The following is a 55,152-nucleotide window of genomic DNA, read 5'->3' as shown; positions in this document are numbered from 1 at the left end:
AGGACCGGCCTGCGACGGGCCGCGCGGGGCCGCTAGCCGTTGAAGACGGCCTTCTGCACCTCGTTCGGACCGTCGAAGCTGTTCTCCTCCAGTCCGTCGAGACGGCTCACGACCTTGTCGTCGGCCTTGTTCCTGCGGGCGCGGTCGACGAGCGCCTTCCTGTCGGCCGGGTAGTCCATGCCGCTGAGGGCCTTCTGCAGGTCGATGGGGCTGAGGTCAGCCATGACGGGCTCCTTGTCGCGGGGGTGGCGTGCGAAATGTCCGTTGTGTCGCGGTACCCCGCCCCGTCCTGGGCATGCACGCGTGACCGTCAGCTCCCGGTCCCCTCCAGCACCGCCATCGCCGCGTTGTGCCCCGGCACCCCACTCACCCCTCCCCCGCGCACGGCGCCCGCGCCGCACAGCAGGACGTTGGCCCGGTCGGTCTCCACGCCCCAGTGGCCGGTGCCCTCCTGGGCGTGGGGCCAGGACAGTTCGCGGTGGAAGATGTTCCCGCCGGGCAGGCGCAGGTCGCGGTCGAGGTCGAGCGGCGACCTGGCCTCGATGCAGGCCCGCCCGTCGGCGTCGGTCGCCAGGCACTGCGCGAGGGGCTCGGCGAGGTGGGCGTCGAGCTGGGCGAGGGTCGACTTCAGCAGTTCGTCGCGTACGGCGTCGTTGTCCCGGGCGAAGAGGCGGGCGGGCGTGTGCAGGCCGAACAGGGTGAGGGTGTGCATGCCCTGCGCGGCCAGGTCGGGACCGAGGATGGTCGGGTCGGTCAACGAGTGGCAGTAGATCTCGGAAGGCGGCGCGCCGGGCAGTTCACCGGCGGCCGCCCGGGCGTGCGCGGCGGCCAGTTGCCCGTAGCCCTCGGCGATGTGGAAGGTCCCGGCGAAGGCCTCGCGCGGGTCGGCCTCGGGGTCGCGCAGCCGCGGGAGCCGGGTCAGCAGCATGTTCACCTTGAGCTGGGCGCCCTCGGCGGGCGGGGGCGGCGGCTGGCCGGTGAGCGCGGCCAGCTCCCGCGGGGAGGCGTTGACCAGGACGTGGCGGGCCGCGCTCACGTGCTCGCCGTCGGCGGAGCGGTGGCTGACCTCGGCCGTCCGCCCGTCGGCCTCGATCCGTACCGCCTCGTGTCCGGTGGCGAGCACGGCACCGGCGGCCCTCGCCGCGTCGGCCAGCGCGTCGGTGAGGGCGCCCATGCCGCCGACCGGCACGTCCCAGGTGCCGGTGCCGCCGCCGATGACGTGGTAGAGGAAGCAGCGGTTCTGGACCAGGGAGGGGTCGTGCGCGTCGGCGAAGGTGCCGATCAGTGCGTCGGTGAGGGCGACGCCCCGGACCAGGTCGTCGGCGAAGTGCTCCTCGATCGCGACGCCGACCGGTTCCTCGAACAGGGCCCGCCAGGCCGCGTCGTCGTCGACCCTGCGGCGCAGTTCGTCCCGGGTGGGCAGCGGTTCGGTGAGGGTCGGGAAGACCCGCTGGGCCACGTGGCCGGTCATGGCGTAGAACCGCTGCCAGGCCGCGTACTCCCGGTCGGAGCCGGTGAGCCGGGCGAAGGACTCGCGCGTGCGCCGCTCGCCCCCGCCGACGAGGAGCCCGGTGGGCCGCCCGCCTCGCTCGACGGGCGTGTACGAGGAGACGGTACGGGTGCGCACCCGGAAGTCCAGGCCGAGGTCCCGCACGATCTTCCGGGGCAGCAGGCTGACCAGGTAGGAGTAGCGCGACAGCCGGGCGTCGATCCCGGCGAACGGACGGGTGGACACGGCCGCTCCGCCGGTGTGGTCCAGCCGTTCGAGCACCAGCACCGACCGGCCGGCCCGGGCCAGGTAGGCGGCGGCTACCAGACCGTTGTGGCCGCCGCCGACGATGACGGCGTCGTAGCTGCGGGAGGTGCGCGCGGTGCTGGGCGGGGTCGTCATGGCTCTTGGTAACACGGGCCCGTCGGGGGCGGCCAGCCCGCCGCCGGTCACCGTCCGGAGCCTGGGCCGGCGTCCTGGGCCGGCGTTCCGCCTCAGTGCGCCGCCGCGCCGCGCAGTCCCGCGACCCTGCGGTACAGCTCCGTGGCCTCGGCGCCGCGGCCGAGCTGTTCCAGGCAGTGGGCCTCGTCGTCGCGGGCGACGAGGGTGTCGGGGTGGTCGGGGCCGAGGGCGCGTTCGCGGGCCGCAGCGACCAGGCGGTACTCGGTGAGGGCGGCGGACCAGCGGCCCAGCCAGCCCAGGGCGACGGCGACCTCGCGGCGGCTGACCAGGGTGTCCGGGTGGTCGGGGCCGAGGACCCGGTCACGGATCGCGCGGACCTCGCGGGCCTCGGCGAGGGCCTCCCCCCAGCGGCCCAGCCTGCCGAGGTTGACGCCCAGGCCGTGCCGGGCGCGCAGGGTCTCGGGGTGCTCGCCGCCCTGGGCGCGCGTCCGGTCGTCGATCAGCCCCGCGTACACGGTCAGCGCTTCGGCGCAGCGGCCGAGGCGGCCCAGGGCGATGCCGGTCTCGTAGCGGGCGGCGAGGGTGTCGGGATGGTCCGGGCCGAGCGCTCTCGCGCGGGCGGCGGCGACCTCGCGGTAGGTCGCCAGGGCGTCCTGCCAGCGGCCCAGCCGCCCGAGTTCGTAGGCGACCTCGTAGCGGGTGACGAGGGTGTCGGGATGCTCGGGGCCGAGCACGCGGGCCCGGGCCGCGGCCACCTCGCGGGCCGTCCGGTGGGCTTCCTCGGTACGGCCGAGCCGCCCGAGGTTGAAGGCCAGGTTGTGCCGGCAGCGCAGGGTGTCGGGATGGTCGGGGCCCATCGTCCGTTCACGGGCGGTCAGGACCGACGCGTACACCTGGTGGGCGTCGGCGTACCGGCCCAGCCGGCCCAGGGTGTAGGCCATCTCCTGGCGGACGGCGAGGGTGTCGGCGTGGTCGGCTCCCAGCATCCGGATCCGCGCCTCGGCGACGCCCTTGTACGCGCGCAGCGCGTCGGCGGCGCGACCGGTGCGGCCGAGGACGAAGGCGGCCTCGTAACGGCTGGCGAGCGTGTCGGGGTGGTCGGGGCCGAGCAGGCGCTCGCGTTCGGCGGCGACCGCGCGGTGCACCTCGCCCGCCTCCGCCCAGCGGCCGAGCCGGCCCAGGCTCAGCCCCGCCCTGTGCCGTCCCGCCAGCCTGACGACGGCCTCGGGCGCCGGGGTCGGCCGTCCGGCCGGGACGGGTCCGGCGGGCCGGTCCCCGGCGGTCCGCCCTCCGGCGCCACGGTTCACGGAGGCCGAGGTCTCGGCGGTCCGGTCATCGGCCGCCGGGCCGAGGGCGGGACGCGGGATCCACGCGCCGGACAGGCCCGCCGCGGGGTCCGGGGGCGTGGCGCGCGGGCCGGTGCCGGTCGCCTTGGGGCCGGTGGTCATGGAGCGGGTCCAGGACGGCAGTGCGGCGCGGCGGCCCCCGGCCGGCTCACGCGCCGGCGTCCGGGACGTCGGCAAAGCGACGGGCGCAGGTCCCGCCCGGCCCGTACCGATCCGGCGGGCCAGTTCACGGGCGTCGTCCGGACGCTGCTCGGGCCGTTTGGCCAGCAGGTCCAGGATGATCCGGTCCAGGTAGGCGGGTAGTTCGGCACGGCGGGTGCGGGGTGGTGCGGGCTCGGTGTCGCGGTGGCCGACGAGGATCGCCCAGGCGTCGTCGAGGTCGAAGGGCGGGGCGCCGGTGGCGATCTCGTAGAGCACGCAGCCCAGGGAGTACAGGTCGCTGCGCCGGTCGACCTCCTCGCCGCCGATCTGTTCGGGCGACATGTAGTGCGGGGTGCCCATGGCGATGCCGGTGCCGGTGAGCCGGGCGGTGAACCCGGCGTCGTGACCGAGCCGGGCGATGCCGAAGTCGCAGATCTTCACGGTGCCGTCGGCGGTCCGCACGATGTTCGCGGGTTTGAGGTCGCGGTGGACGATGCCCTGATCGTGGGTGTAGGCGAGCGCGGCGGCGACCTGTTCGGCGATGTCGACGACGTCGGGGACCGGCAGTGGGTGGCCCTTGTTGTCCTCCAGGAGCCGGCTCAGGTCGTGCCCCTCCAGCAGCTCCATGACCAGGAAGAGCACGCCGTCCCACTCGCCGAAGTCGTGGACGACGGTCACCCCCCGGTGCTGGAGCGCGGCGGCCACCCGCGCCTCGCGCCGGAACCGCTCCCGCAGGACGCGGGTGAAGGAGTGGTCGTGCTGCGTGCCGAGTGGTTTGAGGCACTTGACGGCTATGCGACGGCCCAGTGACTCGTCCCGTGCCCGCCACACCTCGCCCATGCCGCCGCGCCCGATCCTCTCGAACAGCCGGTACCGGCCCTGGATCAGCGTGCTGTCCCCCATGACTTCGCCGCCCCCGTGGTTCAGTCCGCCGCGCCCTCCCCTGGCGGGTCCAGTATGGCCGCTTGTCGTCCGATTTTGTATGGCGCCGGGCGGGCGGCCGGGCCGAGCCGGTCCATGGCCCGCAGGATGTGCTTGGGCGGCAGTTGCCAGCGCAGCCGGGCGGGGATCGCGCGCAGCACGGTGCCGGTGGCGCGGAGCCGGCGGGTGACGGTGGCGGGCGCGGGCGCCGGCCGGCCGTAGAGCTCGTGCGCGTACGGCGGCAGGGAGTCGTACGCGAGACGGGCGAGGCGCCGCCACAGCAGTTCGCGGGCCGGGAACAGGAGGGGGTGCGTGGGCGGGCGGCGCAGGAAGTCGTCGACCTCGTGTGCCTCGGGCCCGGCGGCCAGCTCGGGCCGGACGCGCGCGAAGTAGGCGGCCAGCTCGGCGCGGTTCGCGGGTACGGAACCGGGGTCCAGGCCGACGAGGCGGGCGCTGTGCCGGTGTTCGGCGAGGTAGCGGTCGGCGTGGGCGGCGGTGAGCGGGAAGCCGGAGCGGCCGAGGACGTGCAGGTAGGAGCCGATCTCGGCGCAGTGCACCCACAGCAGCAGGGCGGGTTCGTCGACGCCGTAGCGCTCGCCCGTGCCGGGGTCGGTGGCACCGAGCATGCGGTGGATCTTCCGTACCCGGGCGCCGGCCCGCTCGGCGGCCTCGGTGGTGCCGTACGTGGTGGTGCCGACGAAGCCCGCGGTGCGCATGAGGCGGCCCCAGGCGTCGCGCCGGAAGTCGCTGTTCTGCATCACGCCGCGCACGGCGCGCGGGTGCAGCGCCTGGAGGTAGAGGGCGCGGACGCCGGCCACCCACATCATCGGATCGCCGTGCGCCTGCCAGGTCACGGAGTCCGGGCCGAAGAGCCCCGGATCGCCGCCGGTCCGCGTCGCCGCCATACGGGCAGGCTAACGCGGCGCGGGTGCCGCTCCCAGGCCTCAGCGCAGGGTGGCCAGGAACTCTCCGCAGGCGCGGGCGCAGTCGCGGCAGGCCTTCGCGCTCTCCTCGGCGCCCGGATGGCCGTCGAAGACGTGGGCGCTCTCCAGGCACACCTGGCGGCACCACTCCAGCTGGTCGCGGATGGCGGCCTCGTCCACCTGGTTCTGTTCGGACAGCACCCGGCAGGTCGCGTCGCAGACCTCCGCGCACATGATGCCCTTGCGCCGCACGAGCTCCTGGTTCTCGGTCCCGTCCGGATCCACGAGGCTCGCCCGCAGGGCGCAGGCCCGGGCGCACTCGGTGCACGCCTGCGCACACGCGAAGCGGTCCTCGAGGAAGCGGAACAGTTCCTGCTGGGAAGTCGTCGTCGATGTCACACCGGGCGGGTTGCCGCAGGCGGCGGTGCCAAACCGCCGGACCCGTCGGCACCGGGGGCTCCGGGCCGTTTTCCGGGCGGGTCGCAGGGGACCCGTGGACCGCCCCCGCGACCGGTGGGGGCGACGCGACCGAAGACGCACGGAGGTGCACGGACATGCCGGGACGACAGGAACTGCCGTCGACCCTGGAGCGCTCCCCGCAGGAGGCCCGGCGCACCTGGATCAAGGCCCACGACTCCGCCGTCGAGGAGTACGGCGAGGGCGAGCGGGCCCACCGGGTGGCGTACGGGGCGCTCAAGCACAAGTTCGAGAAGGTGGGCGACCACTGGGAGCGCAAGGAGGGCGGCCGCAAGGGCCCCTCCGACCCCCAGTCGGATCGGCCCCGCGGACGGGGCGGGCGCAGCGGCGAGGGCGTCGACGAGAAGGCCTCGAAGGAGCACCTGTACGGCGTCGCCCGGCGCCTGGGTGTCGAGGGCCGGTCGAGGATGTCGAAGGCGGACCTGCTCGAGGCGATCAGGAAGGCCAACCGTTCGCGGACGCGGGCGTCGCGGTCGGGGTGAGCGGGTTGCTGCCGGGGGCCGGGGGTACCCGCGCTCCATGACCAACGCATGGATGGACCTGGCCGCGGGCTCCGGCGGTTTCCCCGTCTGGCTGATCGTCGCGGCCGTCGTGGTGGTGGGTGTGCTGATCGGCGCGTTCGCGTTCGGCAGCCGCCAAAAGCGCCGCGAGCCTGCGCCGCCGACGGCCGAGGAGCAGCCCCGCCTGCCCGACGAGGGACCGGTCCACGAGACGCGGGAGCGTCGGGAACCGAACGAGATGCCGCGCAGTGACGCACGCACGCTGCCGCACGAACTCGGGCACCAGGGCAGCCGTACCGCATCCGATCAGCAACGGCCCCGCTGGGACGAGGGCAGCAGCGGTTCCTTCGGCAGCGGCGGCCCGGGCGCACGCTGACCCGCGCAAGATGTCGTACAGAGGAAAGTGAGAACCATGGCGGACCCCGCTCGCAACGACCTGCCGTTGCCCGACTACGACCATCTGCCGATCGGCGGGCTGGAGAGCCGGATCCGGACACTGGGCGCCGACGAGGTGGAGGACCTGCTGGCCTACGAGCGGTCGCACGCCGACCGGGTGCCGGCCACGGAGGTGCTGTCGACCCGTCTGGAGCAGTTGCGCTCCGGTGCCGAGCCCTCCTCCGGCGACCCGGGCGCCGTACGGCCCGAGCAGGGCGAAGGCCGTACGGGCTCCCCGGTGTCGCCCGCGACCTCTCCGCAGCCGTCCTCCCCGCCCCCGCACGGCACCCCGGACCAGCGGGGCAAGCCGAAGGGTGACCGAACCTAGCCGGGGCGTAGTTTCCGGCACGGGGCTCGGGGAACCCATGCGCCGTGCTGTTGTTGCAGAGGAGAAGGGCCCGCGCCGGTGCGCGGGCCCGTCACGCGGCCGAACACACCGTCAACTGGGCCGACCGGCGGCTCCCCGTCTCCGAGGGCGGGGGGCTGCTGCGCAAGGCCTTCCCCGAGCACTGGTCGTTCCTGCTGGGCGAGATCGCCCTGTACAGCTTCGTCGTGCTGCTGCTGACCGGGGTCTGGCTGACGCTCTTCTTCAAGCCCTCGATGACGGAGGTCGTCTACGACGGCTCGTACGAGCCCCTGCTGGGGGTGAGCATGTCGGAGGCCTACCGCTCGACGGTGGACATCAGTTTCGACGTGCGCGGCGGGCTGTTGATCCGGCAGGTGCACCACTGGGCGGCGCTGGTGTTCCTGTCCGCCATCGGGGTGCATCTGCTGCGTATTTTCTTCACCGGGGCGTTCCGCCGGCCGCGTGAGGTCAACTGGCTGATCGGTGTCACGCTGTTCATGCTGGCCCTCGTCGAGGGCTTCGCGGGCTACTCCCTGCCCGACGATCTGCTGTCCGGGACGGGGCTGCGCATCGCGCAGGGCGTCATGCTGTCCATCCCTGTCGTGGGGACGTACATCAGCATGTTCGTGTTCGGCGGCCAGTACCCCGGCGAGGACATCGTGCCGCGGCTGTACTCGTTGCACATCCTGCTGCTGCCCGGGCTGCTGCTGGCGCTGGTCACGCTCCATCTGATCCTGGTGTTCTACCTCAAGCACACCCAGTGGGCGGGCCGCGGGCGCACCAACCGCAACGCGGTGGGCAAGCCCTTGTTCCCGCAGTTCATGACGAACTCCTCCGGCCTGTTCTTCATGGTCTTCGGCGTTCTGACGGTGCTGGCGGCGGTGGCGCAGATCAATCCGATCTGGACGTACGGCCCCTACCGCCCCGACCTCGTCTCCACGGGCTCGCAGCCGGACTGGTACGTCGGGTTCCTGGAGGGTTCGCTGCGGATGATGCCGCCGTTCGAGACGGTGGTGGCGGGACACACCGTCATGTGGAACGTCCTGGTGCCCGCGGTGCTGCTGCCGGGCGCCCTGTTCGTGGTGCTGTACGCCTACCCGTTCTTCGAGCGCTGGGTGACCGGCGACCACGAGGAGCACCATCTGTGCGACCGGCCCCGGGACAAGCCCGTGCGGACCGGGCTGGGCGTCGCCGCGATCGTCTTCTACGCGGTGCTGCTGCTGGCAGGCGGCAACGACATCCTCGCCCGCACGTTCGACATCTCGCTGAACCTGCTGACCTGGATCTTCCGGGTCTCCCTCGTGGTGGCGCCGGTGCTTGCGTTCGTCGCGACCAAGCGGATCTGCCTGGCGCTGCAGGAGCACGACCGCGAGCGTCTGACCGAGGGCGAGGAGACGGGCGAGGTGCATCAGACCCTCGCCGGCGGCTACGCCGAGCGTCACGGCCCCCTCAATCCCGAGGAGCGCCACGTGCTGCGGTCCCGTCGGGAGCCCGAGCCGCTCGCGCCGTCGCCGAAGGAGGGCGACGCACCGCACGTGGGACGGCTGCGGGCGACGCTCAGCGGGTGGTACTACGACGACCGGGTCGACGTCGAGGAGGAGCCCGAGCCGGGTCGGGAGCGCGGGCGGGAGTCGGCGCTCGAAGCCGGGCGCGGGGCGGCGGCCTCCGAACCCGAGACCTACTCGGGCGAGTCGGAGCGCTGAACGCCCCGACCGGCGTACTGGAAGAGCATGCCGCAGACCCCCATGGCGAGCAGGCCGAAGCCGATCAGCGCCAGCCACAGGCCGAAGACGATGCCGGAGGCGAGCACCACGGCGGCCAGCGCGATCGTGATCGGCCAGGGGCTGTGCGGCGGGAAGAAGTCGAGCGGGCCCGCGGTGTCGACGACCTCGCCCTCACCGCGGTCCTGCGCCCGCAGGCCCCGCTTGCGGTACTGCGCGCGCAGGAAGAACGCGATGAGCGAGGCCATCAGGAAGGCGATGACGAGCGCGGCCGTGCCGGCGAGCTCGCGCGACCACCAGCCGTAGAGGGCTGCTTCGCCGCCGAAGAAGACCGCCACACCGGCGAAGAGACGGAATTCGGTCCTCACTGCACATGCCTCTGGTCGTGTCGGGTGATGTCGGGGTGGTGGAGGTCGAACGCCGGGGACTCGGAGCGGATCCGGGGCAGCGACGTGAAGTTGTGGCGCGGCGGCGGGCTGCTGGTGGCCCATTCGAGGGAACGGCCGTAGCCCCACGGGTCGTCCTGCTCGACCCTTTTCCCGTACTGGTGGGTGCGCCACACGTTGTACAGGAACGGCAGCGTGGACAGGCCGAGGAGGAAGGCGCCGATGGAGCTGATGGTGTTGAGCGTGGTGAAGCCGTCCGCGGCCAGGTAGTCGGCGTAGCGGCGCGGCATGCCCTGCTCGCCGAGCCAGTGCTGGACGAGGAACGTGGTCTGGAAACCGACGAAGAGCGTCCAGAAGTGGATCTTCCCGATGCGTTCGTCGAGCATTTTTCCGGTCAGCTTGGGCCACCAGAAGTAGAAGCCGGCGAACATCGCGAAGACGACGGTTCCGAACAGCACGTAGTGCAGGTGCGCGACGATGAAGTACGAGTCCGTCAGGTGGAAGTCCAGTGGCGGCGAGGCGATGAGGACGCCGCTCATGCCGCCGAGCAGGAAGGTCACCAGGAAGCCGCAGGCCCACAGCATGGGTGTCTCGAAGGACAGTGAGCCGTGCGTCATCGTGCCGATCCAGTTGAAGAACTTCACCCCGGTCGGCACGGCGATGAGGAACGACATGAGGGAGAAGAAGGGGAGCAGCACGGCGCCCGTGGCGAACATGTGGTGGGCCCACACCACCGCCGAGAGGAAGGTGATGGCGATGGTGGCGCCGACCAGGCTGACGTAGCCGAAGACGGGCTTGCGGCTGAAGACCGGGATGATCTCGGTGACGATGCCGAAGAACGGCAGCGCGACGATGTACACCTCGGGATGGCCGAAGAACCAGAACAGGTGCTGCCACAGCAGCGCCCCGCCGTTGGCCGCGTCGAAGACGTGCGCGCCGAACTTCCGGTCGGCCTCGAGCATCAGCAGCGCGGCGGTGAGCACGGGAAAGGCGATCAGCACCAGGATCGACGTGAACAGGATGTTCCAGGTGAAGATCGGCATCCGGAACATGGTCATGCCCGGGGCGCGCAGGCAGATGATGGTGGTGATGAAGTTGACGGCGCTGAGCGTGGTCGACACACCGCTCACCACCAGGCCCATGGTCCACAGGTCGCCGCCCGGGCCCGGGCTGAAGGTCGCGCCGTTCAGCGGCGCGTAGGCGAACCAGCCGAACGAGGCCGCGCCCCCGGGCGTCAGGAAGCCCGCCACCACCATCAGGCCGCCGAACAGGTACATCCAGTACGACAGCGCGTTCAGCCGGGGCAGAGCCAGGTCGGGAGCGCCGATCTGCAGGGGCATGATGGCGTTGGTGAAGCCGGCGAACAGCGGGGTCGCGAACAGCAGCATCATGATGGTGCCGTGCACGGTGAACAGCTGGTTGTACTGCTGAGTGCTGAACAACTGCAGGCCCGGGCGGGCGAGTTCACTGCGCATCAGCATGGCCAGGACGCCGGCGAAGACGAAGAAGCCGAACGACGTCGCCAAGTAGAGATGGCCGATCACCTTGTGATCGGTCGTGGTCGCCCACCGCGCCAGTGCCCGCCCGAGCGTGCGGTTCGTCCGCTGCCGAGCCGGTGTCCGGCGCGGCGGCCCGGTCCTTCTGTCCACCGCCATGCCGCGGAGAGTACCCAGGGGTCCTGGGCTCAGACGTACGACCACGCCGTGGTCCACGCCGGGCGTCCGGCGGATGGGCCACCCGGCGCCCGCGGAGGCTGCTCCGCGGGTCGTCAGCCGCCGGTTCCGCCGACGCCTTTGCCGGTCCCGGGGGGTACGGCGGCTTCCGGGGCGGCGGCGGTCCCGGCCGAACCGGCGGGCTCGCGGGGCGCGCCGGACGGGCAGTCGTCGCTGGAGCGGCCGGCGAGTCGGCCGCCGGGCTGCTCGACGGTCACCTGTGCGCTTCCCAGCGCCGGGTCCTGCCGCAGCCGGGCGACGGCGACCGTGCAGGCCAGTTGGTCGACGGCCGTGTCGCTGAGGCTCGCGGCGGTCCGCGGCAGCTGGACGTTGACCACCGTGCCGTCGGTGCGGATGGTGGGGGCCACGGCCGCGGGCGGCAGCTCCGTCGTCAGCCCCCTGCGCCGCTCCCGGGCGTCCGGTCCCTTGAACAGCATGAGAACGGTGCTGCCGAGGTCGGTCGTGCCCGCCACGGTGCGGGAGACCGCCGTCAGGGCGCCGTCCTCGACGAAGTAGAGCGGGACCTTGACGAGGGGCACCGCTTCGGGCGCGCTCTTCGACGGCGCGGCCGTGACGCCCGGCTGCAGGACTCCGGTCGCGGGTTCGCCCGCCTCGACCACTCCGGTCTCCGGGATGCCGCAGGCGGAGAGCGGGAGCAGCGCGGCGAGCAGGACGGGGAGCGCGCGCCGGGCGCTTCGGCCGGCCCCGCCGCCGGGCGGCTGCGGGGCCGGGGCGGTGACGACCGCACCTGACCGAGCCGACGCCTTCATGTCCGTACCTCCGTCACCGAGTCCACCTGCACGCCGGGGTCCGACGCCTTCTTCGACTTCGGCTTCCCGTGCGAGCCCGGGCCCAGGACGGGGTGCGTGGCGGGGGTGTCCGTGTTGTCCGGGTGCAGGGGAAGGACGACCGTGAAGACGGCGCCGCCGTCCGGGTGGTTGGCGGCGTGGACGGTGCCGTCGTGCAGGCATACGTTCTCCGCGGCGATGGCCAGCCCGAGGCCGCTGCCCTCGCTCCGGGCGCGGGCGTCGGCCGACTTGTAGAAGCGGTCGAAGACATGGGGCAGGACGCTCTCGGGGATGCCGTCCCCGCCGTCGCGAACCGTGACGACCGCCTGCCGCCCGGCGCCCGGGTCGTCCTGGACACGGAGGCCCAGGCGGACCGGGGGCGCGCCATGTCTCAGGGCGTTGGCGACGAGGTTCGCCACGATCACGTCGAGGCGACGCGGGTCGACCCGGCCGCGCAGCTCCCCCGGTCCCGGCAGACCGGTCTCCACGGTGTCCTGCCAGCCGCGGGAGGCGAGCGTGCGTCGCAGCGACTCGGCGAGGTCGATCTCGTCCAGGTGCAGTGCGGCCGCCCCCGCGTCGAACCGGGAGATCTCCATCAGGTCGTCCACCAGGGCAGCCAGCTTCGTGGTCTCGGTGCTGATCAGGCGCACGGCCGTCGCGGTGTCGTCGTCCAGGCCCGCCGCGTCCTCGTCGAGCACGTCCGTGACCGCCGACATCGCCGCCAGCGGGGTGCGCAGTTCGTGGGAGACGTCCGCGGCGAAGCGCCGGGCGCCGGCCTCCATGCGCCGCAGTTCCGCCACCGAGCCCTCCAGCGCCGCGGCGGTTTCGTTGAAGGTGCGGGAAAGATCCGCGAGTTCGTCGGAGCCCTGCACGGCGAGCCGGGTGTCCAGGCGGCCCTCGGCGATGCTGCGGGTCGCCCGGCGCAGCGCCCGCACCGGCCGCAGGACGCCGCGAGCGGCGAGGAGCGCGATCAGGACGGCCAGGATCAGGGCCGGCACGGTGGCGCGTTCGATGGCGGCGACCAACGCGTCGACGTAGCCCTGCTCTTCCTGCTGCGGCACCGTGAGGTAGACCTCCAGCCCGGAGGCCGGCCGCTCGGTGGTGTACTCGCCGGCGAAGGTGACGGGCATGCCGACCACCAGTGAGGAGTCGCCGTCATGGGACACGCGCTGGAACACGGTGGCCCGGCGGGAGCTCACGGACTCGCGCATCGCCGGGGACAGCTCGCCGAACGAGTCCCCGGGGACGGAGGTCGCGCGCGTGTCCCGGTAGGCGACCAGCACCCGCCACGGCTGGGACCGCCCGCCCCTGGAGACGTCGTCGGCGAACGCCTGCAGGTCGGCCGGTTCGGGCGGGAACCGGTAGTTGGGGACGAGGGTGTTGACACGGTGCCGGAAGTCCTCGATCACCGTGTCCTGGCTCTGCTGCAGCACCCCGGTCCGCGCCTCGCGGAAGGTCAGCGCGCCGGTGGTCACCGTGGCCACGACGGCGACGAGGGTGAAGGCCACCACCAGCCGCAGGCGCAGCCCCACCAGTGCCCGCAACACCCGCGGAACCCTCACCGGGGGCCGAACCGGTAGCCGAAGCCGCGCACGGTGTGGACGTAGCGCGGACTGCCCGGGGGTTCGCCGATCTTGGACCGCAGCCGCTTGACGCAGGCGTCCACCAGTCGCGCGTCCCCGTGGTAGTTGTGCTCCCACACGGCCTCCAGGAGCTGCTGGCGGCTGAACACCTGACCGGCGGAGGCGGACAGGGTGAGCAGCAGCCGCAGTTCGGAGGGGCCGAGGGCGACCGGCCGTCCCTGGTGGGTGACGGTCAGTCCGGCGCGGTCGATGACCAGGTCGCCGTGGTGCTCGGTGCGCGGGGTGCCCTGGTCGTCCGAGGCGCTGCCCACCCGACGGAGCACGGCGCGTATGCGTGCGTCCAGTACGCGGCCGCGGACCGGTTTGACCACGTAGTCGTCGGCTCCGGACTCCAGCCCGACCACGATGTCGGTGTCGTCGCCGCGGGCGGTGGCCATGATGATCGGCAGCTGGTCGTGGGCGCGGATGCGACGGCACACCTCCAGGCCGGACATGCCCGGCAGCATCAGATCGAGGACCACGGCCTCGGGCCGGAACGTCCGGAGCTGTTCCAGACCGTCCTCGCCCGTCGCGGCGGCGGCGACCTCGTGCCCCTGCCGGCGCAGGGCCAGGAGCAGGCCGTCCCGGACCGCGCGGTCGTCTTCGATGATCAGGACCCGTGGCATGGACCTCAGTATGCGCGTGCGCGGGCGCGAGTCCGCGTGCGGGTGACGGCTGTTACACAGCGGTCCAAAAGGCGTCCCCGCACGATCACACGCCCGCGGCACGCTTTGTGATCATGAACGAGCGCCGTCGACCGACTCCCCCACCGTCCTCCGCCGCGGGCCGCCGACGCCGCGGCGGCCGTGCCCGTCGCCGAGGGGGCGGCCGGCCCCGCCTGCTGTGGCCGGGACTCGCGGCCGGGGCCGTCCTGGTGCTCGCCGGTGGTCTGGCGCTCAAGGGGGGCACGGAATCCACCGGCCACTCCACCGGCTCGGCCGGTGCGTCCTCGGTAACGGAGACCGGTGGGACGGAAACGGCGCGGAAGGACGCCCCCACGCCCGAGCCGGAGAAGCCGGAGAAGGGGGACGCAGGGAAGAAGGACGCCGACGCGGGTGGCGAGGAGGGGTCGGGCGAGAAGCCGGACCCCGACTCGATACCGTCGTCCGGACCCGGTACCTTCGCCACCGCCGACGGCGGCGGCGACCGGGTCGGCGGCAGCGCGCGGACGCTGACCTATGTGGTGCAGGTCGAGGACGGCATCGGCATCCCGGCGCGGGAGGTCGCCTCCGAGGTCGAGCGTGTCCTCGCCGACGAACGGGGCTGGACGGCCGACGGGAAGGTGGGCTTCCGGCGGGTGGCGGACGGCTCGTCCGACTTCCGGGTGCGGCTCGCCACGGCGGGCACGGTGGACGACGTATGCGGCCGGTACGGCCTGGACACCGGCGGCGAGGTCAACTGCAACGTGGGCCAGGACGTCATGGTCAATCTCAAGCGGTGGCTGCTGGCGACGCAGTACTACGCGGACGACGTGACGTCGTACCGGGCGCTGATCATCAACCACGAGGTCGGGCACTTCCTCGGCCACGGCCACGAGGGCTGCCCCGGCGCGGGGCGCCCGGCGCCGGTGATGATGCAGCAGATCAAGGGCCTGCACGGCTGCCGGACCAATGTCTGGCCCTACGACGCCGACGGCCGGCCGATCACGGGGCCGGCCGTCGGCTGAGTGCTCACGCGGCGTGGCCCTCGGGGGGCACGCCGTTGGCCCTGGCCGCGTCGGCGAGCGCCTGGGCAGCGGCCTCCGCGGCCTGTGCCGTGTCGCTGGCCGCCTGGGCGGCCCCGTCGTCCGACGGGTGCTCCCGGGTGGCCGGCGACTGCGGCAGCGCCTCGGTGAAGGCCCGGGACACTCCCTGGAGCGCGGAGGTGACCTCGCTGGGGATGACCCAGAAGGTACTGCCCGAGCCCTGCGCCAGCTGGGGCAGCACCTGGAGGTACTGGTAGGCCAGCAGTTTGGGGTCCGGGTCGTTGCGGTGAACGGCCTGGAAGACCTCGTCGATGGCCCGGGACTGGCCCTCGGCCTTGAGGATCTCGGCGGTGCGGTTGCCCTCGGCGCGCAGGACGGCGGCCTGCTTGTCGCCCTCGGCGGTGAGGATCTGCGACTGGCGCTGCCCTTCGGCGCCCAGGATCGCGGCCCGCTTGTCCCGCTCGGCCCGCATCTGCTTCTGCATGGCGTCCTTGATGGTCTGCGGCGGGTCGATCGCCTTGATCTCCACCCGGTTCACCCGCAGTCCCCACTTGCCGGTGGCCTCGTCGAGCACACCGCGCAACTGGCTGTTGATGGTGTCGCGCGAGGTGAGGGTCTTCTCCAGGTCCATGGATCCCACGACGTTGCGCAGGGTGGTGACGGTGAGCTGCTCGACGGCCTGGAGGAAGTTCGCGATCTCGTAGAAGGCCGCGCGCGGGTCCGTGACCTGGAAGTACAGCACGGTGTCGATCTCGACGACGAGGTTGTCCTCGGTGATGACCGGCTGCGGTTTGAAGGAGACGACCTGTTCGCGCAGGTCGATCACCGGATAGACGCGGTCGATGTACGGGATGACCACGTTGAGTCCGGGTTTCAGGGTGCGGTGGTAGCGGCCGAGCCGTTCGACGTTGCGGGCCCGGGCCTGTGGCACGATGCGCACCGCCCGCACCACGGTGAAAACGGCGAGAAGCGCGACGATCACACCGGCGATGAGGAACGCCGAGGCTTCCATGGTCACTCCCGGGGATAGACGAATGCGGTGGTGCCGCTGATCTCCAGAACGTCGACGGTCGCGCCCCGGGGAATCACCAGCGTCTCGTCGTAGGAACGGGCCGTCCATTCCTCACCGCCGATTCGGACCCGGCCCTCCATTCCCGTCACGTCGGAAACGACGTAGGCGGCCTGGCCGACCAGGGCGTCCACCCCGAACCGCTCGGTCTGGGGCTGGTGGAGGTGGCGCACCGCGACGGGGCGCAGGAAGAGGAGGGTGACCGCGGAGACGACCGTGAACACCAGGAACTGGAAGGGCGTGGAAAGGCCGACCGCCGCGGACGCGGAGGTGATCAGCGCGGCCACTCCGAGCATTCCGAGTGCGGCGGTCAGGGTGAAGATCTCCGCCACGATCAGAACGGCGGAAACGATCAACCAGATCAGCCACGGATCCATTGCGACCCCCTTTCCGCTTTGAATTTATTTTACTGGCTTTCGGGGAAAGCGGACCCGTTCGGCACCGCGGATCGCCGGTGCGCCGCCGGTGGGCCGGCACGCGCCTCGGTCGGCGCGCGCCGCCCCACCGCGGACACGTGGCCGGACGGTCAGGGGGCCGCGCAGGCTCCGAGGTCCTCCCAGACACCCCACTCACCGGTGGTACCGGGCTCCTCGCCGGTCACCCACCACTTGGCGCGCCAGGTGTGGCCGCCGTAGGAGACGGTGTCGCCGCCGCCGTAGACGCTGCCGGCGTTCCACAGCGGCGCGTCGCAGGCGCCCGGGTCGCCGTCTCCGCCGCCGTCGCCCCCACCGGTGCCGCCGATGTTGACGTCGATGCAGGAGTAGAACGCGTTGCCGGTGTCCGCCACGTTCCAGACGGCCAGTACCTTCTGGCGGCCGGTGAGGCCGCCGAAGTTCACCTGGTGGCTCACGTCCGGGGCGGGCTGGGCACCGTGGCCGTCGAATTCGGCGATCTTCTGATTGCCGATGAAGTACTGCCAGTTGGCGGTGGCGTGCCGCGCCGTGTGGTGCCAGGTGAAGGTGTGCGTCGTGCCGACCGGGGTGACGCGCCAGCCCTTGCTGTCGTCGTCGAGCTCGGCGAACTGGCTGTTTCCGCCGCTGCAGCTCTTCAGGCCCTTGGGGCCCTCGACGCTCTGGGGCTCGTACTTGATCTGGCCGCAGTCGACGATCCCCGCGGCGCACTGGTCCTGCCGGCTGCCGGGCGAGGTCACCCACCCGTGGGCGTTGGCGGTGCTCGCCGGAAGGCTGACGGCGAGCAGCGGAGCGACCAGCGCCCCGACCGCGAAAGCCACCCGTCTCTTGGTGCGCATCTCGTGCCCCTTTCGAATGCTGGTCTAGACCTGACAAGTTCAGGTCTAGACCATAGCGGGGAAGCCGGTGCGGTCAAGGGTCTGCGCAGCATCAACCGATGGCCGGTGCTGGACACTTGGCGCGACGCCCGCCGGCCGCAAGTCGTGGCGCTATTGGTCTAGACAAGGCTTGCCGCGATGGTTAAGAGTCGAATGGGCCGCGCGTCTCCCCCTCCCTCGGGACGCCGTCGGGCCCTGCCCCCGTGCTGCGCACCATCCCCACCGGCCGCCCGCTTCGCCCGCGGTCGTTGCGCCAGAGAGGAGCACCACCGTTGGAAGCGTTGGAGAAACGCAGGGAGTACGTGATCGCGCTCTTCCGCATCGTCGTAGGCCTGCTGTTCGCCTGCCACGGAGCCGCCACCCTGTTCGACGTCCTGGGCGGTCCGCACGGAGTCGCCCCCGACTTCGCCGCGTGGCCCGGCTGGTGGGCCGCCGTGGTGCAACTCGTCGGCGGCACACTGGTCCTGTGCGGCCTCGCGACCCGCGCCGCGGCCATCCTGTGCTCCGGATCCATGGCGTACGCCTACTTCGTCGAGCACCAGCCCGACGGACTCTTCCCCATCGAGAACGGCGGGGAGGCCGCGGCGATGTTCTGCTGGTCCTTCCTCCTGGTAGCCGCCGTCGGACCGGGCCGCTGGAGCCTGGCCTCCCGCCTCCGCCCCCGCCGGCGGGACGACGACCGGCCGGTCACCGGGTCGCTGCCCACGGACACGCCGACGTCCGCCTGAGTCGCCACTTGACGGCGCACACGCCGAGCCGCACCTCGGCGTGTGCGCCGTCTCACGTATCCCGAAGCCACCCACGTTGCGTGGGTCACTGCGCAAATGCCCCTTTCGCCCCCATGCTCGAAGGAGCAGGGGCCGCTCGCAGCCACCCGAAGTGGTGTGCTCCGGCGTCGACTTGGTCGCCGACCTGCCCGAGCGTGCGCCGCCCCCTTCCCTCGCAGCTCCGAAGAAAGGTGCCGATCGTGGCCGCATACCTGTGCGCTCCCGCCGTGATACACGGCGAGCACTCCGTGAGGACCGAAGAGATCGTGGCGGAAGTGCACGGCCGGCACCCGGACGCGGCCTGGGCGCCGCGCGTCGACGGCATCGCGGCCAGTACGGGCATCGAGACCCGCGGCTGGATGCTGCCCCTGGAGGCCGCCGTCGCGCCCGGCAGGGGGAGCGGTCCGGGGTCCGCCGGTCCCGCCCGGGAGGCGCTGATCCGCGAGGGGTTCACCGAGCAGGACGCCGACCGTGCGATCGCCGCTCTCGATGCCGTGCCCGCACCGCAGACCGTGCAGGAGCGCACCGCCCCGGCCTGGGAGGCCGTGCAGTCCTACGGGGAGCGGGCGGCGCGCGGGGCCCTGCAGATCGCCGGGCTGGACGTCGCGGACGTCGACTGCCTGATCACCAGCAACTCCACCACCCCGGCGCTGCCCGGACTGGACGTCGCCCTGGCCAACCGGCTTCCGCTGCGCGGCGACGCCATGCTGCTGCCCGCCACGCAGTGGGCCTGCGTGGCCGGGACCCGTTCCCTGGCGCTGGCGGCGGACCTGGTGGCGGCGGATCCCGACCGGGTGGTCCTGGTCGTGATCTCCGAGGCGCTGAGTACGACCTACCAGCCCGCGGACGACACCCTGGAGTCCCTGATCGTCCGGCTGCTGTTCGCGGACACCGCGGTCGCCGCGGTGGTCACGGGCCGCCCGAGGCCCGAGTCGGTGCTCCGGCTGGACGCCTCCTGGCACCACACCCTGCCGGGCACGCAGGACCTGCACCGCCTGGAGACGCGGGCGGACGGCACCCACTTCGTGATGGACCGGCGCGGGCCGCGGGCGGTGCAGGACACGGTCACCGCGATGTGGGAGTGGCTCCGCGTCCGCTACGAGGACGACCCCGCCGCCTGGCACCCCGACGTGCTGCTCGCGCACCCCGGCGGCACCCGGGTGCTGGAGTACATGGAGCAGACGATGCCCGCCGCGTGGCCGTCGGGACTCCTGCGGTACAGCCGGGACAGCTACACCACCGGCAACCGCGGGGGCGCCGCCGTCTTCGACATCCTGCGCCGGGCGCACGACGCCGGGCAGAAGGCGGGCAGCCGCGCCGTGCTGTACGCGGCGGCGCCCGGCCTGACGGCCACCGCCCTGGAAGGGGAGTGGCTGTAAGGGGGCGACGGTCGAGGCTCGCTCCGTCACTGTCGGTGTTCGCCGTGCGTTCGCTGGTGTGGGCGAAGCGTCCGCCGGTGTTATTGAATGGGGTGTGCGGTCGGGGTACTCGGGGCCCTTCCGCACGGGTTCGGGTACGGCCCCGGCACTGTGCCGGGGTGGGCGAGCGAGCTGAGGGAGCCGCATGGACTCCACACCCCCCTCTTCGTCCTCGTCGTCGTTCAACCTGGTCAGCAGCGCCCTGGGGCGCTACATCCCGCGTGGCCAGGCGGCGGGGTCCGACCCCGCCGGGTCGAAGGCCGACCACGCCGGGCAACCGCCGGAGCACGATCTTCCGGCAACGGGCCCCCAGGAGCAGATCCTCGGTGCGGTCAATCTCGACCGGGAGCTGAGAGTCACCCACCGCAATCTCGATGCCCCGGTCTTCGCGGGACTGGACGCCGCGATCGGGAGTCCGTTCGTCGATCTGCTGCCGCAGGGCGACGTGCCGACGGTCACCCGACGGTTGCGGCAGGTCCTGGAGACCGGTGAGGCGCACGTCGCCCGGGTGCAGCGGCTGCGGCGGGCGGACGGGTCGGAGCTGGTGGTCTCGATGAGCATCCTGCCCGCGGCGGCTCCGCAGGAGGGCCTGACCGTCTCCATGATCGCCATGGCCAGAAGGCTGCACCTGTACGCCGCCGAGACCGCGATCGGCACGTCGCTGGACATCGGCGAGACCGCGCAGTCGCTCGCGGAGTCCCTGCTGGCCTGGGGAGACGTGGCGGCCATCGATCTCGACTTCGCCGTGTGGACGGGCGAGGGGGTCACCGAGCGGGCGCAGGGCCGCATCCGGCTGCGGCGGGCGGCCCTGGTGCCGGACCGGGCGTGGCCGGAGGGCTACGTCACCCTGGGCGAGGACCTTCCCAGCGACGCCAGTCGTCTGCTGGCGCAGGCGATACGGCGTGCCGACGCCCCGCAGTCCATCGTCATTCCCGGCCGTGAGGCGATCGAGCGCGTACTGGGAAGCCCGCGGCTGGTACGTGCCCTGGTGCCCGGGGAGCGTTCGGCGGGGGTGGCGTGCGTACCGCTGGTCCTGGAAGGCGATCCGCCGGTCGTCCTGGGCGTGGCGGAGGTCTGGCGGCGGGCGGACCGTCCCTTCGCCGACAGCGAGCTGCTCGACCTGCAGGAACTGGTGGCCAGGACCTCCCATCACGTGGACCTGGCCCGCCAGCACCAGCGCGAGCACACGCAGGTGCTGGCCCTGCAGCGCCGGCTGCTGCCGAGGTCCGGCGGCAGCACCGTCCAGACCGCCAGCGTCTACCAGCCCACCACACCCGACAGCGCGGGCGTCGGCGGTGACTGGGTGAACAGCTTCCCGCTGCCGGACGGACGTACCGCGCTGGTGGTCGGTGACGTCGTCGGCCACGGGCTGGGAGCCGCCGCGACCATGGGCCAGTTGAGCATGGAGGCCCGCGCGCTGCTGTCCGCGGGACTCGCGCCCGACGAGGTGCTGGAGCACCTGGACGAGACCGTGACGCTGCTGGACGACGCGGAGTCCGGGCTGGCGGCCGGCTACAGCGCCCTCGGGTCGACCTGCTGCATCGCGGTCTACGACCCGGTCAGCCACCGGTTGGCGTTGTCCAACGCGGGCCACCTCCCCCCGATCCTGGTGGCGCCGGACGGAGGCGCCGGTCCGCTCGCGGTCCACCCGCATCCCGGTCTGGGCGCCGAGTTCGCCCTGCGGGAGCCGTTCGGCGTGCACACGTTCGCGGCGCCCCCGGGCTCTCTGCTGGCCCTGTACACCGACGGCCTGGTCGAGGACCCGGCCGTGCCGATCGACGAGGGCATCGGCAGGCTGACGCGGGCCGTGGCCGCGCTGCACCCGTGGGACGCGCTGCCGCAGGCCGCACGGCGGGTGGTCGCCGAGGTGATGCCGGAGCGCCGGCGCGACGACGTGACCCTGCTGCTCGCGCGCCTGATCGGCTACCGCAAGGGGGACACGACGACCTGGCGGCTGCCGGCCCGCGAGGACGCGGCCGCGCGGGCCCGGGCGCTGGTCTTTGCGCTGCTGCGGCAGTGGCGCACCCGGGAAGGCACCCGGGACAGTGTGCTGCTCCTGGTCAGCGAGCTGGTCACCAACGCGGTCCGGCACGCGGGCGGGCCCATCACCGTACGGCTGATCAGGGCCGGTCCCGGTCTGCTGTGCGAGGTCGGCGACACCGGCAACGGCAGGCCTCGGCTGGGCCGGGCCGGGCTCCTCGACGACGGTGGCCGCGGCCTGCACGTGGTGCACCGGCTCACCAGCCGGTGGGGGGTGCGCTGGACGGAGACCGGCAAAGTGGTCTGGGCGGAGGTCGTACGGTGACGCTCCCGCCCGAACCGCGCGTCCGAGGGGGGCGCTCGCTCGTCCGCCCTACATGTTGATCATGTGCCCGGCGAGCCCGTGCACCGCCTCCTTGACGGCCTCGCCGAGTGTCGGGTGCGCGTGGACGTTGCGGGCCACCTCGTGCACCGTGAGGTCCCACTGCTGGGCGAGGGTCAGTTCGGGCAGCAGTTCGGTGACGTCCGGGCCGATCAGGTGGCCGCCGAGGAGTTCGCCGTACGTGGCGTCGCTGATCAGCTTCACGAAGCCGGTCGTGTCGCCCAGGCCGTGCGCCTTGCCGTTCGCGGTGAACGGGAACTTGGCGACCTTGACGTCGTAGCCCTTCTCGCGGGCCTGCGCCTCGGTGTAGCCGAAGCTGGCGATCTGGGGCTGGCAGTAGGTGGCGCGCGGGATCATCGCGTAGTCCAGCTCCATGGTCTCGGCGCCCGCGAGGGTCTCGGCGGCGATCACGCCCATCGCCTCGGCGGCGTGCGCGAGCATCAGCTTCGCGGTGACGTCTCCGATGGCGAAGATGTGCGGGACCGAGGTGCGGCAGCGCCCGTCGACGTCGATCGCGCCGCGCTCGGTGACACTCACGCCGGTGTTCTCCAGGCCGTAGCCGGCGGTGTTCGGCGCGAAGCCGATCGCCTGGAGGACCTTGTCGGCCTCGATGACCTGTTGCGCCCCGTCCTTGCCGGTGACCGTGACGCGGACCCCAGGGCCCGATTCGTCGATCGACTCGACGCGGGTCGAGGTGAGCACGTCGATGCCCGCCCTGCGGTACTGCCTGGCCAGTTCGGCGGAGACCTCGGCGTCCTCCAGGGGGGCGACGCGGTCCAGGAACTCGACGACGGTGACCTTCACGCCGTAGTTGTTCAGCACGTAGGCGAACTCGATGCCGATGGCCCCGGCGCCCGCGATCACGACGGACTGCGGCAGGTCGTCTGAGAGGATCTGCTCCTCGTACGTCACCACCCTGGAGCTGCGGCGGGTGCCGGGCAGCAGCTTGGGGGTCGCGCCGGTGGCGATGACGCAGTGGTCGAAGCCGACGGTGCGGACGGTGCCGTCGGGTGCGGCCACCTGGAGCGTGTGCGGATCGAGGAAGGTGCCACGGCCGTCGATCTCGGTGATGTTGTTCTTCTTCATCAGGTAGTGGACGCCCTTGACCCGGCCGTCCGCGACCTTGCGGCTGCGCCGGAAGGCCTCCCCGTAATCGAAGGAGACGGTGCCCTCGACCCTGAGTCCGAAGGTCTTCGCCTCCCGGGTGAAGATGTGCGCGAGCTCGGCGTTGCGCAGCAGAGCCTTGGTGGGGATGCAGCCCACGTTCAGGCAGACGCCTCCCCAGTACTTCTCCTCGATCACCGCGACGCTCTTGCCGAGCTGCGCCGCCCGGACGGCGGCGACGTAGCCGCCGGGTCCCGCCCCGAGTACGACGACGTCGAAGTGCTCACCCTGCTGGTTCATCGATGGTTCCTCTCTGCCGGACGACCCTGCGGATCGGCACGCTAGCGGACTCGGTCGAAGCGCAGCCCCGGCTCACTGCTTTCGAAGCCGACCGGCCGACACGCGCGGTGCGGCCCTCGATCGCATCGCCTCACGTGACCTTCACCGGTGCAGGACCGATACTGCCTCTGCGGGACTCGAAGGCCCAACCACCAACCTCGCCAGGAGATTCCCTTGAAAATGCTGATCAACGTCCCCGAGACCGTCGTCGCGGACGCGCTGCGCGGGATGGCGGCCGCCCATCCCGAGTTGACCGTGGATGTCGAGAACAGGGTGATCGTGCGGCGCGACGCCCCCGTGGCCGGGCAGGTCGCGCTGGTGTCGGGGGGTGGTTCCGGGCACGAGCCGCTGCACGGCGGGTTCGTGGGTCCCGGAATGCTGTCGGCGGCGTGTCCGGGTGAGGTGTTCACCTCGCCGGTGCCGGACCAGATGGTGCGGGCCGCGGCGGCCGTGGACAGCGGGGCCGGCGTGCTCTTCGTCGTCAAGAACTACACCGGTGACGTGCTGAACTTCGACATGGCCGCCGAACTGGCCGAGGACGAGGGCATCCAGGTCGCGAAGGTGCTGGTCAACGACGACGTGGCGGTGACGGACAGTCTCTACACCGCCGGCCGGCGCGGCACGGGGGCGACCCTGTTCGTGGAGAAGATCGCCGGGGCGGCGGCGCGGGAGGGACGGCCGCTGGAGCAGGTGGAGGCGATCGCCCGCCGGGTCAACGACAGCTCGCGCAGTTTCGGGATCGCGCTCAGCGCCGTCACGACGCCGGCCAAGGGGAGCCCCACGTTCGACCTCCCCGTCGGCGAGCTGGAGCTGGGCATCGGCATCCACGGGGAGCCCGGCCGGGAGCGGCGGCCCATGATGACGTCGGGCGAGATCGCCGAGGCCGCCGTCGACGCGGTGCTGACCGACCTCGGCCCGCGCAACCCCGTCCTGGTCCTGGTCAACGGCATGGGCGCGACGCCCCTGCTGGAGCTGTACGGCTTCAACGCGGAGGTGCAGCGGGTACTCGGCGAGCGGGGCGTGGCCGTCGCCCGCACCCTGGTCGGCAACTACGTCACCTCCCTCGACATGGCCGGCGCCTCGGTCACCCTGTGCGAGACCGACGAGGAACTGCTCGGACTGTGGGACGCGCCGGTCAGCACCCCGGGTCTGCGGTGGGGCATGTGACGGCGAACGGGGGAAGAATCGCGACGTACCTACCAGGCAAGGAGATCCCGTGCTCGACGCCGACTTCTTCCGCCGTTGGATGACGGCGACCACCGCACTGGTCGACCGTGAGGCGGAACGGCTCACCGCTCTCGACTCACCCATCGGCGACGCCGACCACGGCAGCAACCTGCAGCGCGGATTCACGGCCGTGGCCGCCGCGCTGGACAAGGACGCACCCGACACTCCCGGCGCCGTCCTGGTCCTCGCCGGACGGCAGCTCATCTCCACGGTCGGCGGCGCCTCGGGGCCGCTGTACGGGACGCTGCTGCGCCGTACGGGCAAGGCACTCGGGGACACCGCCGAGGTGAGTGCGGAGCAGCTGGCCGAGGCGCTGCGGGCGGGAGTGGACGCCGTCCGGACGCTCGGCGGTGCCGCGCCGGGCGACAAGACCATGGTCGACGCCCTGGTGCCCGCCGTGGACGCCCTGGGCGACTCGTTCGCCGCGGCCGGCACCGCTGCCGCGGAGGGGGCCGAGGCGACCACGCCGTTGCAGGCCCGCAAGGGCAGGGCAAGCTATCTGGGCGAGCGCAGCATCGGTCACCAGGACCCGGGGGCGACCTCCTCCGCGCTGCTCTTCGAGGCGCTGAGGGAGACGGCCGGTGAGTGACGAGCAGCAGCTGGTGGGGATCGTGCTGGTCTCCCACAGCGCCGAGGTGGCCGCCTCCGTGGCGGAGCTGGCGAAGGCCCTGTCGGGCGGCGCCGGGGCGGTCGCCGTCGCCCCCGCGGGCGGTACCGCCGCCGGCGAGTTCGGCACCAGTTCGGAACTGGTCGCGTCCGCCGCCGCGTCGGTGGACCGGGGCGCGGGGGTCGCCGTCCTCACCGATCTCGGCAGTGCGGTCCTCACCGTCAAGGCGCTGCTCGCCGAGGGCGACGAACTCCCGGACAACACCCGTCTGGTGGACGCGCCCTTCGTCGAGGGCGCGGTGGCGGCGGTCGTCACGGCCTCGACGGGCGCCGATCTCGCGGCCGTGGAGGCGGCGGCCGCGGAGGCGTACTCGTACCGGAAGACCTGAGCGGACGGTCCGAGCGGCCTCCCGGCCGGCTCCGGGTCGTCCCCCGGCCGTCTCCGGGCCGCTCAGCCCCCGTCCACGAACCTGCGCGCCAGCCGCTCCCCCGCCTTCCCGGCCGCGGCCGCGTCCTCGATGGGCCGCACCTCGGTGTCCTTGAAGACGATGTAGGTCACGTCGGAGGCCACCCCCCCGCCCGCCGGGTCCGCCGGGATGCCGAGGGAGCGTGCGGCGGCGTAGGAGGCCTCGCCGATGAGGTCGGTGGGGCCCACGTCGCCGACGACGGCGTACCGCACCCGGTCCCCGTGGACCAGCGCCGCGAGCGATCCGCCGCGGACGTCGTCCTCCCCGGGGTCCCAGGTGTCGCCGGGGCCGGGCACGACCACGTAGGGCAGGCGCTCGGCGTCCAGCGGGCGGCCGTCCGACTCCGTGTAGGCGGTGGCGGGGGTGAAGTGCGGGTCGGTCCGGCCGTTGCACCGGTCGCCGGGCCGGCCGTCGCAGTCGACGTCGAGGTCGGCCTTCCAGTACACGGCGTCCCGGGTGTCGCAGACCGGGATGTCCGCCGGTGCTCCGGCGTCGCTGCGGTATCGCCCGCGCGAGACGGGGTCGCAGTCCCGCACCCTGGCCAGCAGCTCGGCGGCGCGCACGGGACGGTCGCCCCCGGTCCGCTCCCCACGGCCACCGGTCCCGGAGTCCGGCCGGGCCGTCGAGGAACGTGCGGGCTGCACGGCCGGGACGTGGGGAAGGGGGCCGACCCGGACCCCGGACCGGTCCGCCCGCAGCGGCACGGCCCGGCCCGGGGCGCCGGACAGCAGGATCCGCGCCGGGTCGGGCAGTGGCGCGGGCGGTGCGTCGGGGAACGTCGACGGGGCGAGCAGGGCGGCGCTGGCCGCGACCAGTGTCAGCGACTGGACACGCACGATGTGGCCTCTCCTCGGGGGCATGGGCAGCACTCGGCCCCATCTGTCCCCGAAACGCTCGCGCGAGCACCTTTCGCAGGGCCAGACGGTGCACACGCGCCGGCCGGCCGGTGTGGGGAGGGAGCGGTCGACGGGGGCGGGCGGGCCGGGCCCGTTCCGGCTCCGGCCCGTCCGGCCGCCCGCGCCGGCGCGGGGCCAGCGACGACAGCGGTCCACGCGCCATCGGCCCGAACCGCCTGCCGCACACGGGGAGTTCGGCCGTGAGGAGACTCGGCACACGTAACCCGTCCGAGTGACCGTGCCCCGTGACCCTCTTGATGTGGCCGCGTCACAGGCGTCATATTGGTCCGGACCATTGCCGGTTGGTGGGGAGGCGGAGCCGTGCGAGACGTTCCCGTTGCCGCTCTCGCGCGCCGGTGCGCCCCGCTCTGCGGGGCGCTCGTCCTGCTCACGTCCTGCGGCTGGGGCGCGGGCGGGGACCACACGGACGGCACTGGGCTGCCCGGGGTGCCCACGGGCGTCACCGCGCAGGCCGGCAGCGCGACGACCGTGCACGTGATGTGGAACGCGGTCGAGGATGTCGAGACCTACGAGGTGTACCGGGGCAATTCGCTGGTGAGGGAGGTTCCGGCGGCCGAGCGGATGGTGGACGTCACGCGGCTGCGCCCTTCGACGGCGTACGCGTTCACCGTGCGGGTGCGGGACGCCGACGGGCGGCTCGGGCCGCGCAGCCGGGAGGTGCGGGCGACCACTCCGGCCGCGGTGGCCGACGAGTCCGCTCCGACCCGCCCCGGGGACGTGCACGGCCGTGCGGTGGGCAGCCGGGCGGTCCAGCTCGGCTGGTCGGCCGCGAAGGACGACCGCGACGTCGTGTCGTACGACGTCTACCAGGGCGACGCCAAGGTGCACAGTGTCGGTGGTGGCCAGACGGCGGCCGTCGTCACGGGGCTGCGGCCGGGCACCCGTTACGCGTTCACCGTCCGGGCACGGGACGCGGCCGACAACGTCTCCCCCGCGAGCGCCGCCGTCCGGCTCACCACCCGGGGCACCGACGACGGGCACGCCACCGCGCCCACGGAGCTGCGCGCCGCCTCCCACCGGGCCGACGGGGCCTATTACCTCGACCTCTCCTGGGTCCCGCCGCGCACCGACCCTCCGGTGACCGAGTACCAGCTCCACCTGGACGGCCGTGCGGCGACCTCCTTGGTCTACGGTGCCGACGCGCCGCGCGACCGCGCCGAGTACAGCTTCTACGCCGGACGCGAGGCCGGGGTCACCCACCGGGTCCGGATCCGGGCGAGGCTGGCCGACGGCACCTGGGGCGGGTTCTCGGCGGAGCGGAAGGTGACCACGGGCGCGGGTCGGTGACGCCCGGCCGGTGCGGCGTTCGGGCGGGGCGGTGAACGCGTCACCTGGGCGGTCGCGCTCCGCATGCGGGCGCGGCCCGCGCGCTGTTGGCTGCCAGCGGGGGCACGGGCGTTCCCGATCCCGGCGGCGCAAGGGATGTACCGCCGACCGTGCCGCCGGAGGGCAGTCCACATGCGCATCTCATCGCCACTTCTCCGCTCCGGTGCGACCGTGGCAGCCGTCGCCGCGCTGCCCGTCGCCCTGGCCGCAGGACCGGCCCTGGCGGGCCCGGGGATCTCCGTGAGCACCACCGGGACCACGGTGTCGGTCAAGACCACGGCCTGCGCCCAGCTCAACGGCAGTTGGGGCACCGCGTCGCTGCTCACCAGCAGCCAACGGGATTTCGCCCAGGGGCGTCAGGTGGCGCTGTCCGGCAGCGCTTCGGGGCAGTCCGCGGCCTGGTCGGGCATCACGCCGGGCACGTACACGGTGATCGTCATGTGCTCGAACAACAGCACCGCCGGCACCCAGACGGTCATCGTCTCCTCGGCGCCCTCCCCCTCGCCCAGCCGTTCCGCCGCTCCCTCCCCGTCCGCGACGCCGGGCGGTGTCATGGGCGGTCTGGGCGGGGCCGTCCAGGACTACGGCACGGCCACCCTGGTGGCGGGCGGCGCCTTGGTGGGCACCGGAGTCATCGCCGCGGCCTGGTTCCTGCGCCGCCGCTCGAAGCCGTACCGCTTCTGAGGGACACGCCGCACGGCGCACGCCGCGCGGAGGCCGGCCCGGTCAGGCCGGTTCGTCGCCCGGCAGCTCGGCGAACTCCGCCAGTGCGTGCCGGAGCCACTGGGTCCAGAACGTCTCCAGGTCGATGCCGGCCCGCAGCACCAGGTGGCGCAGCCGGTTCTCGGTGCTGTCCCGGCCGGGCGGGAAGTCCCGCTTCTCGATCTCCTCGTACCCGGCCAACTGCCTCTCGTGCAGCTCCAGATGCCGGCGCAGGTCCGCCTCGAGACCGGCGGTGCCGACCACGGCGGCGGCGCGCAGCCGCAGCAGCATCGTGTCCCGCAGGGGCCTCGGGTCGTGCGGGGCGGCGGTCCAGCGGGCCAGTTCGGCGCGGCCCGCGGGCAGGACCTCGTAGGACTTCTTCTGCCCGCGGGCCGGCTGCCGGCCGGGCAGGGCGCGGATCAGGCCCTCGGCCTCCAGTTTTCCCAGCTCGCGATAGATCTGCTGGTGCGTGGCCGACCAGAAGTAGCCGATCGACCGGTCGAACCGGCGGGTCAGCTCCAGCCCGGACGACGGCTTTTCGACCAGGGCGGTGAGGATCGCGTGCGGGAGGGACATGGGCTCATCCTAGGGACGGCCCATCCGCCCCTACAGCGCCGCCGCCAGTTCGGTGCCCTGCTTGACGGCGCGCTTGGCGTCCAGTTCGGCGGCCACGTCGGCGCCGCCGATGAGGTGGGCGCCGACACCGGCGGCGACCAGGTCGTCGTACAGGCTCCGGCTGGGCTCCTGGCCGGTGCACAGGACGACCGTGTCGACCTCCAGGAGCGTGGACTCGCCGTCGACGGTGATGTGCAGTCCGGCGTCGTCGATCCGGTCGTAGCGGACGCCCGGGACCATGGTGACGCCGCGCTGCTTCAGCTCGGTGCGGTGGATCCAGCCGGTGGTCCTGCCGAGTCCGGCGCCGACCTTGGTGGTCTTGCGCTGGAGCAGGTGGACGGTGCGCGGCGGGGCCGGGCGCTCGGGCGAGGCGAGGCCGCCGGGGGCGCGGTAGCCGGTGTCGACGCCCCAGAGGCGGAAGTACGTCTCGGGGTCCTCGTGCGCCTTGTCGCCGCCGTCGGTGAGGTATTCGGCGACGTCGAAGCCGATGCCGCCCGCGCCGAGGATCGCGACGCGCTCGCCGACGGGGGCGCCGTCGCGCAGGACGTCGAGGTAGCCGACGACGGACGGGTGGTCGACGCCGGGGATGTCGGGCGTGCGGGGGGTGACGCCGGTGGCGACGACGACCTCGTCGTGGCCGGTGAGGTCGTCGGCGCCGACGCGGGTGTTCAGGCGTACGTCCACGCCGTGGGCCGCGAGCTGGGTGCGGAAGTAGCGCAGCGTCTCGTCGAACTCCTGCTTGCCGGGGACCTTGCGGGCGACGTTGAGCTGTCCGCCGATCTCTCCCGCGGCGTCGAACAGGGTGACCTCGTGGCCGCGTTCGGCGGCGCTCACCGCGCAGGCCAGTCCGGCCGGTCCGGCGCCGACGACGGCGACGCGCTTGCGCAGCCGGGTCGGGGCCAGGACCAACTCGGTCTCGTGGCAGGCGCGCGGGTTGACCAGGCAGGAGGTGATCTGCCCGCTGAAGGTGTGGTCCAGGCAGGCCTGGTTGCAGCCGATGCAGGTGTTGATGGCCTCGGGACGGCCGGCCGCGGCCTTGGCGACGAAGTCGGGATCGGCGAGCATCGGGCGGGCCATCGAGACCATGTCGGCGGTGCCCTCGGCGAGCAACTGTTCGGCGACTTCGGGGGTGTTGATGCGGTTGGTGGTGACCAGCGGGACGGACACCTCGCCCATGAGGCGCTTGGTCACCCAGGTGTAGGCGCCGCGCGGCACGGAGGTGGCGATGGTGGGGATGCGCGCCTCGTGCCAGCCGATGCCGGTGTTGACGATCGTGGCTCCGGCGGCCTCGACGGCCCTGGCGAGGGTGATCACCTCGTCCAGGGTGGAGCCGCCGGGCACCAGGTCGAGCATGGACAGGCGGTAGACGACGATGAAGTCCTCACCGACCGCCTCGCGCACCCGGCGGACGATCTCGACGGGGAAGCGCATCCGGTTCTCGTACGAGCCGCCCCAGCGGTCGGTGCGGTGATTGGTCCGGGCGGCGATGAACTCGTTGATCAGGTAGCCCTCGGAGCCCATGATCTCGACGCCGTCGTACCCGGCCTCGCGGGCGAGGCGGGCGGTGCGCACGTAGTCGTCGATGGTGCGCTCGACCTCGGCGTCGGTCAGCTCGCGCGGCACGTGCGGGCTGATCGGGGCCTGGAGCGCGCTCGGGGCGACCAGGTCGAGGTGGTAGGCGTAGCGGCCGAAGTGCAGGATCTGCAGGGCGATGCGGCCGCCCTCGCGGTGCACGGCGTCGGTGACGACCCGGTGCCGCTCGGCCTCCGCGTCGGTGGTGAGCTTGGCGCCGCCCTCGTACGGGCGGCCCTCGTCGTTGGGGGCTATGCCGCCGGTGACGATCAGGCCGACTCCGCCGCGGGCCCGGGCGGCGTAGAAGGCGGCCATGCGCTCGAACCCGCGCTCGGCCTCTTCCAGACCGACGTGCATGGAGCCCATCAGGACCCGGTTGGGCAGCGTGGTGAAGCCCAGGTCGAGCGGGCTCAGCAGGTGCGGGTAACGGCTCATCGGGCCCTCCGTGCGCGGTGTGGTGCCTCTGTTGTAGAGGACCGCCACCCTATTTTGCAACTAGTTGCATAACGGGGTGGCGCACACCTCACCGCACGCGGCCAGACCGGGTCAGCGGCTTTCGAGCCGTACGTGCAGCTCCCGCTCCTGGTCCCCGGAGGCCGTGCTCAGGTCCTGCACGGTGAACAGGGAGTCCAGGGTGGTGCGGAACCGCTCGATCGCCCAGTAGCCGCCCTGCACGTCGGCCTCCACGGACGCACCGAGCCGGGCGGGGTCGCACCGGCCGCCCCGGGCGTCGGCCACGTCGAAGGTGCCGAGCCATACGGTCGGGCGCACCTCGTGGTACTCCCGGGTCACGTCGCCCGCGTGCCGGTCGGAGGAGAAGCACGCGCACAAGGTGTCGAACACGGTCCGGGCGTCTTCCTTGCTGCATCCGCTCAGCTCCACCGAGACGGACTCCGGATGCAGTCGCTCACCGTTCATCGTGATCGCTCCCTCTCGTCGGCACGGCCGATACCACCAGAAAAGCACCACCCGCCGCCCGGCGCGAGGGACCGGGTCAGTCGAGGGTGAGCCGGTACGTCTTGCTGTCCGTCAGCACGCAGAAACCGGGCGACACGACGATCACGCGCAGGGTGCCGGTACGCCGGTCGTAGTCGACGCCCTCCGCCTCGAAGGAACCCGAGCAGGCGCTGCGCAGGGGCAGCTGCCGCAGGACGGTGACGTGTCCGGTGACGTCGGCGGCGCCGGTCGGCGGCGCCGACAGGTCGATCCGCAGCAGTGGTTTGGTGATGCCGAACAGCGTGCCCTCCGGGTCGTCGGAGGAGCAGAGCAGTGTGGTGGCGTCCAGGAAGTCGCAGCCCTGGACGTCGCGCACGGCATGGTCGAGGTGGACGGTGGCCGCCTGCGGGAGGTTCGCCGAGGGCGAGGTGGCGGGGTTGACGCCGGGGGTCGGGAAGACCAGGAGCCGGTTCATGGTGCCCCACTCACCCGCCAGCATCCACTGGCCGTCGGGCGAGATCGCGGACCACGAGTTGTTCCGCGCCTCCCCGGCGCTCAGCGTGTGCACGTACTCCGACCAGCCGCCGTCCGGCGCCTGCACGCGGAACATCTTCGTGTTCCCGTCGTCGCGCTGGTACGGCTCGATGTAGTGACCGTCGTAGGCGGCGTCGGGGTCGCCGACGTGGTTCCAGCCCCGGATGCTCAGGCCGAGCGGGATGGTGCCGATGCCGGTGTAGCGGTTGGGGCTGCCCGCCGGGACCTCGACCGAGGCCAGGCCCTGGCTCTCGGTCAACGGGTCGGCGCGGTCGGAGCCCACCTCGGTCCAGGTGCTGCCGACCGCGGGAGCGGCCGCGTGCGACGGACCGGCGAGGCCGAGGGAGAGGGCCAGGACGGCGAGTCCCGTCAGGGCGGCGTGACAACGTTGCCGGGCGCTCAGGGTCATGGAGGCTCCTCGGTGGGGTCGGCCGGGGCGGCACGGGCGGGGCTGCGGCGCTCGGAGCACAGTCTGGACGGCCCGCACGGTCATGTACAGACCAACTCCGGACGCCTTCGTGCGGCGCTCCCCGTCCCGCGGGGAGATGCTGGGGGAGACGGCGGCGCCCCGCAGAACCGGCTCCGGCCGCGGTGGAACGCGGTACAACAAGGGAGTCGGCGCCGAAGGGCGTGCCGCGTCGGACGGTGAAGGCGGGGCGCGGGATGAGCGCAGCGGGGTCTGCCGGGTTCGAGGGCGAGCCGTCGCCTCGCGGACCCGTGCGGCCCAGTGGACTGCTCGACCTGCTGAACGTGGCCTCGATCGTGCTGGACTCCGAGGGCCGGATCGTCCTGTGGAGCCCGCAGGCCGAGGAGCTGTTCGGGTACTCGGCGCCGGAGGCCCTGGGGCGGTACGCCGCCCGCATCATGGTCCACGAGCGCCACCTCGACCTGGTCGTCAAGCTGTTCGGCGACGTCATGAAGACCGGCCGGAGCTGGGCCGGCGCCTTCCCCGTCCGGCACAAGGACGGCAGCACCCGTCTGGTCGAGTTCCGCAACATGCGGCTGCTGGACGACCGCGGGGACGTCTACGCCCTCGGGCTCGCGGCCGACCAGTCGATGGTGCGCCGGCTGGAGCGGGACGTGGCCCTGTCCACGCGGGTCATCATGCAGTCCCCGATCGGCCTGGCCGTCCTGGACACGGAGCTGCGGTACGTGTCGGTCAACCCGGCCCTGGAGCAGCTCAACGGCATCCCCGCCGAGGAGCACCTCGGCCGGACGATGCGCGAGCTGCTGCCGCAGGTCGACGCCGACCCGCTGGAGGCGGCGGCACGCGAGGTGCTGGAGACCGGGCGGCCGGTCGTCGACCGGCCCGCGACCGGGCGGACCCCCGCCGACCCGGACGAGGAGCACACCTGGTCGGTGTCGCTGTACCGGCTGGAGGACGCCCTGGGTGCCGTACTGGGCGTGGCGGTCTCGATCGTCGACGTCACCGAGCAGTACCGGACGGCCGCCGAGGCCGAGGGCGCCCGGCGCCGGCTGGCCGCGGTGGCGGACGCCTCCGCCCGGATCGGGACCACCCTGCGCCTGGACCGCACCGCGTACGAGCTGGCCGACGTGGCCGTGCCCGGTCTCGCCGACATCGCGGCCGTGGACCTGCTGGACGCCGTGGTGGCGGGCCGGCGCAGCACGCTGGGGCCGGCCGAGCCCGCGGTGATCAGGGCGCTGGCCGTGCGGGCCGACGACGCCCACGACGCGCTGCGGGCGGCCGACCGGCCCGGCGAGGTCGCCCGGTACGGACCGGACCGCCTGGTCACCGAGTGCGTGCGCACCGGCCGGCCGGTGATGGTGGCGCGGGTGACGCGCGAGGACCTGGGGCGCATCGCCCGCTCCCCTCGGGCGGCCGAGTTGCTGGGCCGGGCGGGGGTGCACTCCTACCTGGCCGTGCCGCTGACCGCCCGGGGCGAGGTGCTGGGCGCCCTGGACCTGAAGCGGGCCGCCAATCCCCTGCCGTTCGGCGAGGACGACCTGCTGCTGGCCCGGGAGCTGGCCGCGCGGGCGGCGCTGCAGATCGACAACGCCCGCTGGTACCAGAACGCCCGCGACACCGCGCTCACCCTCCAGCGCAGCCTGCTGCCGAGCCACCCGCCGGTGACGGGCGGGCTCGAGGTCGCCTCCCGCTACCAGCCGGCCGGGGGCACCAGTGAGGTAGGCGGCGACTGGTTCGACGTGATCGAGCTGGCGGACGGCAGGACCGCGCTGGTGGTGGGCGACGTGATGGGCAGCGGTATCGCGGCGGCGGCCTCCATGGGGCGGCTGCGCACCGCGACGAACACCCTGGCCGCCCTGGAACTGGACCCGGCGCAGCTGCTCGGGCATCTGGAGCGGACCACGGCGGGCCTGGACCAGGCCATCGCCACCTGCCTGTACGCCGTGCACGATCCGCACCGGCGGCAGTGCCGGATCGCCAACGCGGGGCATCTTCCCCCGGTCCGGCTGCGGGCCGGCCGGCCGCCCGAGCTGCTCGACCTGCCCACCGGGGTGCCGCTCGGGGTGGGCGGCGTCGCCTTCTCCACCACCACCGTCGGCCTGGAGCCGGGCGACCGGCTGGTGTTCTACACCGACGGTCTGGTCGAGACCCGCCGGCATCCGCTGGACGAACGGCTGGACGCGCTCCTCGCGCTGCTGGAGGGCCCGGACCGCCCGCTGGAGGAGGTCTGCGACCTGCTGCTGCGCACCCTGCACGAACCGGAGAACTCCGACGACGTGGCCCTGCTCATCGCGCGGGCCACGCCACTGGTGCCGTAGGCCCCGGCGACGCCATGCACGGTCCCCACTGCCGCAAGGGCGTGGGAGGTGCCCCCGCTCGCCGCACGGGGCGCCGACCGCGTACAACCAGTACGTCGGTCGACGCCCGGCACTCCCCCAGCCTCCGGCCCCGGGGAAGCCCCGAAGCACGCACCTCACGCCGCCGGGGCCCGCCCTTCGGGCTGACGACGGGCCTGCGACGGCAGGACCTGACGGTACGGGGAGTGGGCGGTCAGTTGCTGACGCCGGTCACGACGTGGGCGTACAGGTCCTCGCAGACCGAGAGGCGGGGGGTCAGCCCGGCCCTGGTGAAGGCGTCGACGGCGTCGGCCGCCTGGCGTTCGCTCGTCTCGACGAGCAGGCAGCCGCCCGGGGCGAGCCAGTCCGGCGCCGCGGCCGCGACCCTGCGCAGCACGTCGAGGCCGTCACCGCCGCCGTCGAGGGCGACCAGCGGTTCGTGCTCGCGGGCCTCGGCGGGCAGCAGGGCGACCTCATCGGTGGGGACGTACGGCACGTTGGCCGCGAGGATGTCCACCCGGCCGCGCAGCGCTTCGGGCAGCGCGTCGAACAGGTCACCGGCGTACACCCGGCCGCCCGCGTCGGCGAGGTTGCCGCGGGCGCAGTCCACGGCAACCGGGTCGACGTCGGCGGCGTGCACCTCGGGCCGGTCGAGTGCGGCGGCCAGGGCCGCGCCGACGGCGCCCGACCCGCAGCACAGGTCGACGACGACGTTCGCGTGCGGCGCGTGGGCCAGGGCCTCGGACACCAGGAACTCGGTGCGTCGGCGGGGCACGAAGACACCGGGGGCGACGGCGATGCGCAGACCGCGGAACTCGGCCCAGCCCACGACGAGTTCCAGGGGCAGGCCGCTGACACGGCGCTCGACCAGCGCGGTGAGTTCCGCGGCGGTGCGGGCCGCGTCCAGGATGAGGGCGGCCTCGTCCTCGGCGAAGACGCAGCCGGCGGCGCGCAGCGCGGCCACGACGGCGTCACGCGACAAGAGCGCCTTCGGGAACGCCGTGAGGGCGCCGGGAGAGGACGGGGGCGGGGCGGGGAAGGAGGAGGGCATGGAAGCCGAGAGCCTTTCGGGAACCGAAGGGCGCTCTCCCGGTCACTCGTTTCCGGTGACCGTACTGCGGTGAGGTGAGAGCACCCGGGCCGACACAGCGGTAATCGGTCTCACCTCCCAGACGTCCGGCGGCCGGGGCGGTCCGCGGCCGCCGGTCACATTACCGCAATGATCAGCCGCCGTGGCTTCCCGGACGCGGCTGATTTCACGCGACCCGCCGACTGAGTTGTAGTCTGCAACCAGCGACGCGAGGAGGATCCGTGACCGCTGCCGAGACACCGGACGAGACGACCGCCGTCCTCGACCCGACTCCCGCGGACGCGGCCGTGGAGAGCATCCACCGTGAGCTGACGGCCTTCGCCCGCCGGGCCAGGGCCTCGGCGGGGCGCATGCATCCGCAGCTGTCGCTGGTGTCGTACACGCTGCTCGGGCATCTGGAGGAGCGGGACGGCCGCCGGGCCACCGATCTGGCCGCCCACTACGCACTGGACAAGTCCACCGTCAGCCGCCAGGTGTCCGCGCTGCAGCGCGCGGGGCTGATCGAGCGGCGGGTCGACCCGGAGGACCACCGCGTGCAGGTCCTGCACCTGACGGAGTCGGGGCGGCACATCCTGGGCGAGGTCACCGAGAGCCGCCGGGCCGCCTTCCGGGAGCGGCTCGCCGGCTGGCCCGAGCAGGACCTGCTCCGCTTCGCGGCGTATCTGGAGCGGTACAACGCGTGGCCGGGCGGGGCACCGGACGAGGAGCGTGACCGTCCGGCGCTCCGGGGCACGTACCGTTGACGGGTACGCACTGATCACGCCGGCCGCGGGCGGAGCGCCCCGGCGGCCCGAAAGGCACCCACCGCATGAACACCACCCGAGGCTTCACCGGGCGCCGGCGCGCCGCCCGGCCGGGGCTGCCGCCCGGCCAGTACGACGCGGGCGACGACTGGCCCGTGCTGTCCGCCGAGGTCACGCCCGAGATCGCGCCCGCCGACTGGACGTTCCGGGTGGGTGGTCTGGTGGCCGGGCCCCGTACCTGGGACCTGGCCGCCGCGCGCCGGCTGCCGGCGTCCGAGTACGCGGGCGACATCCACTGCGTCACCGGCTGGTCGAAGTTCGGGGTGCGGTTCGGGGGTGTGTCCCTGGACGCCTTCCTGGACGCGTCGGGTCCGCTGCCGTCCGCCACGCACGCCGTCGCCCACGCGCACACCGGCTACACCGCGAACCTGCCGCTGGCCGACCTCACCGGCGGACGGGCCTGGATCGTGTGGGAGTACGACGGGCGGCCGCTCGCCCCTGAGCACGGCGGTCCGGCCCGGCTGGTGGTCCCGCACCTGTACTTCTGGAAGAGCGTCAAGTGGATCGCGGGTCTCGAGCTCCTCGACCACGACGAGCCGGGCTTCTGGGAGCGGAACGGCTACCACGCGCGCGGCAACCCCTGGGAGGAGCAGCGGTACTCCGGTGACTGAGACAGCGACGCACACGGCAGGGGCCTTCACTCCCCCGACGCGGTTCGCCGTGCCCGGGCGCATCGAGGTGAACGGCGAGGTGGCCGGGGCGTGGCGGACGGCCGTGCTCACGGAGATCCGACGTGAGACGCCCCGCGCGTCGACGTTCCGGCTGGCCGTGCCCGGCTGGGCGGGCCACCTGCCCGGTCAGCACCTGATGCTGCGGCTCACCGCCGAGGACGGCTACCGGGCACAGCGCCACTACTCGCTGGCCTCCGCGCCGGACGACTCCGGGCACATCGAGCTGACCCTCGACCGGGTGCCCGACGGGGAGGTGTCCGGCTGGTTCCACACGGTGGCGCGGCCCGGCGACGAGATCGAGGTCCGCGGCCCGCTCAGCGGCTTCTTCGCCTGGCCGGGCGACCGGCCCGCCCTGCTCCTCGGCGCCGGCTCCGGGGTCGTCCCGCTGATGTCGATGGTGCGGCACCACCGGGCGCGGGGCCTGACGGTGCCGCTGCGCCTCCTCGTGTCGGCGCGCGGCCCCGAGGAGCTGATCTACGCCCGTGAGTACGGCGCGGAGACGACGCCCGTGTTCACCCGTACCGCGCCGGCCGGCACACCCGTGGGCCGGCTGGCACGCGCGCACCTGGCACCGCTGCTGGCCGAGCCGCCCGCCGGCGGCTGGGAGGCCTACGTGTGCGGATCGAACGCGTTCGCGGAGCACGCGTCGCGGCTGCTGGTGGCCGCCGGGCAGCCGGTGGACCGGATCCGGATCGAACGCTTCGGCTGATCCGGCCCGCATCGTGAGCGAGGCCCGCCGGACTGGGTACCAGTCCAGAGCGGGCACTCGCACACGTGGCGCGACACGAAGGCGCGGCGGCCCTGCCCGCACTCGCCCGGCCGTCCGTCCGCTCCTCCGGTCGCGGTGATCGCGGGGAGGTCGACATGCGAACACGGGTACGCGGCTGGCGCTGGCGGCGCAATCCGCTGCGGCGGCGGTGCGACGTCGTCGAGGCCTGGACCCGGGTTGTCGTCGCCCTCCTGCTGGTCGTGGGCGCACCGCTGCTCGGCGCGGCCACCGCCTGGTGGGGCTACGGACAGGCCCAGGCGATCGTGGCCGAACAGCGGGCCGAGCGGCACCAGGTCCGCGCCACGGTGGTCGACCGCGCGCCCGGCTCCCTGCCGACGGGGCAGCTCGGCGGGCAGCACTCGTACCGCGCCACCGTCCACTGGAAGACACCGGACGGCACGGAGAAGAGCACCACGGCTGCGGTGCCGGCCGGCGCCCGCAACGGTGACACCGTCGACGTGTGGCTGGACTCGCACGGTCAGCGCGTTCCGCCGCCGTCGGACGGTGCCGAGATCTGGCAGCACAGCGCCACCGTCGGCTCGTTCACGGCCCTCGGGACGGCGCTCACGGTGCTGCTCGCGCACCGCACCGTGCGCGCGTTGACCCTGCGGCACCGCATGGCGGAGTGGGACCGGGACTGGGCGCTCACCGAGCCGCAGTGGACCCATCGCCGGGCCTGACGGCCGGACCTGGCGGGTTCTTCGGCCGCCCACGTACGGTGTGATCATCCGTACGGTCTGCCACATCCCCGCAAAGGCGGTTTTCGATGGCCCTGTTCGACCTTCCGCTCGACGAACTCCAGGCGTACCGCAGTGCGTCGGCCGAGCCCGAGGACTTCGACGCGTTCTGGAGCAAGACCCTCGCCCAGGCCCGGGAGTACGAGCTGGACGCGCGCTTCGAACCGGTCGACACGGGACTGTCCACGGTGCGGGTGTACGACGTGACGTTCGCCGGGTTCGGCGGTCACCCGGTGAAGGGGTGGCTGACCCTGCCGGCCGCGGCGGCCGAGCCGCTGCCGCTGGTGGTGGAGTTCGTGGGGTACGGAGGCGGGCGCGGGCTGCCGCACGAGCACCTGCTGTGGGCGTCCACCGGCCGTGCCCACTTCGTGATGGACACCCGCGGCCAGGGCAGCGCCTGGGGCGGCGGTGGCGGGACCCCGGACCCCGTCGGCGGCACGCCCGCCTACCCGGGCTTCATGACCCGCGGCCTGGACGCTCCGGAGAACTACTACTACCGCCGGGTCTTCACCGACGCCGTGCGCGCGGTCGAGGCGGCCCGCTCCCACCCCCTGGCCGACTCGTCCCGCACGGTGGCGCTGGGCGGAAGCCAGGGCGGCGGCATCACGATAGCGGTGGGCGGTCTGGTGCCGGATCTGGTCGCCGTCGCGCCCGACGTGCCGTTCCTGTGCGACTTCCCGCGCGCGACCACCCTCACCGACCGGCACCCCTACCGGGAGATAGGCCTGTATCTGAAGACGCACCGCGGCCGGACCGGGGACGCGCTGCGCACGCTGTCGTACTTCGACGGCGTGCACTTCGCGGCGCGGGGCCGGACGCCGGCCCTGTTCTCGGCCGCCCTGGAGGACCAGACCTGCCCGCCGTCGACCGTTTTCGCCGCGTTCAACGCCTGGACGCACGAGGACAAGAGGATCGAGGTGTACGACTTCAACGACCACGAGGGCGGCGGGCCGTTCCAGGAGGCCGCCAAGCTGCGCTGGCTGAGCTCGTACACCTGAGGTCCGGGGCCGGTGACCGTCGTGCGCGGGCGGCGACCGGCGGCCGTGGGTGGTGTTTCGGCCGAACCGGCGGTCCGGCCTTCCCAGCTGGTTTAGACCAATGGTAATTCTGGTGGCGCACCGAGCCCACGCGGCTACCGTACGTCATCAACAGGAGGCGCGGCATGGCCCGCACCACCCCCCGCGACCAGTCCACCGCCGACACCCGGCCGCCCCTGTACCGACGGGTGGCGGACCAGTTGCTCGCCGAGCTGCGGGACGGCACCGTCCCACCGGGTGAACGGCTGCCCGGCGAGCGCCGGCTGGCGGAGCACTTCGGGGTCAGCCGGGAGACCGTGCGCCAGGCACTGGACGTGCTGCGCCGGGACGGTCTGCTCAGCACCGACCGGCGAGGCAGTCACGTCGCCCTGCCGGGACCGCCGGCCGGAAGTCCGGCACCCCTCGTCTTCCCGGTGGGCGCCCGGTCGGCGGAGCCCCGCACCGGCGACCGGGCCACCGTCGTGTGGGGGGCGCCGCCGCCGGAACACGCCGCGGCGCTGGGGCTGGTGCCGGGCCGGCCGACCCTGGTGCACCGCTACACGTCGGCGGCGGCCGGCCAAAGCGGCCGGCGGACGGCCGTGACATCGTTTTCCGCGGTGGCGCTCGCCGAGGTCGAGGAGCTGGCCCGCTACCGCGACCGCGCCGACGGTGTCGCCTGCGCGCAGCTGCGGCGGACCTACGACTGGATGCGCCGGGCCGGCCTGACGCTGCATCACCGGGACACCATCACCCTCCAGCCCGACACCGCGTCGGTCCGGGTCGTGCGGCGGGTGCACGACCAGTACGCGCGACCGCTCGAGATCACGGACCTCCTGGTGGACACCCGGCAGGACGCCCTGGTCTACGAGTTCACCCTGCCCGCGGCCGGCTGACCCGGCCGGCTACGCGAGGCGCCGGGCCACGACCAGCCGGGCCCGCGGGCTGCCGTCGGGGCGGTGCCCGAACTCCGGCAGTGCGTGCAGGTCCGCCCGGAACCCGGCGCGGGACAACTCGCGGCCCACGTCCCCGAGCCGGAAGGTCCGGTAGTACATGACGAACGGCGGCCGCCACAACGCGTTGCGCACCCGCATCGCCGCGTCGAAGCCGAGCAGCGTCCAGTACCCCGCGGAGCCGGGCCGCGGCGGGGCGGCGACGGGGAAGGCGAAGCAGCCGTTCGGTCGGAGCACGGAACGCACCTGACCGAACAGGCCCGGCAGTTCGCGGGGCAGGAAGTGACCGAACGCCCCGAAGCTCACCACGAGGTCGAAGGCGGGGCCGAACGGCAGGGCGCGGGCGTCCGCGCGCACCCAGGAGACCGCCGGGCCCGGCGGCGGGACGCGGCGGCGCGCGACCTCCAGCATGCCCGCGCTGAAGTCGACCCCCGTCACGCTCCGACGGCACACCCGGGCCAGGACCCCCACGCCCGCGCCGGTGCCGCAGCACAGGTCGAGTCCGGCGGGGAAGGGCCCCATCGGCTCCAGCGCGCGGGCCACGGCATCCAGCACCCGGTCCGGTGTCCGGTACGGGGTGTGGTCGAACTTCGGGGCGAGCAGGTCGTAGCCCCGCTCGACCGACGACAGCGCCTGGACGGCGAGTTCGCGCAGGGTGGGGCCCTCGGAGCTGAACATCAGGTCACCCTAGGGGCTGTCCGGCGGGCCCCGCGGGAGCGCGGCGCTCGTCGAGCACGGTGAGCACGCGCTCGCACCAGCGGGCGTTCTCCCGCTCGAACGCGATCCCGGCGGCCAGGGTGAGGTAGGGGCCGACGCGGTCGGCCTCCCGGAGGTGCTCCTCCTCGGTGCGGCCGTCCAGGAGGCGTTCCCGCACCCGTTCGTAGCGGGCGAGTTTGCCCAGCGCCCAGGCCCTGCGCTCCTCGACCAGCTCGCGGACGGCCCGGGGGTCGACGCCGTCCATGGCCTGCATCTTGATCAGGAACTCGTCGCGGATGGCGGTGGGCCGCCGGGTCGGCTCGGCGGCGAACGCGTCCAGCTGCCCCCGGCCGGCCGCGGTGAGCGAGAACAGCCGCTTGGTGGGCCTGCGTTCCTGCGGCACGGTCCGGGCCTCGATGAGTCCGTCGCCCGCGAGGCGCTCCAGCTCCCGGTAGAGCTGCTGCGGTGTGGCGGGCCAGAAGTTGGCGAGCGACACGTCGAAGATCTTGGACAGCTCGTAGCCCGAGGCCTCGCCCTCCAGGAGGGCGGCCAGGACGGCGTACTTGAGAGACATGTCGACACGCTAGCAAGCACGGATCACGACGACTACTCTACTCCACACCTATTCAAATAATTCAGTATGAAGGAGTGGCGATGCGGGCTTTCCGCGAGGCGGTCGAGGCACACGACCTGGACGCCGTCGAAGCACTGCTGGCCGACGACGTGGTCTTCTCCAGCCCCGTCGTCTTCAAGCCCTATCGGGGCAGGGCGATCACGGCGGCGATCCTGCGCGCGGTGGAGCGCGTCTTCGAGGACTTCCGCTACGAACGCGTCATCGGTGAGGCGGGCGGCCGCGACCACGCCCTGCTCTTCGCGGCGCGGGTGGGGGACCGCGAGATCAGCGGCTGCGACTTCCTGCGCCTCGACACGTCCGGCCGGATCGCCGAACTGACGGTGATGGTGCGTCCTCTGTCGGGTGCGCACGCCCTTCAAGCGGCCATGGCCGCCCAGTTCGAGCGGATCGCGAAGGAGGCGGAGGAGGTTCGGGAGCGTTCGGCCGGCTGAGCCGGCACGGCATGCGCGGAAGGAAGAGGAGATGTCGTGGTAGGGTGACGGCAGCACTTGCGTACGCCCCCCTGGTTCGGGGCGCCGGTGCGAGTTTCCCTTCGGTTCGCGGACCTGCCCGTCCTGATGCGACCGGCGCGTCCGCTTCTCGGCACAACCTCGTGAGCAGGGCTTTCGCTCCTGCTGGATCCCAGGTGCCGTTCCGCCGCCCGGAGGCGTGTCGTTTCCGACCCCTCGCGGCTCCCCCCTTCCTTCCGCATGTCCCATGCCCGTGTCCTCGAAAGGACCGACCACATGACCACCACACTCGAACATCCCCCCGTACAGCAGTCTCCGGCCGAGATCGCGAGCGGTGTCCTCGACATCGAGGCGGGCGGCAAGGGTCGCCTGCGGGGCGAAAGCCTGCGGCCCGGACCCTCCGACCTCGCCCTCTCCCCCGCCCTCATCCGCCGGCACGGGTTGCGCAGGGGCGACCTCGTCGAGGGCGTGCGCGGCGACCGGCACACCCTGACCGAGGTCGTCCGCGTCAACGGGCGTACGCCCGACCGGCACGGCCACCGACGGCACTTCGCTGACCTGACCCCGCTGCACCCGCACGAGCGGCTGCGGCTGGAACACCCGGCGGCCGGCCTCACCGGACGCGTCACCGACCTGATGGCCCCGGTCGGCAAGGGGCAGCGCGGCCTGATCGTCGCTCCGCCGAAGACCGGCAAGACCGTCCTCCTGCAGCAGATCGCCGCCGCCGTGGCCGGCAACCACCCCGAGGCCCGGCTGATGGTGGTGCTGCTCGACGAACGGCCCGAGGAGGTCACCGACATGCGGCGCTCGGTGCGCGGGGACGTGTATGCCTCGACCTTCGACCAGGGCGCCAAGCAGCACATCGCGCTCGCCGAGTTGGTGATCGAGCGGGCCAAGCGGCTCGTCGAGGGCGGTGAGGACGTCGTGATCCTCCTCGACTCCCTCACCCGGCTGTGCAGGGCGCACAACAACGCCGCCTCGTCCGGCGGCCGCACCCTCAGCGGCGGTGTCGACGCGGGGGCGCTGCTGGGTCCCAAGCGGTTCTTCGGCGCCGCCCGCAAGGCGGAGGAGGGCGGTTCCCTCACCATCCTCGCCACCGCCCTGGTCGAGACCGGCTCGCGCGCCGACGACTTCTACTTCGAGGAACTCAAGAGCACCGGCAACATGGAACTGCGGCTGAGCCGGGAACTGGCCTCCCGCCGCGTCTACCCGGCCGTGGACCTGACCGGCTCCGGCACCCGGCGCGAGGAACTCCTGCTGTCCGCCGCCGAGACGACCGCCGTGCGCGGGCTGCGGCGGGCCCTGGGGACGCGGGACGGGCAGCCGGGCCTGGAGACCCTGCTGGAGCGGCTGCGCCGCACACCGGACAACGCGACGTTCCTGCGGCAGGTACAGCCGACACTGCCCGCGGACTGACCCCTCCCACCGACGGCACGCACCGATACGCACTCCGTTGCGGCATCCGGGTGCTTGCGGGCGCGACCCGGCCCGGTCAGCGTGGCGGTTCGGGGGGCCATTCCTACGTTTACGGTATGACTATCGGATTCTCATCCCGGACGGCTCGGTCCGCCTGCATGCTCTGTCTGGCTGGGCTGCTGACCCTCATGCCGGCCGCCGCGGCCGCCCGTGCGGGACGGCCGGAACCCGGGCCGCCCGGTGGTGCGACGGACCGGCCGTCGTCGCTGTACCGCTCCGGCACCCAGGTCCGGCCGCACCCCGGAGCTCCCCGGGTTCCCGATGTCTCCGCCCTGTCCTGGGTCGTGGCCGACGCAGGCACGGGCGACGTGCTGGCGGCGAACGACGCGCACCGCAAGCTGCCCCCGGCCAGCACCCTCAAGACCCTGTTCGCCCTCACGGTGCTGCCGGTCCTGCCGGGGGGCCTCCACCACGAGGTCAGTCCCGAGGACCTGTCCGGCATCGGTCCGGGCAGCAGCCTGGTCGGGGTCGTCGAGGGCGAGACGTACCGCGTCTCCGACCTGTGGAACGGCGTCTTCCTCAACTCCGGGAACGACGCCGTGCACGTCCTCGCCGCGCTCACCGGCGGCTGGAGTGCCACGGCCGCCCGGATGCAGGCGAAGGCCCGCGCGCTCGGCGCCCGCGACACCCACGTCCGTTCCCCCGACGGGTACGACGCGCCCGGGCAGGTTTCGTCGGCGTACGACCTCGCCGTCTTCGGCCGGGCGGGGCTGCGCCGGCCCGACTTCGCGCGGTACTGCGCCAAGGTCGACGCGATGTTCCCCGGCCGCGACGGGAGTTCGTACGGGATCATGAACACCAACCGGCTGCTCACCGGGGCCGGCGGCGTGGAGCGGTATCCAGGGCTGATCGGCGTCAAGAACGGCTACACCAGCAACGCCGGCAACACGCTCATCGCCGCCGCCCGGCGCGACGGACGGGCCCTGGTCGTCACGGTGATGAACCCTCAGGACGGCGGCGGCCACGCCGTCTACGAGGAGGCCCGTGCCCTGCTCGACTGGGGCTTCGAGGCGGACGGGGAGGTCGATCCGGTGGGCTCGCTGGTCCCCGAGGGGTCCCGGCCCCGCCAGGGACCGCAGACGGTGCCCGCGGCGGCGACCGCGGCCAAGCCGGCCGAGGACGAGCCGGGCTGGCCGAAGGCCGGCGCGATCCTGGGCGTGGCGGCGCTCGGCGCGGGCGTCACGGCACTCGCCCTGCGGCTCAAGCTCGTGCGGGACGACGGGAGTTGACCGGGGCGGTTCAGAACACCGACAGTCCGGTCAGCGTGGTGAAGCGGTCCAGGGCGGCCACCCCGGCCACCGAGTTGCCCCGCTCGTCCAGGCCGGGGCTCCACACGCACAGCGTGCAGTGGCCCGGTACGACCGCGATGATGCCGCCGCCCACCCCGCTCTTGCCCGGCAGGCCCACCCGGTGCGCGAAGTCGCCGGCGGCGTCGTAGGTCCCGCAGGTCAGCATCACCGCGTTGATCTGCTTGGCCCTGCTGCGGCTCAGCAGCCGGGTGCCGTCGGCGCGGATGCCGTGCCGGGCCAGGAAACCCGTCGCCAGGGCCAGGTCGGCGCAGGAAGCGGCGACGGAGCACTGGCGGAAGTACTGGTCCAGGAGCACCGGTACGGGGTTGTCGACGTTGCCGTAGGACGCCATGAAGTGCGCCAGCGCCGCGTTCCGGTCGCCGTGCGCGGCCTCGGAGGCGGCGACCTCCTCGTCGTGGGCGAGGTCCGGGTTGCCGCTCTCGGCGCGCAGGAACGCGAGCAGTTCGCCGGCCGCGTCGCCGGTCCGGGTGTGCAGCCGGTCGGTGACGACGAGGGCGCCCGCGTTGATGAACGGGTTGCGCGGGATGCCGTTCTCGTACTCCAGCTGCACCAGGGAGTTGAACGGGTTGCCGGACGGCTCGCGGCCCACGTGCTCCCAGAGGGCGTCGCCCTCCCTGGCCAGGTCGAGGGCGAGGGTGAAGACCTTGGTGATGGACTGCGCGGAGAACGGCTCCCGCCAGTCCCCCACCCCGTACACCGTGCCGTCCGGCTCGGCGACGGCCATGCCGAAGCGGCGCGGGTCGCGGGCGGCGAGCGCGGGGATGTAGTCGGCGGGCCGGCCACTGCCCGGGGTGCGCTCGATCTCCTCGGCGATGCGCTCCAGGACCGGACGGAAGGTCGTCGGTGTGCTCATGATCGCCATTCTCCCTCCGGGCCGGACCCGGCGGCGGGAGGCCTACGGTGGGTGGACCCCCGCACTTGGGGTGGTGCTGGCCTCACCCCGTTTCGGGGGCGGACGTCATTCTGCGCCCGGCGAGCCGTTCACATACTCAAGTACATGGTCGATTCAACGGTGCTCGTCGAGAGCCTGCCCACGGGCGCACAGGAGAAGAGTCGCGACAAGGGAAGCGACTTTTCCGAACTCTCCCGGCGCATAGCCGACGCGGGGCTGCTCCGGCGCCGCCCGCTGTACTACACGGTCCGTTTCGGCGCCGTCGCCCTCGCGCTCGCGGGCGGTGTCGCCGCGTTCGTCGCCCTGGGGGACAGCTGGAGCCAGCTCTTCGTCGCGGTCGGGCTCGCCGTCGTCTTCGGCCAGCTGGGACTGGCGGCCCACGACCTGGCCCACCGGCAGGTCTTCTCGCGCCGGCGCCCCAGCGAGGCGGGCGGCCTGCTCGCGGCCAACCTGCTGCTCGGCATGAGCTACGGCTGGTGGATGAACAAGCACACCCGCCACCACGCCAATCCCAACCACGAGGAGAAGGACCCGGACGTCTCGCCCGACATCCTGGTGTGGTCGCGGGGCCAGGCGAGCAGGGCGACCGGGCTTCCGCGCTTCGTCGGCAAGCACCAGGCCGCCCTGTTCTTCCCGCTGCTGACGCTGGAAGGCCTCAACCTGAGCTTCAACAGCTTCAAGGCGCTGGGCAGCCGGGCCGTGAAGCGGCCGGTCCTGGAGGGCACGCTGCTCGTCGCCCACTTCGCCGTGTACTTCGGCGGACTGTTCACGCTCCTCTCCCCGGGCAGGGCGCTCGTCTTCCTCGCGGTGCACCAGGGTCTGTTCGGGATCTATCTGGGCTCGGTCTTCGCGCCGAACCACAAGGGCATGCCGATGATCGAGGAGGGCACGCGGCTGGACTTCCTGCGCCGTCAGGTCCTGACCTCCCGCAACGTGCGGGGCGGTGTGCTCGTCGACGCCTTCATGGGCGGCCTCAACTACCAGATCGAGCACCACCTCTTCCCCAGCATGCCGACCCCCGCGCTCGGCCGGGCCCAGGCCCTCACCGAGGCGTACTGCGCCGAACTGGGCGTGCCGTACCACCAGACGGGGCTGCTGGCCTCGCACCGCGAGGCCCTGCGGCACATGAGGAGCGTCGGGGAGCCACTGCGCGCCGCACGCTGAGCCGCGGTCGGCGGCGCGGCGGTCAGCCGTGCAGCACGCCGGTGCCGAGCAGCCCGAACAGCAGGACGCCGACCGCGATCCGGTAGACGACGAACGAGTTGAAGGTGTGCTTGGCGACGAATTTCAGCAGCCAGGCGATGGAGGCGTAGGCCACCACGAAGGAGACGAGGGTGCCGACGGCCAGGGGCGCGGCACCCGCCCCCGTGCCCAGGGCGTCCTTCAACTCGTACAGTCCGGCCCCGGTCAGGGCGGGGATGCCGAGGAAGAAGGACAGCCGGGTGGCGGCGACCCGGTCGAGGTCGAGCATCAGGGCGGTGGACATGGTGGCACCGGAACGGGAGAAGCCCGGGAAGAGCAGGGCGAGGATCTGGGAGCCGCCGACCAGCATCGCGTCCTTGAAGGACGTGTCGTCCTCGCCCCGCTTGTGCCGGCCGGTGCGGTCGGCCCACCACATCACACCGCTGCCGACGATCAGCGAGCCGGCCACCACCCACAGCGAGGCGAGGGGGCCCTTGATCAGGGGCTTGGCGGCGAGGCCGACGAGGACGATGGGGATGGTGGCGAAGATGACCCACCAGGCGAACCTGTAGTCGTGGTGGTGGCGCTCCTCGCGGTCGCGCAGCCCGCGCGCCCAGGCGGAGACGATCCGCGCGATGTCCTTGGAGAAGTAGACGAGGACGGCGGCGATCGCGCCGACCTGGATGACCGCGGAGAAGCCGATCACGGCGTCGTCGTCGACCGGGATGCCCATCAGCCCCTCGACGATCTTGAGGTGTCCGGTGGAGGAGACGGGCAGGAACTCGGTCACCCCCTCGACGGCTCCGAGGACGACGGCCTGACCGATGCTGATGGTGCTCATGGCATCCAGTTCCTACTACACGTTGCTGTGTGCCCGGCGTCAGGTCCAGAGCGCGTCGGCCAGAGTCACCCCCGCGAACGCCGCCGCGAGGCCGGCCACCACACTCCCCACCAGGTTGGCGGCGGCCTGCAGGCGCGCGCCGGTCTCGGTGAGCCGGAGGGTCTCATAGGAGAAGGTCGAGTACGTCGTGAGCGCGCCGCACAGGCCGGTGCCCAGCAGCAGCCGCAGGTCGGAGCCGACCGCTCCGGCCAGGGCGGCGCCGGTCAGCAGGCCGAGGACCATGCTGCCGACCACGTTCACCGTGAAGGTGCCCCAGGGGAAGACGGAGTCGTGCCGGGACTGCACGGCGCGGTCGGTGAGGTAGCGCAGCGGGGCGCCGACCATGCCGCCCACGACGACCGGCAGCCAGTTCACGACGGCCTCCGGCCCTCGTACCTGACGACCTCGCACGGGTCGAGGGTGACCAGGCCCTCGGTGACGAGTTCGTCGAGCTGCGGCAGGAAGTCCCGGACGCGCTCCTCGGTGTCGACGACGACCACGGCCACCGGCAGGTCCTCGCTCAGGGAGAGCAGCCTGGTGGTGTGGACGATCGAGGAGGCGCCGAAGCCCTCGACGCCCCGGAAGACGCTGGCGCCCGCGAGGCCCGCCGCGTGGGCGCGGTGGACGATCTCCGAGTACAGGGGGCGGTGGTGCCAGGTGTCGTTCTCGCCGACGAAGACGGTCAGGCGCAGGGCGCCGCCGGTCAGCCTCGTCATGTCTGCCTCCACTTCAGGACCCGGCGGGTCGCCCATGCGGCGAGCCACACCGCGGTGAGTGCCGCGAGCGGGGTCGCGGCGAGGTAGGCCAGGCCGGCCGGGACCCGGCCGTCGGCGAACAGGGACCGGCTGTCGACGGCGTAGGTGGAGAACGTGGTGAAGCCGCCGAGCACTCCGGTGCCGAAGAAGGGCCGCACCAGGCGGTGGGCGGGCCGGACCTCGGTGATGACCACCATGAACACGCCGATGACGGCACAGCCGACGACGTTGACCCCTAGGGTCGTCCAGGGGAAGCCGCCGACCTGCGTCGGCCACCACAGGGAGGCCGCGTGGCGGGCGGCGGCGCCGGTGCCGCCGCCGAGGGCCACGACCGCGACGACCGGCGCCTGGGCGCGCCACCGCGGCCGTCCCGGGGCGCCCGGCCGAACCCGGCCGGCGCCCCCGGTCTTCGGGACTGTCATGGTCGTACGTCTCCTACTCGCCGGGCAGGGGGATGCCCCCGGTACGCAAGTAGGGACCGTTGGCGGCGCCTGAGCCGCGGTTCGGGTACGGCGGGCCCCACCGCCGCGCCGCGTCCCTGCGGGCCGCGGCTGATCCTCAGCGTAACGCCGGGGCGGCGCACGGGTCACTCCGGGAGGTGCGCCCGCGCCTGCCGGCCCTTCTCGAACATCCGCGCCGCCTCGGCGATCCGCACCTCGTCGCGCCGGTAGTACGTACGGCGGCGGATCCGCGTGGCGCGCAGGAGGCCGAGGCGGGTGAGGAGGTCGAGGCGGGTCCGGGCCGCACGGCGGGACACACCGAGCTTCGCGGCGACTGGACCGGCGTGGACACCGTGCTCGACGGGATCCACGCGACGCTGCCGGGGAAAGTGCGCCGCCGGATCCTTCAGCCACTCCAGGACGTCGAGGCGCGTGCCGTGCACGGGACTCCCCGGCGGCTCGTCCTCCTCCGTGCGGTCCCGGCTTCGTGCCGTGGCCCTCCACCTTCCCGCAGCCGGAGCCCCGTTGTCCGACAACCGGGCTATTTACACATTCAACCAATATCGGTTGCGGTGCTACCGTTCAGTCATGGCAGCCAGGACCGCCGGCGCGCGGCTCGAGGAACGATGGCGGGACATCCTCGCGGTGCACGCGCGCACGATGTGCGAGATCGACCGGGCACTGCATCCGCACGGTCTGGGCGCGAGCGACTTCGAGGTGCTCGACCTCCTCGTGACAGAGGCGCCCGGGGACGGCGACCGCTGCCGGGTGCAGAACCTGGTGGGCCGGGTCCACCTGAGCCAGAGCGCACTGTCCCGGCTCATCGCCCGCCTGGAGCGGGACGGACTGGTGACGCGCTCGGTCTGCGCGGAGGACCGGCGGGGTGTGTACGTCGCGCTCACCGCCAGGGGCCGGGACCTGCACGCGGCGATTCTGCCGCTCCAGCGGGCCGCGCTGGCGCGCACGCTCGGCGACGACGAGGGCCTCCGCCCCTCCTGAGAGGGACGGAGGCCCAAGGGCGGAGCGTCTACGGACGCGCCAGCAGCGTGCGCACGCCGTCCGAGGTGAGGGTGAGCCGGTGCTCCGAACCGGCGTCGATGGACAGGGACAGGTCGTCGGCCGGCCACTGCGCGGCGAGTGCGCCGAGCGGCACCATGCGGTAGCGGGAGACGTACGGCAGCAGGCCGGCCATCTCCAGCTCCGAGGTGAACACGGGCACCACCTGGCGGCCGCCCTGCTGTTCCAGCACCGGCAGTGCCAGCATCCCGGGGTCGGCTGCGTCCTGGTCGTTCGCGTCGTCGGGCACCGGCACGAGGACGTCGCTGCTCGCGAGAGTGTCGAGCGCCGCCGTGTTGTCGGCGGTCTCCGGGGACTCGGCCAGCGTGTCCAACGCTCGCTGAGCGGGCGTGACGGGGTGGTCGTTCGCGGGTGTCTCCATGGCAGATTCCCTGGTAGCGGCGGCGGTACGGCCCGCGCGGACAATCGGCACGGACGCGGTCCAGGCTCGTGTACCCCGGTCGTCCGCGGCGCAATCATGTTCGACTCCCGCACCCGGTCCCGGCAGGATCCCGTACTCATCTGATCGGCGAGGGGCCCACTTGATCGATCAGAAAGGCGGTCGGGTTAGCATATGAGCGCCGCCTAGCTCGAAAGATAGAGACGTGACTGTCAACGACGACTCGTTCACCAACTGGAAGCACCGCGAAGAGATCGCGGAATCGATGATCCCGATGATCGGGAAGCTGCACCGGGAGCAGGACGTCACGATCCTGCTGCACAGCCGTTCCCTGGTGAACAAGTCTGTGGTCAGCATCCTCAAGACGCACCGCTTCGCCCGCCAGATCGCCGGCGCTGAGCTGTCGGTCACCGAGACGATGCCCTTCCTGCGGGCACTGACCACCCTCGATCTCGGGCCCTCGCAGATCGACATCGGCATGCTCGCCGCGACCTACCGGGGCGACGACCGCGGTCTGTCGGTCGAGGAGTTCACCGCCGAGGCCGTCGCCGGGGCCACCGGCGCCAACAAGATCGACCGGCGTGAGGGCCGCGACGTCGTCCTGTACGGCTTCGGCCGCATCGGCCGGCTCGTCGCCCGGCTGCTCATCGAGAAGGCGGGCTCCGGCAACGGGCTCCGGCTGCGCGCCATCGTCGTACGGGGCGGTGGGGAGCGGGCCGCCGAGGACATGGTGAAGCGTGCTTCACTGCTGCGCCGCGACTCCGTGCACGGCCAGTTCCAGGGCACGATCACCGTCGACGAGGACAACAGCACGATCCTCGCCAACGGCAACGCCATCAAGGTGATCTACGCGGACGACCCGGCGCAGGTCGACTACACGGCGTACGGCATCAAGGACGCCATCCTCATCGACAACACGGGCAAGTGGCGCGACCGTGAGGGTCTGTCGAAGCACCTGCGTCCGGGCATCGACAAGGTCGTCCTGACCGCGCCGGGCAAGGGCGACGTCCCGAACATCGTCCACGGCGTCAACCACGACACCGTCAAGCCGGACGAGCGGATCCTGTCCTGCGCCTCCTGCACCACCAACGCGATCGTCCCGCCGCTCAAGGCGATGGAGGACGAGTACGGCGTGCTGCGCGGTCACGTGGAGACGGTGCACTCCTTCACCAACGACCAGAACCTGCTGGACAACTACCACAAGTCCGAGCGCCGCGGCCGCAGCGCGCCGCTGAACATGGTGATCACGGAGACCGGTGCCGCCTCCGCCGTCGCCAAGGCGTTGCCCGACCTGAAGGCGCGGATCACGGGCAGCTCGATCCGGGTGCCGGTGCCGGACGTGTCGATCGCGATCCTCAACCTCCAGCTGGCCCGCGAGGCGAGCCGCGAGGAGGTCCTGGACCACCTGCGCGAGGTGTCGCTGACCTCGCCGCTCAAGCGCCAGATCGACTTCATCAGCGCCCCGGACGCCGTCTCCAGCGACTTCATCGGCTCGCGCCACGCCTCGATCGTGGACGCCGGCGCGCTGAAGGTCGAGGGCGACAACGCGATCCTCTACCTCTGGTACGACAACGAGTTCGGCTACTCCTGCCAGGTCGTCCGCGTCGTCCAGCACGTCTCCGGGGTGGAGTACCCGACGTACCCGGCTCCGGCGGCCTGATCGCCGCGTACCGGAAAGGGGCGGTGGGCGACAGTCTCCCGCCGCCCCTCGCGCGTGCCGGGTCAGGACGTGAGGCAGTCCGCGAAGAGCCGGGAGGTACTGAGCGGAGGCTGACACGTATCGGCCGGCCGAGGGCGGGGCATGCGTCTGAGGGCACGTCCCTTCCGGACGCCGTGCGGCACGGCGTCCGGCCGATACGAGAATGGTTCCATGAACGCACTGGTTCGGCGCTCGCCCTGGGTCGAGGTGCTGGTCTGGTGCGTGGCGGTGCTGAGCCTGACCGTCCTGGCCGCCGCGGCCGTCGTCCGCAGTACCGTGCTCGACCCCCACTTCTACGACCAGGTGCTGGAGGACGAGCGGGCCTACCAGCGCTTCTACGACGAGGTGCTGGTGGACCCGGGCAGTACGCCCTTGACCAGCGACCTGCTGGACCGGCTGCCTGTGCCGCAGTCGACCATCACCTCGAACCTCAAGGTGGTGATTCCGCCCGAGACGCTGCGGACCATGGGCGAGGGGCAGATCGCGGAGGTGGTCCACTATCTGGAGGGCGACCGCGACCGGCTGCGGATCAGGGTCGATCTGGAGCCCGTCGTCGCCAACGTCGAACGGCTCAGCCAGGCGTACTTCGGTGATGCCGTCGCCGCGCTGCAGAAGCGGTCCGAGCCCGACTTCCAGGCCTTCGTGCAGCGCCTGTCCGAACTGGTGGCACGGGTGGTGGCCGGGGAGGCGCCGCTCGACGAGCTGCCGACGCTGCCGCTCTCCCACAGCCAGGCGGCCGCGGCCACGGACGCCCTGATGCGTCTGGTGCCGCACGGCGCGGCGCAGGGCGGGGTCAGATCCACGGTCCAGACGGCGCTGGACCGCGGCGACGTGGCCTCGGCCCTGGCCGCGATGGCCCCGGTCGCCCTCACCGACCAGGTCCGGGACGCCGCCGCGGAGCTGCTGGCGGAGGCGAGAGAGGGCACGTGGGTCGTCACCGTCGACGTCGAGCCGGGCACGGAGGCGCTGGCCCCGCTGGACCGCGCCCGCAAGGTCACCCGGCTCTTCCAGGACGTGGTGGAACCGGCGGCGGCCGTGCTGTGCGCCGCCGCGCTCACCCTGCTGTGGCTCCTGCCCCCCTCGCCCGCCAAACGCCGGCTCATTCCGCTGGGCTGGGTGCCGGCCGCCGCGGCCTCGCTGATGGCGCTCACCGTGCTCCTGCTGCGCCTCACGCTGGGCGACACGCTGTTCGGCATCCCGTCCTCGTGGCCACCGTCGGCCTCGGGTCTACTCGCCGACGTCCAGGCCGCCGCGCTCGACCGGCTGCTGACCACAGCCGTCGTCGTCGCGGTGATCCTGCTCGCCGCGGGCGCCCTGCTGATCACCGTGGGCTGGGTCTGGCAGACCCGGCCGAGCATGCCGGTCCTCACCGATCCGCGGCACCTTCCGGCGCTGACCTTCACCGTCACCGCCGTCGCCCTCGTCGGGACGATGCTGGCGCCGGTGGCGATCACCGGTTCCTCCCCGCGCATCTGCCAGGGCAGCGCGAAGCTCTGCGACGCCCGCTACGACGAGATCGCCCAGCTCGCGTCGCACAACGCGATGGCGACGACGGCGGACCGGTTCATCGGCCCGCTGCAGGACCCGGACATCGTCGGTCAGCTGGGTGCCGGGTCCCGGGTCCTGCTCCTCGACACCCACCGCTGGGAGCGGCCCGAGGAGGTGGCGGAGCGGCTGAGCACCTCGGACTTCTCCCCGGCCGAGCGCCGCCGGCTGACCGCGATCCTGGGACGGGTGAACCCGCCCCACTCCGGCCTGTGGCTGTGCCATTCGGTGTGCGGCGCCGGCGCTCTCGAACTGGAGCCGACGCTGCGGCAGATCGGTGACTGGCTGCGCGACAACCCCACGGAAATCGTCACCCTGATCCTCCAGGACGGCGTGGACGCGGTGGCGACCCAGGAGGCCTTCGTCCGGGCGGGCCTCTCCGACCTGCTGTACGCGCCGGACCGGGACCCGGACCGCCCGTGGCCGAAGCTCGGGGACATGATCGACAGCGGTCGGCGGCTGGTCGTCTTCGCGGAGAAGGCGGACGGACCCGCGCCCTGGTACCGGAACCTCTACCGGTACGCCATGGAGACGCCCTTCGCCTTCCGCAGCCCGGACGAGATGTCCTGCCTGCCCAACCGGGGCGGCCCGGACAAGCGGCTGTTCCTGCTCAACCACTTCGTCACGGCGGGCGGCGGGCTGCGCCTCGACGCCGGGGTCGTCAACTCCCGGCAGCGGGTGCTGGAGCGGGCGCACACCTGTGAACGCCAGCGCGGCAGGCCGGTCAACTTCATCGCGGTGGACTACGCGACGATCGGCGACGCGCTCGGCGCGGTGAACGAGCTCAACGCCGAGCG

57 protein-coding genes (2 of these 57 cut by a window edge) are annotated in these 55,152 nt (G+C 72.9%); 28 read left to right on the top strand and 29 right to left on the bottom strand.

What is annotated here, in order from left to right; genetic code table 11:
- Positions 1-2 carry a 2-nt sliver of a serine hydrolase gene (locus AB0P07_RS05800; protein ID WP_365545604.1) on the top strand. The gene continues 1,774 nt to the left of window position 1, outside the view, so only 2 of the gene's 1,776 nt are visible here; its start codon lies beyond the left edge, outside the window; its stop codon straddles the left edge of the window (only 2 of its three bases are visible, at positions 1-2).
- 30 nt (positions 3-32) lie between these two features.
- Here AB0P07_RS05800 and AB0P07_RS05795 read toward each other — a convergent pair whose 3' ends face one another.
- The 5 genes from AB0P07_RS05795 to AB0P07_RS05775 all read right to left on the bottom strand — a co-directional run bounded on the left by AB0P07_RS05795 (position 33) and on the right by AB0P07_RS05775 (position 5,621).
- On the bottom strand, positions 33-224 hold the full coding sequence (locus AB0P07_RS05795; RefSeq protein ID WP_365545601.1) for a DUF2795 domain-containing protein: 192 nt from the start codon (positions 222-224) through the stop codon (positions 33-35).
- A gap of 86 nt (positions 225-310) precedes the next feature.
- Positions 311-1,891 (bottom strand): NAD(P)/FAD-dependent oxidoreductase, encoded by a 1,581-nt coding sequence (locus AB0P07_RS05790; RefSeq protein ID WP_365545598.1) that lies wholly within the window; start codon positions 1,889-1,891, stop codon positions 311-313.
- A gap of 92 nt (positions 1,892-1,983) precedes the next feature.
- A complete protein-coding gene (locus tag AB0P07_RS05785; protein WP_365545595.1) occupies positions 1,984-4,281 on the bottom strand; it encodes a tetratricopeptide repeat protein in 2,298 nt (765 codons plus the stop codon).
- Positions 4,282-4,301: 20 nt separating this feature from the next.
- On the bottom strand, positions 4,302-5,204 hold the full coding sequence (locus AB0P07_RS05780; protein ID WP_365545592.1) for an oxygenase MpaB family protein: 903 nt from the start codon (positions 5,202-5,204) through the stop codon (positions 4,302-4,304).
- Positions 5,205-5,243: 39 nt separating this feature from the next.
- Complete coding sequence (locus AB0P07_RS05775) at positions 5,244-5,621, bottom strand: four-helix bundle copper-binding protein (RefSeq protein WP_164413903.1); 378 nt, start codon at positions 5,619-5,621, stop codon at positions 5,244-5,246.
- 155 nt (positions 5,622-5,776) lie between these two features.
- On the opposite strand from AB0P07_RS05775, the gene AB0P07_RS05770 reads away from it, so the two are divergent.
- From AB0P07_RS05770 to AB0P07_RS05755, 4 genes are read left to right on the top strand one after another with little or no spacing between them, the layout of a single operon-like run.
- A complete protein-coding gene (locus AB0P07_RS05770) occupies positions 5,777-6,181 on the top strand; it encodes a ChaB family protein (protein ID WP_365545588.1) in 405 nt (134 codons plus the stop codon).
- Between the two features lie 37 nt (positions 6,182-6,218).
- Positions 6,219-6,575: a DUF6479 family protein gene (locus AB0P07_RS05765; protein ID WP_365545585.1), complete on the top strand. Its 357-nt coding sequence runs from the start codon at positions 6,219-6,221 to the stop codon at positions 6,573-6,575.
- Between the two features lie 36 nt (positions 6,576-6,611).
- Positions 6,612-6,962 (top strand): hypothetical protein, encoded by a 351-nt coding sequence (locus AB0P07_RS05760; RefSeq protein WP_365545582.1) that lies wholly within the window; start codon positions 6,612-6,614, stop codon positions 6,960-6,962.
- A gap of 47 nt (positions 6,963-7,009) precedes the next feature.
- Positions 7,010-8,683 (top strand): ubiquinol-cytochrome c reductase cytochrome b subunit, encoded by a 1,674-nt coding sequence (locus AB0P07_RS05755; protein WP_365545877.1) that lies wholly within the window; start codon positions 7,010-7,012, stop codon positions 8,681-8,683.
- Here AB0P07_RS05755 and AB0P07_RS05750 read toward each other — a convergent pair.
- The 5 genes from AB0P07_RS05750 to AB0P07_RS05730 all read right to left on the bottom strand — a co-directional run bounded on the left by AB0P07_RS05750 (position 8,659) and on the right by AB0P07_RS05730 (position 13,835).
- Entirely contained in the window at positions 8,659-9,069 is a 411-nt protein-coding gene (locus AB0P07_RS05750; protein WP_365545579.1) for a cytochrome c oxidase subunit 4, read from the bottom strand. The two genes, AB0P07_RS05755 and AB0P07_RS05750, sit on opposite strands and share 25 nt — an antisense overlap.
- Positions 9,066-10,787 carry a cytochrome c oxidase subunit I gene (gene ctaD, locus AB0P07_RS05745; RefSeq protein ID WP_365545572.1) on the bottom strand — a complete coding sequence of 574 codons (1,722 nt, stop codon included), beginning with the start codon at positions 10,785-10,787 and terminating at the stop codon, positions 9,066-9,068. Before ctaD ends, AB0P07_RS05750 begins: the two co-directional genes overlap by 4 nt.
- Before the next feature lie 68 nt (positions 10,788-10,855).
- Positions 10,856-11,569: a hypothetical protein gene (locus AB0P07_RS05740; RefSeq protein ID WP_365545569.1), complete on the bottom strand. Its 714-nt coding sequence runs from the start codon at positions 11,567-11,569 to the stop codon at positions 10,856-10,858.
- Positions 11,566-13,134: a HAMP domain-containing sensor histidine kinase gene (locus tag AB0P07_RS05735; protein WP_365545566.1), complete on the bottom strand. Its 1,569-nt coding sequence runs from the start codon at positions 13,132-13,134 to the stop codon at positions 11,566-11,568. The genes AB0P07_RS05740 and AB0P07_RS05735 overlap by 4 nt, the downstream gene beginning before the upstream one ends.
- 11 nt (positions 13,135-13,145) lie before the next feature.
- Positions 13,146-13,835, bottom strand: coding sequence for a response regulator transcription factor (locus tag AB0P07_RS05730; RefSeq protein WP_102928517.1), 690 nt, complete (start codon positions 13,833-13,835; stop codon positions 13,146-13,148).
- Between the two features lie 113 nt (positions 13,836-13,948).
- Here AB0P07_RS05730 and AB0P07_RS05725 point away from each other — a divergent pair, with 113 nt between their 5' ends.
- Positions 13,949-14,875, top strand: coding sequence for a DUF3152 domain-containing protein (locus AB0P07_RS05725; protein ID WP_365545562.1), 927 nt, complete (start codon positions 13,949-13,951; stop codon positions 14,873-14,875).
- 4 nt (positions 14,876-14,879) lie between these two features.
- Here AB0P07_RS05725 and AB0P07_RS05720 read toward each other — a convergent pair whose 3' ends face one another.
- The 3 genes from AB0P07_RS05720 to AB0P07_RS05710 all read right to left on the bottom strand — a co-directional run bounded on the left by AB0P07_RS05720 (position 14,880) and on the right by AB0P07_RS05710 (position 17,211).
- Positions 14,880-15,905: an SPFH domain-containing protein gene (locus AB0P07_RS05720; RefSeq protein WP_365545559.1), complete on the bottom strand. Its 1,026-nt coding sequence runs from the start codon at positions 15,903-15,905 to the stop codon at positions 14,880-14,882.
- A 2-nt stretch (positions 15,906-15,907) separates the two neighbouring features.
- Positions 15,908-16,339, bottom strand: a complete 432-nt coding sequence (locus AB0P07_RS05715) for an NfeD family protein (RefSeq protein ID WP_365545556.1) — start codon at positions 16,337-16,339, stop codon at positions 15,908-15,910.
- A 149-nt stretch (positions 16,340-16,488) separates the two neighbouring features.
- Positions 16,489-17,211 (bottom strand): lytic polysaccharide monooxygenase, encoded by a 723-nt coding sequence (locus tag AB0P07_RS05710; protein ID WP_365545553.1) that lies wholly within the window; start codon positions 17,209-17,211, stop codon positions 16,489-16,491.
- 311 nt (positions 17,212-17,522) lie between these two features.
- Between AB0P07_RS05710 and AB0P07_RS05705 the strand changes: the two genes are divergently transcribed.
- The 3 genes from AB0P07_RS05705 (at position 17,523) to AB0P07_RS05695 (ending at position 21,740) form a co-directional block, all read left to right on the top strand.
- Positions 17,523-17,978: a DoxX family protein gene (locus tag AB0P07_RS05705; RefSeq protein WP_365545550.1), complete on the top strand. Its 456-nt coding sequence runs from the start codon at positions 17,523-17,525 to the stop codon at positions 17,976-17,978.
- Between the two features lie 239 nt (positions 17,979-18,217).
- Positions 18,218-19,396 (top strand): type III polyketide synthase, encoded by a 1,179-nt coding sequence (locus tag AB0P07_RS05700; RefSeq protein WP_365545547.1) that lies wholly within the window; start codon positions 18,218-18,220, stop codon positions 19,394-19,396.
- Positions 19,397-19,580: 184 nt separating this feature from the next.
- Positions 19,581-21,740 (top strand): SpoIIE family protein phosphatase, encoded by a 2,160-nt coding sequence (locus AB0P07_RS05695; protein ID WP_365545544.1) that lies wholly within the window; start codon positions 19,581-19,583, stop codon positions 21,738-21,740.
- A gap of 48 nt (positions 21,741-21,788) precedes the next feature.
- Here AB0P07_RS05695 and lpdA read toward each other — a convergent pair whose 3' ends face one another.
- Positions 21,789-23,201 carry a dihydrolipoyl dehydrogenase gene (gene lpdA / locus AB0P07_RS05690; RefSeq protein ID WP_365545540.1) on the bottom strand — a complete coding sequence of 471 codons (1,413 nt, stop codon included), beginning with the start codon at positions 23,199-23,201 and terminating at the stop codon, positions 21,789-21,791.
- A 213-nt stretch (positions 23,202-23,414) separates the two neighbouring features.
- Here lpdA and dhaK point away from each other — a divergent pair, with 213 nt between their 5' ends.
- Genes dhaK through AB0P07_RS05675 form a run of 3 tightly spaced genes read left to right on the top strand, consistent with a single transcriptional unit; the run spans position 23,415 to position 25,462 of the window.
- Positions 23,415-24,407, top strand: a complete 993-nt coding sequence (gene dhaK / locus AB0P07_RS05685) for a dihydroxyacetone kinase subunit DhaK (protein ID WP_365545537.1) — start codon at positions 23,415-23,417, stop codon at positions 24,405-24,407.
- Between the two features lie 49 nt (positions 24,408-24,456).
- Complete coding sequence (gene dhaL, locus AB0P07_RS05680; protein ID WP_365545534.1) at positions 24,457-25,056, top strand: dihydroxyacetone kinase subunit DhaL; 600 nt, start codon at positions 24,457-24,459, stop codon at positions 25,054-25,056.
- Positions 25,049-25,462, top strand: coding sequence for a PTS fructose transporter subunit IIA (locus tag AB0P07_RS05675; protein ID WP_365545531.1), 414 nt, complete (start codon positions 25,049-25,051; stop codon positions 25,460-25,462). Before dhaL ends, AB0P07_RS05675 begins: the two co-directional genes overlap by 8 nt.
- 62 nt (positions 25,463-25,524) lie before the next feature.
- On the opposite strand, the gene AB0P07_RS05670 is transcribed toward AB0P07_RS05675, so the two are convergent.
- On the bottom strand, positions 25,525-26,376 hold the full coding sequence (locus AB0P07_RS05670) for a glycoside hydrolase family 75 protein (protein ID WP_365545528.1): 852 nt from the start codon (positions 26,374-26,376) through the stop codon (positions 25,525-25,527).
- A 381-nt stretch (positions 26,377-26,757) separates the two neighbouring features.
- Here AB0P07_RS05670 and AB0P07_RS05665 point away from each other — a divergent pair, with 381 nt between their 5' ends.
- A complete protein-coding gene (locus tag AB0P07_RS05665) occupies positions 26,758-27,744 on the top strand; it encodes a fibronectin type III domain-containing protein (RefSeq protein WP_365545526.1) in 987 nt (328 codons plus the stop codon).
- A 171-nt stretch (positions 27,745-27,915) separates the two neighbouring features.
- Positions 27,916-28,467 (top strand): hypothetical protein, encoded by a 552-nt coding sequence (locus AB0P07_RS05660; protein WP_365545524.1) that lies wholly within the window; start codon positions 27,916-27,918, stop codon positions 28,465-28,467.
- 42 nt (positions 28,468-28,509) lie between these two features.
- Here AB0P07_RS05660 and AB0P07_RS05655 read toward each other — a convergent pair whose 3' ends face one another.
- From AB0P07_RS05655 to AB0P07_RS05640, 4 genes are all read right to left on the bottom strand, one after another.
- Positions 28,510-29,061, bottom strand: coding sequence for a PadR family transcriptional regulator (locus tag AB0P07_RS05655; RefSeq protein WP_365545521.1), 552 nt, complete (start codon positions 29,059-29,061; stop codon positions 28,510-28,512).
- Positions 29,062-29,091: 30 nt separating this feature from the next.
- Complete coding sequence (locus AB0P07_RS05650; protein WP_365545518.1) at positions 29,092-31,107, bottom strand: NADPH-dependent 2,4-dienoyl-CoA reductase; 2,016 nt, start codon at positions 31,105-31,107, stop codon at positions 29,092-29,094.
- A 111-nt stretch (positions 31,108-31,218) separates the two neighbouring features.
- Positions 31,219-31,590, bottom strand: coding sequence for a hypothetical protein (locus AB0P07_RS05645; RefSeq protein ID WP_365545515.1), 372 nt, complete (start codon positions 31,588-31,590; stop codon positions 31,219-31,221).
- A 76-nt stretch (positions 31,591-31,666) separates the two neighbouring features.
- Entirely contained in the window at positions 31,667-32,551 is an 885-nt protein-coding gene (locus AB0P07_RS05640) for a hypothetical protein (RefSeq protein WP_365545512.1), read from the bottom strand.
- Between the two features lie 254 nt (positions 32,552-32,805).
- On the opposite strand from AB0P07_RS05640, the gene AB0P07_RS05635 reads away from it, so the two are divergent.
- Complete coding sequence (locus tag AB0P07_RS05635) at positions 32,806-34,887, top strand: SpoIIE family protein phosphatase (protein ID WP_365545509.1); 2,082 nt, start codon at positions 32,806-32,808, stop codon at positions 34,885-34,887.
- Between the two features lie 232 nt (positions 34,888-35,119).
- Here AB0P07_RS05635 and AB0P07_RS05630 read toward each other — a convergent pair whose 3' ends face one another.
- Positions 35,120-35,956, bottom strand: a complete 837-nt coding sequence (locus AB0P07_RS05630) for a putative protein N(5)-glutamine methyltransferase (RefSeq protein ID WP_365545506.1) — start codon at positions 35,954-35,956, stop codon at positions 35,120-35,122.
- 260 nt (positions 35,957-36,216) lie between these two features.
- Between AB0P07_RS05630 and AB0P07_RS05625 the strand changes: the two genes are divergently transcribed.
- The 6 genes from AB0P07_RS05625 to AB0P07_RS05600 all read left to right on the top strand — a co-directional run bounded on the left by AB0P07_RS05625 (position 36,217) and on the right by AB0P07_RS05600 (position 40,884).
- Positions 36,217-36,738, top strand: a complete 522-nt coding sequence (locus AB0P07_RS05625) for a MarR family winged helix-turn-helix transcriptional regulator (RefSeq protein WP_365545503.1) — start codon at positions 36,217-36,219, stop codon at positions 36,736-36,738.
- Positions 36,739-36,803: 65 nt separating this feature from the next.
- Positions 36,804-37,409, top strand: a complete 606-nt coding sequence (locus AB0P07_RS05620; protein WP_365545499.1) for a sulfite oxidase-like oxidoreductase — start codon at positions 36,804-36,806, stop codon at positions 37,407-37,409.
- Positions 37,402-38,178, top strand: coding sequence for a ferredoxin reductase (locus AB0P07_RS05615; RefSeq protein WP_365545496.1), 777 nt, complete (start codon positions 37,402-37,404; stop codon positions 38,176-38,178). The genes AB0P07_RS05620 and AB0P07_RS05615 overlap by 8 nt, the downstream gene beginning before the upstream one ends.
- 155 nt (positions 38,179-38,333) lie before the next feature.
- Positions 38,334-38,918: a hypothetical protein gene (locus AB0P07_RS05610; protein ID WP_365545493.1), complete on the top strand. Its 585-nt coding sequence runs from the start codon at positions 38,334-38,336 to the stop codon at positions 38,916-38,918.
- A gap of 86 nt (positions 38,919-39,004) precedes the next feature.
- Entirely contained in the window at positions 39,005-39,973 is a 969-nt protein-coding gene (locus tag AB0P07_RS05605; protein WP_365545490.1) for an acetylxylan esterase, read from the top strand.
- A gap of 164 nt (positions 39,974-40,137) precedes the next feature.
- Positions 40,138-40,884 (top strand): GntR family transcriptional regulator, encoded by a 747-nt coding sequence (locus AB0P07_RS05600; RefSeq protein ID WP_365545487.1) that lies wholly within the window; start codon positions 40,138-40,140, stop codon positions 40,882-40,884.
- 9 nt (positions 40,885-40,893) lie between these two features.
- On the opposite strand, the gene AB0P07_RS05595 is transcribed toward AB0P07_RS05600, so the two are convergent.
- Positions 40,894-41,619: a class I SAM-dependent methyltransferase gene (locus tag AB0P07_RS05595; protein WP_365545484.1), complete on the bottom strand. Its 726-nt coding sequence runs from the start codon at positions 41,617-41,619 to the stop codon at positions 40,894-40,896.
- Between the two features lie 4 nt (positions 41,620-41,623).
- Positions 41,624-42,211, bottom strand: a complete 588-nt coding sequence (locus AB0P07_RS05590) for a PadR family transcriptional regulator (RefSeq protein WP_365545481.1) — start codon at positions 42,209-42,211, stop codon at positions 41,624-41,626.
- A gap of 80 nt (positions 42,212-42,291) precedes the next feature.
- Here AB0P07_RS05590 and AB0P07_RS05585 point away from each other — a divergent pair, with 80 nt between their 5' ends.
- From AB0P07_RS05585 to AB0P07_RS05575, 3 genes are all read left to right on the top strand, one after another.
- The gene (locus tag AB0P07_RS05585) at positions 42,292-42,702 is read left to right on the top strand and encodes a nuclear transport factor 2 family protein (RefSeq protein WP_365545478.1); all 411 of its coding nucleotides are present in this window, start codon (positions 42,292-42,294) and stop codon (positions 42,700-42,702) included.
- A 183-nt stretch (positions 42,703-42,885) separates the two neighbouring features.
- Complete coding sequence (rho, locus tag AB0P07_RS05580) at positions 42,886-44,136, top strand: transcription termination factor Rho (protein ID WP_365545874.1); 1,251 nt, start codon at positions 42,886-42,888, stop codon at positions 44,134-44,136.
- Between the two features lie 116 nt (positions 44,137-44,252).
- Positions 44,253-45,425, top strand: coding sequence for a serine hydrolase (locus tag AB0P07_RS05575; protein ID WP_365545475.1), 1,173 nt, complete (start codon positions 44,253-44,255; stop codon positions 45,423-45,425).
- Positions 45,426-45,435: 10 nt separating this feature from the next.
- Here AB0P07_RS05575 and AB0P07_RS05570 read toward each other — a convergent pair whose 3' ends face one another.
- Complete coding sequence (locus tag AB0P07_RS05570) at positions 45,436-46,368, bottom strand: glutaminase (RefSeq protein ID WP_365545472.1); 933 nt, start codon at positions 46,366-46,368, stop codon at positions 45,436-45,438.
- A 135-nt stretch (positions 46,369-46,503) separates the two neighbouring features.
- On the opposite strand from AB0P07_RS05570, the gene AB0P07_RS05565 reads away from it, so the two are divergent.
- Positions 46,504-47,562 (top strand): acyl-CoA desaturase, encoded by a 1,059-nt coding sequence (locus AB0P07_RS05565; protein ID WP_365545469.1) that lies wholly within the window; start codon positions 46,504-46,506, stop codon positions 47,560-47,562.
- 22 nt (positions 47,563-47,584) lie between these two features.
- Here AB0P07_RS05565 and AB0P07_RS05560 read toward each other — a convergent pair whose 3' ends face one another.
- The 5 genes from AB0P07_RS05560 to AB0P07_RS05540 form a co-directional block, all read right to left on the bottom strand.
- The gene (locus AB0P07_RS05560) at positions 47,585-48,421 is read right to left on the bottom strand and encodes an undecaprenyl-diphosphate phosphatase (RefSeq protein ID WP_365545466.1); all 837 of its coding nucleotides are present in this window, start codon (positions 48,419-48,421) and stop codon (positions 47,585-47,587) included.
- Between the two features lie 39 nt (positions 48,422-48,460).
- A complete protein-coding gene (crcB, locus tag AB0P07_RS05555) occupies positions 48,461-48,835 on the bottom strand; it encodes a fluoride efflux transporter CrcB (RefSeq protein WP_365545463.1) in 375 nt (124 codons plus the stop codon).
- Entirely contained in the window at positions 48,832-49,176 is a 345-nt protein-coding gene (locus AB0P07_RS05550; RefSeq protein WP_102929763.1) for a DUF190 domain-containing protein, read from the bottom strand. Before AB0P07_RS05550 ends, crcB (AB0P07_RS05555) begins: the two co-directional genes overlap by 4 nt.
- A complete protein-coding gene (gene crcB / locus AB0P07_RS05545) occupies positions 49,173-49,637 on the bottom strand; it encodes a fluoride efflux transporter CrcB (RefSeq protein ID WP_365545460.1) in 465 nt (154 codons plus the stop codon). Before crcB (AB0P07_RS05545) ends, AB0P07_RS05550 begins: the two co-directional genes overlap by 4 nt.
- Positions 49,638-49,801: 164 nt before the next feature.
- Positions 49,802-50,098, bottom strand: coding sequence for an ArsR family transcriptional regulator (locus tag AB0P07_RS05540; protein WP_365545458.1), 297 nt, complete (start codon positions 50,096-50,098; stop codon positions 49,802-49,804).
- 145 nt (positions 50,099-50,243) lie between these two features.
- On the opposite strand from AB0P07_RS05540, the gene AB0P07_RS05535 reads away from it, so the two are divergent.
- Positions 50,244-50,654 carry a MarR family transcriptional regulator gene (locus tag AB0P07_RS05535; protein WP_365545455.1) on the top strand — a complete coding sequence of 137 codons (411 nt, stop codon included), beginning with the start codon at positions 50,244-50,246 and terminating at the stop codon, positions 50,652-50,654.
- A gap of 28 nt (positions 50,655-50,682) precedes the next feature.
- Here the strand turns inward: AB0P07_RS05535 and AB0P07_RS05530 are convergent, their stop codons facing one another.
- A complete protein-coding gene (locus AB0P07_RS05530) occupies positions 50,683-51,093 on the bottom strand; it encodes an SseB family protein (RefSeq protein ID WP_102929767.1) in 411 nt (136 codons plus the stop codon).
- A gap of 223 nt (positions 51,094-51,316) precedes the next feature.
- Here AB0P07_RS05530 and AB0P07_RS05525 point away from each other — a divergent pair, with 223 nt between their 5' ends.
- A complete protein-coding gene (locus AB0P07_RS05525) occupies positions 51,317-52,771 on the top strand; it encodes a glyceraldehyde-3-phosphate dehydrogenase (RefSeq protein WP_365545452.1) in 1,455 nt (484 codons plus the stop codon).
- Positions 52,772-52,981: 210 nt separating this feature from the next.
- Positions 52,982-55,152, top strand: partial view of a PI-PLC domain-containing protein gene (locus AB0P07_RS05520; RefSeq protein WP_365545449.1) — the 5' portion only. 115 nt of this gene lie beyond the right edge of the window; the window shows 2,171 of its 2,286 coding nt (coding positions 1-2,171); it begins with the start codon at positions 52,982-52,984; its stop codon lies off the right edge, out of view.

The organism is Streptomyces sp. NPDC085944 (assembly GCF_040686295.1).
GTDB classification, from domain to species: Bacteria; Actinomycetota; Actinomycetes; order Streptomycetales; family Streptomycetaceae; genus Streptomyces; species Streptomyces salinarius.
Note: the sequence above shows the minus strand (reverse complement) of the source record. Positions and strands in the feature narration are given on the sequence as shown.

Coding starts and splice junctions, on each gene's coding strand:
- AB0P07_RS05570 (WP_365545472.1), bottom strand. CDS start 46,368: ATGGCGATCATGAGCACACCGACGACCTTCCGTCCGGTCCTGGAGCGC.
- AB0P07_RS05650 (WP_365545518.1), bottom strand. CDS start 31,107: ATGAGCCGTTACCCGCACCTGCTGAGCCCGCTCGACCTGGGCTTCACC.
- AB0P07_RS05635 (WP_365545509.1), top strand. CDS start 32,806: ATGAGCGCAGCGGGGTCTGCCGGGTTCGAGGGCGAGCCGTCGCCTCGC.
- AB0P07_RS05695 (WP_365545544.1), top strand. CDS start 19,581: ATGGACTCCACACCCCCCTCTTCGTCCTCGTCGTCGTTCAACCTGGTC.
- AB0P07_RS05560 (WP_365545466.1), bottom strand. CDS start 48,421: ATGAGCACCATCAGCATCGGTCAGGCCGTCGTCCTCGGAGCCGTCGAG.
- lpdA (WP_365545540.1), bottom strand. CDS start 23,201: ATGAACCAGCAGGGTGAGCACTTCGACGTCGTCGTACTCGGGGCGGGA.
- AB0P07_RS05620 (WP_365545499.1), top strand. CDS start 36,804: ATGAACACCACCCGAGGCTTCACCGGGCGCCGGCGCGCCGCCCGGCCG.
- crcB (WP_365545460.1), bottom strand. CDS start 49,637: ATGACAGTCCCGAAGACCGGGGGCGCCGGCCGGGTTCGGCCGGGCGCC.
- AB0P07_RS05605 (WP_365545490.1), top strand. CDS start 39,005: ATGGCCCTGTTCGACCTTCCGCTCGACGAACTCCAGGCGTACCGCAGT.
- AB0P07_RS05785 (WP_365545595.1), bottom strand. CDS start 4,281: ATGGGGGACAGCACGCTGATCCAGGGCCGGTACCGGCTGTTCGAGAGG.
- AB0P07_RS05575 (WP_365545475.1), top strand. CDS start 44,253: ATGACTATCGGATTCTCATCCCGGACGGCTCGGTCCGCCTGCATGCTC.
- AB0P07_RS05645 (WP_365545515.1), bottom strand. CDS start 31,590: ATGAACGGTGAGCGACTGCATCCGGAGTCCGTCTCGGTGGAGCTGAGC.
- AB0P07_RS05655 (WP_365545521.1), bottom strand. CDS start 29,061: ATGTCCCTCCCGCACGCGATCCTCACCGCCCTGGTCGAAAAGCCGTCG.
- AB0P07_RS05790 (WP_365545598.1), bottom strand. CDS start 1,891: ATGACGACCCCGCCCAGCACCGCGCGCACCTCCCGCAGCTACGACGCC.
- AB0P07_RS05710 (WP_365545553.1), bottom strand. CDS start 17,211: ATGCGCACCAAGAGACGGGTGGCTTTCGCGGTCGGGGCGCTGGTCGCT.
- AB0P07_RS05760 (WP_365545582.1), top strand. CDS start 6,612: ATGGCGGACCCCGCTCGCAACGACCTGCCGTTGCCCGACTACGACCAT.
- AB0P07_RS05730 (WP_102928517.1), bottom strand. CDS start 13,835: ATGCCACGGGTCCTGATCATCGAAGACGACCGCGCGGTCCGGGACGGC.
- AB0P07_RS05600 (WP_365545487.1), top strand. CDS start 40,138: ATGGCCCGCACCACCCCCCGCGACCAGTCCACCGCCGACACCCGGCCG.
- AB0P07_RS05770 (WP_365545588.1), top strand. CDS start 5,777: ATGCCGGGACGACAGGAACTGCCGTCGACCCTGGAGCGCTCCCCGCAG.
- AB0P07_RS05595 (WP_365545484.1), bottom strand. CDS start 41,619: ATGTTCAGCTCCGAGGGCCCCACCCTGCGCGAACTCGCCGTCCAGGCG.
- AB0P07_RS05795 (WP_365545601.1), bottom strand. CDS start 224: ATGGCTGACCTCAGCCCCATCGACCTGCAGAAGGCCCTCAGCGGCATG.
- AB0P07_RS05630 (WP_365545506.1), bottom strand. CDS start 35,956: ATGCCCTCCTCCTTCCCCGCCCCGCCCCCGTCCTCTCCCGGCGCCCTC.
- AB0P07_RS05715 (WP_365545556.1), bottom strand. CDS start 16,339: ATGGATCCGTGGCTGATCTGGTTGATCGTTTCCGCCGTTCTGATCGTG.
- AB0P07_RS05535 (WP_365545455.1), top strand. CDS start 50,244: ATGGCAGCCAGGACCGCCGGCGCGCGGCTCGAGGAACGATGGCGGGAC.
- AB0P07_RS05550 (WP_102929763.1), bottom strand. CDS start 49,176: ATGACGAGGCTGACCGGCGGCGCCCTGCGCCTGACCGTCTTCGTCGGC.
- AB0P07_RS05590 (WP_365545481.1), bottom strand. CDS start 42,211: ATGTCTCTCAAGTACGCCGTCCTGGCCGCCCTCCTGGAGGGCGAGGCC.
- AB0P07_RS05585 (WP_365545478.1), top strand. CDS start 42,292: ATGCGGGCTTTCCGCGAGGCGGTCGAGGCACACGACCTGGACGCCGTC.
- AB0P07_RS05720 (WP_365545559.1), bottom strand. CDS start 15,905: ATGGAAGCCTCGGCGTTCCTCATCGCCGGTGTGATCGTCGCGCTTCTC.
- AB0P07_RS05640 (WP_365545512.1), bottom strand. CDS start 32,551: ATGACCCTGAGCGCCCGGCAACGTTGTCACGCCGCCCTGACGGGACTC.
- AB0P07_RS05660 (WP_365545524.1), top strand. CDS start 27,916: ATGCGCATCTCATCGCCACTTCTCCGCTCCGGTGCGACCGTGGCAGCC.
- AB0P07_RS05565 (WP_365545469.1), top strand. CDS start 46,504: ATGGTCGATTCAACGGTGCTCGTCGAGAGCCTGCCCACGGGCGCACAG.
- AB0P07_RS05530 (WP_102929767.1), bottom strand. CDS start 51,093: ATGGAGACACCCGCGAACGACCACCCCGTCACGCCCGCTCAGCGAGCG.
- AB0P07_RS05725 (WP_365545562.1), top strand. CDS start 13,949: ATGAACGAGCGCCGTCGACCGACTCCCCCACCGTCCTCCGCCGCGGGC.
- AB0P07_RS05765 (WP_365545585.1), top strand. CDS start 6,219: ATGACCAACGCATGGATGGACCTGGCCGCGGGCTCCGGCGGTTTCCCC.
- AB0P07_RS05610 (WP_365545493.1), top strand. CDS start 38,334: ATGCGAACACGGGTACGCGGCTGGCGCTGGCGGCGCAATCCGCTGCGG.
- AB0P07_RS05740 (WP_365545569.1), bottom strand. CDS start 11,569: ATGAAGGCGTCGGCTCGGTCAGGTGCGGTCGTCACCGCCCCGGCCCCG.
- AB0P07_RS05780 (WP_365545592.1), bottom strand. CDS start 5,204: ATGGCGGCGACGCGGACCGGCGGCGATCCGGGGCTCTTCGGCCCGGAC.